Genomic DNA, 50,284 nt, shown 5'->3' on the forward strand with positions numbered 1-50,284 from the left:
CTGCTCTTGACTACACTTGTTATCGTTATCGGTATAAGCAATGCTACTTTAAAGCTCGGCGATGTTGAATTAAAAGGTATGGCGCTTGCGACGGTTCTGGCCATCGTCTTAAATCTGTTCTTTATTTTGATTGACAAGCTCGGATTATCCAATGATCACGAGAAGTCAGCTCATTAAATTGAACTAACAAATCCCCCATTGAAACCTCTCATCAAAGCTAATCTTGAGAGGTTTTAAGGGGGATTCTTATTAGTTAACCACTTTAAATTCGGGATCTGTAATGTTCAGCTTTCCTTTTAATCCATCCGTTACATAAATGTCCTTGTTATTTGTAATAAAGAACGCTTCCATCCCTGCTATACGGTTCATATGCTTAAGACCTTCCTCAAGGCCCTCCAAAAACACAGCGGTTGACAGTGCATCAGAATCCGTAGCGTTGTCAGCAATAATCGTCACACTCATTAGCTCATTTTGTTCGGGATAACCGGTCTTCGGGTTAAGCAGATGATGGTATCTGACTCCATCCTTCATAAAGAATCGTTCATATACCCCAGAGGAATCAATTGTTTCTCCCTTCAGCTTAATCGTACCTATCTGAGTGCCCCTACTCTTGTCCGGATTTTGGATACCGATCACCCAAGCACTTCCATTCGGTTTTTCACCAATTGTAACGATTGAACTTCCACCCAGATTAACGAGGGCATGTTTAATCCCTTGTGCCTTTAAATAATCAGCTACTCGGTCAGCCGCGTAACCTTTGCCGATCCCCCCTAGATCCAATACCATGCCCGGTTTTGTTAGACGTACTGATCTGTCTGCCCCGTTTAATTCGATATTTTTATAATTTACTTTGTGAATTGCTGCCTGTAGTTCTGCCTTATCTGGAATCTTAGCATTATCATGCCCGATATTCCAAAGATTAACGAGTGGACCTACACTCGGATCAAATAATCCATCGGTTTCCTTCCCGTATTGAACAGAAAGCTCAATAGCTTCAAAAGTGTCCGCAGACACACGAACTGCTGATTTGCCAGCCGCTTCATTAACAGCTGCTAATTCGCTGTTATCCTTCGTGCGGCTCATGTGGCTGTCTATACTTTTCATGATGTGGTCGATTTCCTGAAAGTGATGCTCATGATCACCTTTATCATAAATCTTAATGTTAACTACTGTATCAAATATAAAATAACTTTTGTCTTGATAAGCTGGGGGCTGCGGCGCCGCTTCAGGCGCTTTCACTTCTTTAGTGTTCCACTTTACTGCAAACAATGCTGCAATGACAAGAATAATCACTCCAAGTCCAATCATAGCCGTTTTTTTGTTCATGGCTGTCCCTCGCTCTTTTATTTATGTATGTTTGCCATTTAGAATACACTAATTCGTTAACCAGAATGAACTGAACTATGAACATTTTAAAAATAATGAACCTAACTCCCAATATGCCCCAAAATCAAAAGCAAGCTGACACCTCTCTAAGAGGGCATCAGCTTGTCATGCAGCGCATCAATCAGATGCTAATAATTCACTTAATATGTCATTAACGATTGGACTTCAATACCTTGAAGCTTCTCGCGGCCATTTAAATAGCCAAGCTCAATCAAGAATACCGCACCTACAACTTCTCCGCCCAGTTGGCGTATCAGTTCAATCGTTGTTGAGATCGTACCACCAGTCGCAAGCAGATCATCAGCAATCAGTACTTTCTGTCCTGGCTGAATCGCGTCACGATGCATCGCAAGCTTATCTTTGCCATACTCCAGATCGTAACCTGCCTCAATTGTATCTCCTGGCAGCTTTCCGCTCTTACGAATCGGCACAAAGCCTGCTCCGATAGCTAATGCAAGAGGTGCACCTACGACAAAACCACGTGCCTCTGGACCTGCTACCAAGTCAACATCCATACCTTTAACTAATTCATGCATTGCGTTAATAGATTCACGGTAGGCAGCCCCGTCTTTAAGCAGCGTTGTAATGTCCTTAAAGCGGATGCCTGGCTGGGGAAAGTCAGGAATAACACGAATATAAGACTTAAAATCCATAAGTCAATTCCTCCTCGAACGTTATCGTCTCAACGATAATTTAGAAATATAATAAAATTTCATTATGCCTTACATCAGTATGTCTACTCACCTAGCGGCTTGTCCCATGCGGCAAGCAGCAGCTGCCTGAGCGCATCGGTCGTACCGTCATACCATACAGATTCCCATTCACTTAAACGTTCCCACTCTTTGTACCGCGGGGAAGCGTCCAAAGATGTCTTCCTGGGCACTTCAACCATGGAATAAGTAGCACCTGCTGCGCTAGCTTCCACGGTCACAAACTCCAAATCGCGAAATACATCAAGCAGTACCGACAATTCGCGCACAGACAAACCTGTCCGGCTGGACAATGACATCAGCGTCCCTTTGTTGTCCTGCCATGTCCGCAAGCGCTTGAGCTCTGCAAATGCGGGTACAATCCTGCTGCGATCTGGCGAGCGCAGCAAGCCTTCCTCCGGCTTACGCGGCAAGAGCACATGCACACGTTCAACACTTGGGTAGCGTTGACCTACGTACGACCAAGACTCCGCAGACTCCATTGGAATGCAGCTCAATACAATGTCACGTACCTGCTCGCTCGCAAAGGGTTGACTTTGCTGAAAGCTGCCTGCATCGGACAACTGCACATAAGGCTCTGCCGCATATACACCCGCTTCCTGACGTGAAGTTAGCCAGATAGCTTCTCCGGCACGACTTGCATTCAGCTTGCGGGTCAGCTCAACAGCAGCGCTAATCGGTTCGCGCGATCCCCGCAAATCGAATAGCTGCCGTTCCCGGATGCGGATATCCTGCAGCATAAGCTGTGGTTTGCGTGAACTATTCCATTCATTGATGGACAATTCACCAAGTACATCTGTCACCACATTTGGCGAAATTCGATCTGCTAGTGTGCCTTTATGAAAGGCCACAGCATCCAATGTAGCACGGTCTTGCGTCAACATCAACTTTAAATGTTGACCCTCTTTTCCCATCGTGCGTTTTTCGTGTACACGAGCGTCTGTAATGATGACCTTCGGAGTGGAATTACCCATGCCAAACGGTTCCAAACAACTTAGTTCATCAATCACCTGAATCGGAACTTCAAGCAGACTGCAAGCGGCGTCAGCATCCGTACAGGGGATATATTGTTCCTCGGTTAATTGTTCATCAGCAATGTTCTGTAGAGCTTGCTCCAACTGTGTCAGCTTCTCATACGCAATCGTCATGCCGGCTGCTGCCTGATGGCCACCATAATGCTCAAACAATTCCCCGACCTGCGACATCGCACCATACAAGTCAAAACCATCAATTGAACGAGCGGAGCCTTTACACTTGCCCGTTTCTTCATCATGCCCCAGTACAAAGGTAGGCCGATAATAACGTTCCACAATCTTGGAGGCGACAATGCCGATAACACCTACATTCCAGCCTGCCTGTGCCAATACGATAACATTAGGTACTTTACCCGCAGCCTCAATTTTATCGGCAAGCTGCTGTTCCGCTTCCTTAACGATCCGCTCCACAATCTTCTGTCGTTCCTTATTCAGACGATCTAGTTCCTCCGCACATGCTAGTGCTTCATCCAGCTTATCAGTGGTTAGCAACTGCACCGCTGTGTCCGCATGATCCAGCCTACCGCTGGCATTAATACGTGGTGCCATAGAAAATGCAATATGAGTAGAAGTTAAGGCGCTGGCATCCACGTTGCCGATCTGCAACAGCGCCTTAATACCCGGATAAGCGGAATTGCGCATGCGCATAAGCGCACTTTTGACCATGATGCGGTTCTCGCCCGTTAGCGGCATCAAATCTGCTACGGTCCCAATGGCCGCTAGATCAAGCAAATGCTCCGGCACCCGATCTAACAAAGCATGTGCCAACTTAAAAGCTACGCCTACGCCTGCCAGGCCCTTGAAAGGATAAGGACAATAATCAAGCTTAGGATTAACAAGTGCATAAGCTTTAGGCAGCACTTCCGGCGGCTCATGGTGGTCTGTTACGACAACGTCGATTCCGCAGCTAGTCGCATGTTCAATTTGATCAACAGCGCTAATTCCAGTATCTACGGTGATAATAAGTGTTACACCCTGTTCCTTTGCCTTATCTATAGCTGTCGTATTCAGTCCATATCCTTCATTTGCGCGATGCGGAATGTAATAGTCAAAGTCAGCACCTAACTCACGCATCAGATGGATCATTAAAGAGGTACTGGATACTCCATCCGCGTCATAGTCGCCGTATATCCAAATCCGTTCTTTAGCTGCAATCGCTCGGCGAATCCGTTCTACTGCTTGAGGCATCCCTGCCAACTGATACGGATCCAACATATCATCAATCGTATCATTTAGAAAATGACCAACAAGTTGTGCATCGTCAATACCGCGGACGATCAGAAGCTTCGCCAGAAGCGGAGATATGTTTACTTCGGCCGCCAGCTTCGCCACACGTTCTTCTGACACTTCAGCACAACGCCATCTTGTTCGTGGTTGAAGCATTACAGCCTCCTTCTTAGGGAAAGGTTATTTAATAGTATAACAATGAAATTTATGGCTATTATTGCAGCCATTTTGGAGAACGATCTCTCACGTCCCGCTGCTGTCCTTGAATGGGATAACCAGGGTCAAACGGATTGATGTGTACAAACACATCCGCAACGTGCAAAAATTTGTGCAGCAAATGCTGCTTGACCCGTTTGCCTACACTGTGCCCCTCTGCAACAGTTAGCGCAGGATTCACACTAATCTTAATATCAACGATAACGTAGTGACCGTGTTCACGAGCTCGGAGCTCATCCACCAGTATGACACCATCCACCGTCTGCACTGCTTTAATGAGCGGATTCGCTTCTTCATCATGCAGGACATGATCCATTGTCGAATGAATGGAATCTATCACCAGCCTATAGCCCATCTTGAGAACCAACAAGGCTACCGCCAGCCCTGCAACCGGATCTAGGTACAACAGCCAAGCAATGCCGAACTTACCACCAAGCATTGCGGCACCTACCCCAATCAAGGCTGCAATCGAAGAATATACATCGGAACGATGCTCCCATGCATTGGCAATAAGCGCTTGTGAAGATAACCGCTTTCCTAAGCGATATTTGTATTGAAACATGCCTTCCTTCACCACAATTGACAAAAGCAGTACCGCAAGCGCATACCACTCGGGTATGTCCACGTGACCGCCATAGATCGCTTTGATAGCAGAAATAAGGAGTTCCAAGCCTACTACAAGCAGGAGGACAGACACAATGATCGCCGCAATAGACTCTGCTTTTCCGTGCCCGTAAGGGTGATCCCGATCGGGAGGCCGCTTTGCAGCTTTAATGCCAACGAGGACGGCAAACGAACCGGCTACGTCAGATGCAGAGTGAAATGCATCCGCAATCAGTGCTTGGCTCCCTGAGGAAAAGCCCGCAATCCCTTTAAGACCCGCCAACAAAATATTACCGATTATGCCAACCCATGCGCCGGTTTCTGCTTGTGCAAAACGGTCAGCTGCCATACTTCATCCCTCGTTTACTCACCAATTCAACTCTATTAGCACTTCCATAGGCCTAACACGCTAAAACCGCGTCGCAACGGACGCGGCTTCAACGAATAAACAGGCCAAGCGCTTAGAGCAACAATGGACATTTATTCCTGCTATATCAGTTTACGCAGCAAGCACGCAAACTATCATAAAAAACAAAATTAAGCTTGTTGAGGCTTTTTAACTGTATTACTTGTCTTCTTTTCTTTGTTCTTAAGCACAGCCCACAGTGGGCTTGCAATAAAGATAGAAGAGTATGCGCCAAATGCCAAACCAATAATAATCGCAAGCGAGAACATCCGAATGGATTCACTACCGAATACAAACAAGCAGACAGCTGCAACAAGTACCGTCAACACCGTATTAATGGAACGTGTAAGTGTCTGATACACACTATCATTAACTAGGTGAGCCAGGTCGTTCCAGTTGCGAACTTTAGCAAATCGAAGATTCTCGCGGATCCGGTCAAAAATAACTATCGTATCGTTGATGGAATATCCGATAATCGTCAAGATCGCAATAATAAACGGCAGATTGACTTCAAGTCGGAAGATTGAGAATACGCTAATAACCATAAAAGCATCATGCAGCAAGGCAATAACCGCAGAGATGGCAAAACGCCACTCAAAGCGAATGCTTACATAAATGATAATCCCGATTGATGACAACAAGACGGCCCAGATCGCATTACGCTGCAGTTCCTTCGCAATCTCTACATCAACCGTGTTCACTTCAAACGAAGATCCAGGAGACAATTTGCCGAAGTCATCCTTTAGCTGTTTCTCCATCTTGTCCGTTAGCACTTCGTTAAAGCGAATATTAATTCGCTCGCTACCCATCGTAACATGAGGAGCCTTGGACATCTCGTACTTATCGAGCAGCTTGTCTACTTCAGCTTTCTCCACTTGTTTCTTGATTGTAATGTCCACATTCGTACCGGAGCTAAAGTCGACCCCGTAATTTAATCCGAAAATACCAAGTACTGCAACCCCTATTATCGTAATTGCAATCGAGAAAATAAAGAAATATTTACTGCTGTGTACAAAGTTAAACGTTCCTTTAAAGCGCACGGATGTCACGCTCCTTCACACCGTAATACCCAGGCTTGTTCCAAATGTTAGCCTTGATGACCAATTGAAGCAGCAGGCGCGAAATGTACACGTTCGTAATAATCGTACATACCACCGTCATCATCAAAATAAGTGCAAAGCCTTTAACTTGGCTCTCCCCGAGGAAGTACATCACAACAGCAGCGATAACCGTTGTCACGTTGGCGTCAATAATCGTACGGAACGAGTTCTTCGATCCAGCTCTCAGTGACGACATAACCGACTTGCCACTCTTCATCTCGTCTTTAATACGTTCATAGGTAATAATGTTGGCATCAACAGCCATCCCTAATCCCAGTACAAAGGCCGCTATCCCCGGAAGCGTAAGTGTAATATCTGACATCCAGAATACAAAGAGCAACAGCCATGTAAATAGAATAAGACAGAAGCTCGCAATAATACCTGGCAAACGGTAAACGGCTAACATAAAGATCAGAATCAGCACGGTACCAATTAGCCCGGCTTTGACTGTCTGATCCAAAGATAATTTACCAAGCGTAGCTGCTACACTCTGCGTATACTTCTCGGTCAGCTTCAGCGGGAGCGAGCCCAAGTTGATCGTATCACGCAGCTCATTAGCTTCGGCATTTGTCTTTTGTCCAGTAATTGTTGCTTCGCCACCAGAAATTTCAAAATTAACTGCTGGATCCGATATCATCTTCTCGTCCATGTAGATGGCCAGATGATTGCGTCCTTCACTTACTTTGGAAGCAAGACGCTTCGTAATCTCAGAAAACTTGTTCGCATCCTTCAGCTTAATGGAAACGACGGGGCTCTTTAGCTCGTCATAAACGACCTTTGCGCCACCCTCTACAAAGTCTGTTCCTTTTAGCTCGACCTTACAATAATCTGTAGCTGTCTTACAGCCATCTGAGCTCCGGAATGTTAATACCGATGGTTCTTTCAACTTCTCACGCACTGCCTGATCATCACCAACAGCCGCAATCTTCACTCGAATGCGGTTAGAGCCTTCTGTCGTAATTTCAGGTTCGCTAGTACCTTGAGCGTTAATCCGTTTCTCCAAACTCTTCGCAGTCTGTGTTAAGGTTTCAGAAGTAATCTTTCCACCCGGCTCAAGAGGTGATGCTTCATAAAGAATTTCGAAGCCGCCTTGTAAGTCCAGACCGAGACGAATGTTGTTCAGTATCGATGGGCTAGTCCATGCCATAACACCTAACGATACAACAACGATGAGCAAAAATGCCATCATCCGTTTCATTTCGTCCCATTCCCCTTTCATATTCAATATTCCTATTATAATAGCCGTCAAAAAACGAGTCAATTTGCATATTAAAGATAGGAAAGCATTTACACAACCATTATAACAACTTCTAACCTACTTAAATCCGTGAAAAAAGTCGCACCTTTAAGAAAAGGGAGACCCGCGATAAGCTGACATTGTCATATAATTCATAAATTTGGTCACTTTTAACGACAAAATATCATTGACCACCTCATGAACTGCCGGTTCACCACTTTTCTTGTACTTCTCACTGACACACTCCCATACTTCAGCAGCCGTCACATGCTCATAACCAATCAAGTGAAATTCTTCCGCTTTGCTCTGACATAACAATTCAACATCTTCATCCTGCAGTTTATCCATCTCTACTTCTAAATCGAGTTCAACCCCTAGCTGCTCCACCATAACGGCCTCTCCCTTCCGTTCACTCTACTTTCATTCGCGCCTCACAACACCTGTTCCTGCTTACTAAAAGTCTAGAAGTAAAAATGTGCGGTATGTAATATGGACAACCGCATATGAATGAAGTAATGACAATAGGTACAAGTTACCTCAAGCGAGGGATCGTCGGTGAAAAAACAATCCTTTATCCAAGGCACGCTCATACTGCTAGCTGCCGGTATCGTCAATCGTATACTCGGCTTCATCCCGCGCATCACACTGCCTAGAATCATCGGAGCAGAAGGAGTTGGCATTTACCAGCTCGGCTACCCATTCCTTATCGTTATGATTACCATTATTACAGGTGGCGTACCACTGGCTGTCTCCAAGTTAGTGGCTGAAGCAGAATCAAGAGGCGATAGGGCGCGCACATATCGAATTCTACGAGCCGCGCTCTTGTTAACTTCTACCGTTGGTATCCTGCTGTCCATCATCAGCTTGCTGCTAGCCCCATGGATTACGTCACATCTGTTAACGGACAAGCGTGTCTATTTCACTTTTCTTATTATGACACCAATTATCGTTCTTGTCGCTGTATCTTCTGTGCTTCGTGGTTATTTTCAAGGGAAGCATAATATGATTCCCACTGCAGTGTCTCAAGTGACGGAGACGATTATACGTATTATCGCCGTCATCGCCTGCGCCTATGTATTGCTGCCTTATGGTCTGGAGTGGGCAGCCGCTGGCGCAATGCTCGGCACCGTAATTGGCGAGCTAGGAGGGCTGTCTGTACTTTGTTACGAGCTCTACGCCTCCCGCAAGCGGGAACGTATGGAAATCGCCTCAGCGGTTGAGCAGCCTGCATTAGTACTCGAGCAAGAGGTTACATCCCAAACACAAAGAGGCGTATGGCGCAGCATGATGAGAATCGCACTCCCGGTAACGGGTGGGAAGCTCGTCGGCTCCCTCTCCTATTTGGTGGAGTCGATTGCGATTGCCCGCAGCCTAGCCGTAGCTGGCATAGCCACCGCCGTTGCTACAGCACAGTACGGCGCGCTGCAAGGCATGATCATCCCCATCCTGCTGCTGCCCGGAGCGCTCACCTATTCACTTGCCGTATCGCTTGTACCTTCCTTATCCGAAGCATACGGCCGCAACGACATGAAAACGATACATAAGCGGCTTCATCAAGCGATACGACTTGCGCTCGTATGTGGGGCACCGTTTGCGGTAGTCATGTTTGTACTGGCACTACCGCTCTGTGTGCTGCTCTATAATGATCCCGCTGTAGCTCCTATGCTGCGCTGGATGGCACCTATCGCTGTGTTTATTTATATTCAGGCTCCATTGCAAGCCGCGCTGCAAGCACTCGATCGACCAGGGACTGCGCTAACAAATACACTGATCGGCGCAACCCTTAAGCTGTTTCTGATTATCCAGCTTGCTTCAATGCCCGCCTTGGGCATTATGGGTGCAGTGATCGCTATTAGTGTGAATACAGTAATTGTGACATTGCTGCACGCTTGGAGTGTCATTCGATCCTTAAAGCTAAAACTCCCTTGGCTTGACTTCGCTAAAGTAGCTGCAGCAATGGTCATCATGGCTGGTGTCGTGCAGTATATCTACGTACATGCACCTCTTGGTGAGGGCCATGCGCTCTTTCGCTTTATTGCTGGCTGTCTCAGCGGGATTGTGACTTATGTATCTTTGCTCATTGTGATGAAATTAGTAGATCGCAGTGATATGAGCCGTGTGCCAATCTTTGGCCGCTGGTTCTCCCAAAAGCCAACATCGTAACTTAAAAAGATGCGAGCCGTTGATTTAACGAATCGCATCTTTTTTATCGAGGAACAACTCCCCTTTATGATCAATACTGCAAAAAAAGACGTCTTTAAAATCTTTGATGCCTCGCAGCTTCATTTCTGCTTTCAGCCAAAAACGTGTCTTATCGATCTGCTCCAAACTATCATCCATGACCTTGCCATCCATAATAAGCGGCAGAGGAAGGGTAACAAACTTGATCTTGTCTGCTTGTATCACAGGCTTGCTACCTGCACTCCCGATACTTCCTGCTGCATAAACGGCTGAGTCACCAGCAGCAGAACCGCCAGAGGAACTAACCGAACCTCTGCTTTTTGTCTGGTCTGCCTTGGATGGACTCCCCTCCGCACCCGCTCTAGAAGGGATGTTCACAAGATCTCCTGGACGACTACCAACTTGCTGGCTGCCTGACTCCAGTTCCTCTGTAAATCCCCCAGACTGACCTCCGCTTTGTATGGCTTCATCTTTCATGAAGATGGTCAGCTTACCCGTCGCTTCCAGAATAGCATATTCAACATCCTGAACAGAATCCACACCCTGTTCCCTCAGCTGCAGCATAAGATCATCCAAGTTATAGCGCTGCTTTCGCATCTCTTCACGGTTCAGATTCCCCTGACTGATAATAATGCTTGGCTTGCCATCAAATATTTCCCGTAGACGTCTGCTTTTTAATGTTAGAAATGCAAGTGTCACCTGAACGACAACCAGCACGATCATCGGTGTAATACTTTCCAACAGCGGTCTTTCTGTATTCTCAATACTGAATACCGCAATCTCAGCTATCATAATGGAAATGACCAGATCAAACACGGACAATTTGCCTATTTCTCGTTTACCCATGACTCGAAGTACAATAAACACCAGAAAGTACATCAAAATGGTATGCCAAATATGGGGCCACACGTTCATTGTGCTTTGTCCTCCAATTTCCACAAGATGTGAGTGAGCGCATTAGCCACTGTAATGGTATTCTGACCGCTCTCATGGAAAGACATACAGCATGCTGATATGTGTTTATTGCCATTATCTGAATACTGGACATTAAGTATATTTCAGCCACCATTTAGATTGACTGGAGAACACGCTTTATAGGATAAATAACAACAAATAGCCTGTAGAGATCACTAACGACAATAACGTAAGTGGTGCGCCAATCTTTAAAAATTCCCAGTAGCTGAATCCATGTCCCTCTTTCTTTGCCATACCTGACACGATTACGTTTGCAGAAGCGCCGATAATCGTCCCATTTCCACCTAAACAGGCCCCCAGTGCCAATGCCCACCAAATGGGATTCAGATCATGCGGACTTGTTATCCCCATTTGAGTACCCAAGTCTTGGATTAACGGGATCATGGTAGCCACAAAAGGAATGTTATCAATTGTAGCGGAAGCAAAGCCGGATACCCACAGAATCAGCATCGTTGTCTTCGTTATGTCCCCTTCAGTCAAATCCAAAGTCATTTGCGCCAATTGTCCGATAATTCCGGCTTCAATCAAACCACCAACGAGAATGAACAATCCAATAAAGAATAGGATAGTTACCCACTCTACCTGGTGCAGTGCTTCTTCAATCTCATGCTCGGCGCGTGTTCCAATCAGCATCAGTAACGTAGCGCCAGCCATTGCAACGACAGAAGCTTCAACATGAATAACCGAATGCAGGGCAAACCCTGCAATTGTAAGCATAAGCACAACTAACGATTTGCGAACAAGGCGCTTATCCTTGATGTATTCATCGGCAGATAATTCCATCAAAGCTGCACGCTGCTGATCGCTGACTTGAAGCTGTTTTCTGTAAATAAGGACAAGCAGACCAATGATCACAAGCATAATGACAATAACAACTGGTGCTAGGTACTGCAGAAACATGTTAAACGTCAAATGCTTATTGGCAGACCCAATCATTATGTTAGGTGGATCACCAATCAACGTAGCTGTCCCGCCTACGTTAGCAGCAATAATTTCAGCAATCAGATAAGGAACGGGGTTCACTTTTAACATCCGGGTAATAGAGAATGTGATAGGTACAATTAAAAGTACGGTTGTAACATTGTCCAGAAATGCGGACCCCAAAGCGGTTAACGAAGACATAATGACCAGGATGCGAACAGGCCTGCCTTGTGCTTTCTGGGCAGCTTTAACCGCAATGTATTGGAACACACCGCTCTTATTTGTAATTCCTACCAATATCATCATCCCTACAAGTAGGAAGATCGTATTCCACTCGATATAATTCGTAAAGGCGACATGCGCATCCACAATCTGCAATATGAGCATAAGTACCGCACCTAACAATGCAATAACTGCGCGGTTTAATTTCTCAGAAATGATAATTGCATATGTAACCAAAAATACGATAACTGCTGCAGTAACCTGCCAACTCTCCATATGATGCTCCACTATTTCCATCCCTCTCCATGTCGGCGCAAGTAGTTCGTACTAGTTACCCAAGAACACACTTCGTCTTATTCTTCAAGATTATAACGCCGTCCTTTTTTTTCGTCCATGTTTCGATTGTTTCATCACCACACTTTAGCAATCTTTCAGTATCGACTTGTACTATTTCTTATAGCTTGCCCATACGATGAATACAAATAGCTTGTTCAAGGAGGGGATCTGATGAATGCGATTCAAAAAGTAAGCAATTGGAAGATGAATCCGATATTTGCAGGCATCTGTTATGGCTTTGTATGGTTAGCTTTAGGTGCGCTGGCACTTTCTGTCCTGCTAGCAGCCAGCTCAGCGAGTGAAGATAATATGAAGAGCTACACTTATATTATTCATGGATTTGCTTTGCTTGTAGCAGGGTGGACTGCTGGACGTCGCAGCGGCAAGAAAGGCTGGTATTATGGGGGGATAACAGGACTACTATATTTACTGATTGTCCTTATAATCGGATTTTTAGCTATGGACGTATCATTTAATTGGAATAAATTACTTTATATTTTACTATCCTTTGGTGTGGCTGCTCTAGGCGGAATTGCGGGAGTAAATACAAAAAAACATAAGAAATAAACCTTCGTCTCATCTTTCCCACCATGACTCGACATTAGAAATTTATTCGACTAGAAGAACTATATAGATTGTATTTTACACTTGATAGATACAGCAATCCCCGCAGCCTCTCGGAGGTGCGGGGATCACATTCTGTTATTCTACTTTTAACGTTATGCTTTCGCCTGTCATGCCGCCGCGTGCTTGAAGTGTGAAGCCTTTTGCATCTTTTGGTACATCATAGGCGATATATCCTGTTACCTGAATACCAGGATTGATTTTTTCAAACATGAAAGTTTTTTTCTTTTCCTTACCAGTAGAAGAACTTAATGCAAGAACCGCTTCAGTTGAAGCCTCGAATTCTCGGCCTTGATCATCTACTAAAGTAAAACTGGAATTCGTAACAGAAATCGCATCTTTTTGACCATTTAACAATGTAACTTGCACAACTTTAAAGATCCCTTGAGCTTCTGCTGTTGCAAACTGATTATTTCCTAATGTACTGGCCGTTTCTAGTCCATCAACTTGTATAGTTACATCGGAGGAAACGCCTGTTTTAGAAAGCTCGGGTTTCTCTTCCTCTTTTGGTTTTTCCGCTTTTTCTTTTGCCGTCGTAGTATCAACAGACTTATTTCCAACGCTCGCTGTGGAGGACTTGTCTCCATTCTGGCCAGCGTAAATACCGATAACAATTAATACTGCAACAATTAATAATGCCCACTTCAAACCCTTTTTCATACCCAGTCCTCTTTTCTTATGTATAATTGCAATTATGTACATATGTAAATCCTTTTAAAGTATACCATTAGACCTATTGTTAAACAACACCATTATTATTGCTTATTATACTTTTTTAGTATTATATTGAAATTTCAATTAATCATTATTAAAGCTGATTTAAGCAGCTTTAGCATCGAGTCATTCCCGAAATGAATCATTATTATTTCCATGATTGAAATTTCCGGGTAAAAAAGGGACTTTCCGTCCGCTGATGTTCCTCGCTCTTTGTGATATACTATGAAAGTTAATGCTTGGTGAAAAGGCATAATAGGGGGAGCATAATGATTCAATTCCATTCCATGCAGACTATCACGATCTGGACAGTCATCGTTGTGATAGCTCTCGTCTGGTTCGGTTCTCGCAAACAGCCACTTGCTGTTTTTGCGTCTATATTCCGAGCACTTTGGCAGTCAAGACCATTTCTAATCGCATTTATTTCACTTATCTTGATTCTTTTAGTTAATAAGTATGAATTGGATATCGAACAACTTATGAATATTTCTTGGGACTTTACTCCTGCTATTCATCAGTTGGAAGGGCAATTCGTAAACAGCTTCCAGCAGCTGTTTAATCATCCGTTTCTCACCCAGATACTGGCGGTCTTTTATTTGATCGTATTTCAGGGTTTGATTGTGTCTTCTATCGGAATATATACAGCATCTGGCAAATTAAAGATGGCCATTGCTGTCTGTTATGCTATCGCGATTAATTATGTGATCGCTATTCCGTTCTACTTGTTCTTCCCAGTAAATGAAGTGTGGTCATACCCACCGGCAGGCGTGGAATTTGTAATGCTGCAGGTGTTTCCAACATTCGAGGAGCACTATCGCCAGTTCTCAGGGCTTGATAACTGCTTCCCAAGTCTGCATACCTCGATCTCCGTTACGGTTGCCTTAATTGCAGCCAGATCAGGCATTCGACGATGGTCCATTTTCACAGGAGCCAGCGCACTTATTATCATTTTCTCCATCTTCTATATGGGCATTCATTGGTTGTCTGATATGCTGGCAGGTGTGGCATTAGCCGTATTCGCTAGCTGGTTGGGGATGAAGTTGGCTGGTGTTGAGCCTTCCATGAAAGCGATGTTAAGCAAAAGACAGCAGCCGTTGAACCCGACACGTAGTAAGAATGTTACGGGATCGAATCAAACAGCAGAGTAGGTTCGGACAAGATGATATAGAATGATTGAGTTGGGCAGCCCTCCGTCACCTTTTGGTGCTTGGAGGGCTGCTCTGTTTGAATAGGTACTCGTATTACTATTACTAACAACGAACGCGTTGATTAAAAATATATATCCCTAATGTTACTTGAGCTGCATGTTTCACTTTTATTTTCCTTTTTTTACTATTTTATAAATATCAATATGCAGCCACAACCAGCACCCACACCATCTCAAGCTTATCTCAAAATAAAAAAGCAGGCTGTTGAGATTATCTCAACAGCCTGCTTTACCGATGTGATCGGCCATGATTACAATATTAATCCCAAGCAGTGCATCCTCCGTATTATGCAGAAGCACTCTCTTCAGAACTTGCAGAAACATGACTGATCGCGCTGCGATCAAATGTCAGCTTTGTTACATCGTTCACACGCAGCACAACTGTATCGTCTGTGATCTCCACGATTGTACCGTGAAGTCCGCCGATTGTGACAATCTTATCATTCTTCTTCAGAGCGCTAAGCATCGAATTGCGAGTCTTAGATTTCTTCTGTTGCGGACGGATAAGCAAAAAGTAAAATACAGCAAACATTAATACAAACGGAAGAAGCAAGGACCATATGCTAGATCCGCCTGTTGGTGCTGCTGCAGCTATCTCGATAGACATCTTGTTACTCCCCCTTTCATTTACATATTCTATGTACGGATATCAAGCTTCCCTTATCATGTCTGCGGGAAGCTTGTCCACCCAAAGATTAGAAGCCGCTTTCGTTGCGATCCATGCCATAACGTTCAAAGAACTCGTCCCGGAAATCACGCAAACGATCCTCGCGAATCGCTTCACGCACTTGACTCATCAGATTCACAAGGAAATGCAAATTATGATAAGTCGTTAATCGTAATCCGAACGTCTCATCTGCCTTAATCAGATGACGCAGATACGCACGCGAGTAGTTGCGGCAAGTGTAACAATCACAATTCGGATCAAGTGGGCCAAAATCACGCGCATACTTCGCATTACGTACAACCAATCTGCCTTGACTGGTCATTGTTGTACCATTGCGGGCAATACGTGTTGGAAGCACGCAGTCGAACATATCAACTCCGCGCATCGCTCCTTCAATCAGTGCATCAGGAGAACCAACGCCCATCAAGTACCTAGGCTTATTGTCCGGCAAGTAAGGCATGGTAGTGTCCAGCACCTCATACATCAGATGCTTAGGCTCACCAACACTGAGTCCCCCAATAGCATACCCCGGGAAATCCATCGAAGTCAAATCCTTGGCACTCTGAATACGCAGATCCTCATACATACCGCCTTGCACGATTGCAAACAATGCCTGATCATGTGGTCGAGCATGACTTTCCAAGCACCGTTCTGCCCAGCGTGTCGTCCGTTCCAATGAATGCTTGACATAAGCATGCTCGGCAGGAAAAGGTGCACATTCATCAAAAGCCATCATGATATCAGAGCCCAAAGCATTTTGAATCTCCATCGCCTTCTCGGGCGACAGGAACAGCTTATCACCGTTCAAATGAGAGCGGAAATGAACACCCTCTTCTTCGATCTTGCGCATGTCGCTCAAGCTAAATACTTGAAAACCGCCGCTATCTGTCAGAATGGCACGATCCCAATTCATAAACTTATGCAGTCCACCAGCTTCACGCACGATCTCGTGTCCCGGGCGCAAAAACAAATGATACGTATTACTCAAAATAATACGAGCTTCCATTTCCTTCAGTTCTTCCGGGCTCATTGTCTTTACTGTCGCCAATGTGCCCACCGGCATGAAGATCGGTGTCTCAAAGGAACCGTGCGGTGTATGCACAATGCCAAGACGCGCGCCTGTTTGCTTGCACGTCTTTATATGTTCGTAAGTCACTGCTGCCATGTTAGTGATCATCCTTATCGTAGATTCGTCTAGTCTGTTCTTATTTACGTTATGAGCAATTAATTTTAAAGTGACAGTATAGCGGAATTATGGCACTTTGACAACATACATCCGCTTGTTAGCCTGCACTACCCATGGATAAACATCGCATCACCAAAACTAAAGAAACGATATTCATTGGTAACAGCTTCTTCATACGCATGCATGATGTGTTCACGTCCTGCTAAAGCACTAACCAGCATAACAAGTGTAGACTTGGGCAAATGGAAATTCGTTAGCAATGCGTCCACTACAAGGAACTGGTAGCCAGGATACATAAAAATATCCGTCCAGCCTGAGCATGCCTGAATCGGTTGCCCTGCGAATCGTTGTGCTACCGTCTCCAACGTTCTCGCTGAAGTCGTTCCTACCGCAATAACTCGACCACCCTTTGCTTTCGTATCTCGAATGAGACTCGCTGTCTCTTCAGGCATTTCATAGTACTCCGCATGCATCACATGTTCTTCCACACGCTCTGCTGACATCGGTCGGAAAGTACCGAGTCCGACATGAAGCGTCACAGAAGCGATTCGAATGCCTTTGTCCTTAATCCGCTCAAGCAGCTCCGTTGTAAAATGCAGTCCAGCGGTTGGCGCAGCAGCCGAACCTTCATGCTTGGCATACACCGTCTGGTAGCGCTCACGGTCATTCAACTGTTCTTTAATATAAGGCGGGAGCGGCATCTCCCCAAGCCGGTCTAATATTTCTTGGAAAATACCATCGTATTCAAAACGAAGCAATCTTCCACCCATATCCCGCTCTTCCACCACAACTGCACGCAGTTCCTCGCCAAAGGTAACTACAGCACCTAGCTTCAGACGCTTAGCAGGCTTAACGAGTGCCTCCCATACGTCGCCTTCCTCCTGCTTCAGCAGCAGTACTTCCATCTTAGCTCCTGTATCGGGCTTTACCCCGAACAATCGAGCGGGAATGACACGAGTATCGTTAAGGACAAGCAGATCACCGGGTTGCAAATAATTAATAATATCGGTAAACGTATGGTGCTCTACATGTCCTGAATTGCGGTCCAGCGTCAATAAACGCGATGCGGTACGATCTTGCAAAGGTGTCTGTGCGATTAGCTGTTCTGGTAAATGAAAATCAAATAAGTTCACATTCATCGTCTGTTCATCCTAACGCTTTATGAGTTCCACGTTTTTGTAATAGTATTTCAAAATCTTCTGGTAATCATACCCTTTGTCTGCCAATCCTTTGGCCCCCCATTGGGATAAGCCGACGCCATGACCATAACCCTTACCTTTAAAGAAATAGGTTGGCTGTGAATTTATTGCCTTTGCCTCGCCTTTTCCGTTTATGGCAATTGCGCCATCTTTAAGATTTTGCGGTGAAGAGGACTTGCCGTCAACGGCAGTACCGCCACTGATGCCATTCTTATCTGTAGATTTACCACTCGCTCCGGCTACTGTATAGTTGCTGCTCGATACGACCTCAAACAATGTGCTTGGCAGCCCACCGAATACACTGCGGAAGCTGTCTGGATAGCTGACTTGAATCGGCACACCGTTTACTTCCATCTTGGTCACCCGTCCGGAAGGTCCTCGACTTGTCACTGCCAGCTTCTGCACTGTGCCGCTAAAAGCGGTCTTCGTTGAGGACTTAATCATATTTGTAACTTCTTGTGCCGTATAAGGCCCACGCATCCAAGCATACTCCGTCGATTCTGGAACGGTATTTAATACGATTAACCCCGTTCCTTTATCCGCTTGGGCTACAGGATTCACATTGGATTGAATAGCTGGTATTGGCCGAATGTTTGTACCGTTCTCCTTCGGATAAGCGATTTGAAGCCCGGCTTTGTTCCGGCTCGCCTCCTTTGTCACTACGTCTTCGCGAACGTAACCGAGCGCTCCGCTAGGAAGAGCGACATAATACCAGTTTTTCTTGCCTTCTTGAATAACGTCATCGGGACTGTCGACTACTTGAAAATAGCCATAGCTTCCACCCCATACTTCACTTGGATCGGCTGTCTTTCCCCCGGCGTTCGAATTAAAGATCGCCTCGATCAGCTTGCCGTTCTGCGTGAGCACTTCACCGGCAGTCGCCTCCACGGCTGACTTGATGTTAGAATGCTCCTTCTCTGTCCCATAATAAGCTTGGCTCAGCGTCGTGTCCACGACGTTGGCAATCTCGAACTTGCCGTTCTGATACAATGCAAATGTGCGTGCAGCTACCGCTTGCGCCTTTAATGTCTCTGCTGGCCAACTAGAGTAAACTTCGCCGCCCACAACGGACACAAGGTACTGCTCAAGGGGAAGCTCATTTACAAGTGCCAGTTCTTTATTATGGACACTCACTTCCATCAGACCGCGATAGGTACGTTGTGATCGTTCCGTTACTTTAATGGTGGAGTCCTTTGCAGGTTCAATGCCCCATTTCTCATTGCCATACACACGGTAATGAGAAATCGTGCCAGAACCTGTATCTTCCAACGATTGCACCAAGGCACCGGTTGCTTGTACTGGTCGAATATTAACGGCTGGCAGAGCTTGTCCGATCGTTGCTTGTACATTATCCAATGCAGCTTGAGAGCTCGCTTGTCCTACCCATACAGCAGCAGTTGTCTTGCCGCTGCTCTGAATAATGACTACATTTGCATCAAAGCTGGCATCGAGCAGCAGTTGCAGCGTCGTCTTTGCCTCGGCCAAGCTGTTATAGGTCCCGGCTTGGAGGTAATGCGGTCCCGCTATCGTCGACCGCGCACCCTGCAAAGAGGCTTGTATCGAAGCATCTCCTTCATACCGTTTGAGTGCTTGAGATGCTTCATTCTCCGTATTATAGTAACCAGCATATACGGCGTAGAATGTTGCTCCTCTACGAGGAATATGTATTAATCTGGCGGAATCAGAAACCTGAACTTTCTTAAGAACGGCTTGTGCCGTCGCTTTGTCTTTTGTTTCAATGACCTTAATTTGATACTGATCCATACTATATCGTGCTTGCGAAATACCCAGTGCCAGCTCATTCTGTGCTGTTCTCGCCTGTACTGTAATTGTTTCTGGTGAAGTCAGCGTAACCTGCTGCGTATGTCCCGGCGACTTGTTTCCCAGATTTGCAAACAGTGCGGCGCGAATGGTCTCCCCCGCCGTCACTTTCGCTTTATCCGCAGCAGCTTGGCCGCTCACCTTCGAACCGGTGTTGGCTGCCGCGGCTTGTGCATGATCATGAAGCAGCGGACTTCCTAATAGCAAGGCACTCGCTGCTAAACATAATAATGTGCGTCTTACTCGAATCATCTAACAACATCTCCTTCTCTCCGTTAAAACAAGCTGTATACTCATATACGCTGGACGCGTGTATTAGTTTTTGTCTGGCATTGGGATGCCTAGATGGGCATAAGCCTGCGGCGTCGCAACACGTCCGCGTGGAGTACGCTGGAGAAAGCCGATTTGCAACAAATAAGGTTCGTACACATCTTCAATTGTCTGACTTTCTTCTCCAATCGTTGCCGCAATCGTGTCCAGACCAACCGGACCGCCGCGGAAGTTCATAATCATCGCCTGCAGCATCTTATGGTCGATCTGATCGAGGCCCAACTGGTCAACCTGAATGGACTTCAGCGCCTCATTAGCCAGTTCTGTCGTAATAATTCCATCTCCGCGGACCTGTGCAAAGTCACGGACACGCTTCAACAGACGATTCGCAATTCGTGGTGTTCCCCGCGAACGAATTGCAATCTCATCCGATGCATCTCCCAGCACCTCAACGCCAAGAATATCAGCGGCACGTGAGACAATGTAGCTAAGCTCATCTGTCTTGTAGTACTCCAAGCGGCTGACGACTCCAAAACGATCACGCAGTGGAGCAGACAACAATCCAGCACGTGTTGTAGCACCTATTAGCGTAAACTTGGGCAGATCGAGCCGAACTGATCGAGCACTTGGACCTTTGCCGATAATAATATCAAGCGCAAAGTCCTCCATCGCAGGATACAGCACTTCCTCTACTGTCCTGTGCAGACGATGAATCTCATCGATAAACAGAACATCGCCTTCCTGAAGATTCGTCAGCAGTGCCGCCAAATCTCCGGGACGTTCGATGGCTGGACCTGAAGTCGTACGTATACTGACACCGAGCTCATTCGCAATAATATTGGACAATGTCGTCTTCCCAAGTCCAGGCGGCCCGTACAGCAATACGTGATCGAGTGCTTCCTTCCTCATCTTGGCAGCCTCAATGAACACCTTCAGATTGTCCTTCACCTGCGCCTGCCCAATATATTCATTTAAATATCGCGGCCGCAGACTAAGTTCAACCGCTTGATCCTCCATCATGAAGTTGGCCGAAATAATACGCTCGTCCATTCGTCAACCGCCTTTCTTTCCTCTAAAAACGTTCTGATCTGGCAAAAAGCCATGGCAAAGGCGAAGTTAGACATCCTGTCAGACACCTTGCTGCTAATCCCAATCTAGTACAACTTAAGCCTTAAATAACTGTTGCAATGCCTTCTTCATTAAAGAATCCACACTTTCATCCGCATGGACACGATGCTGTAGTTCATGCCATGCATGATCCAGCTCGTTATCCCTGTAGCCTAACGCCTTCAGCGCTTCGCGTGCTTCGCTCCATGCAGGATGTCCATCATCGCTTACAATTGTCGGTGTATCCAAGAATAGGGATTGTGCCGTTAAGCTCAAATCCAGTCCAATCGAATCCAGCTTGTCCTTCAGATCAAGCACAAGCCGCTGTGCCGTCTTCTTGCCGATACCCGGCAGCTTAGTTAGAAACGCAAGGTTTTCTTGCTGAATCGCCATCACAACTGCTTCTGGCTTGCCCCCTGCCAGCATGCCAAGCGCTACCTTGGGTCCGATGCCATTTACATCAATCAGGCGTCTGAACAGCTTCTGCTCCTGACGACTGCTGAATCCGTAAAGCAATATAGCGTCTTCACGAACATGATGATGCGTATACACCGTAACGGGCTCAACTGACTTGGCAAATACATATGGATTAGGACAATACACACGGTAGCCGATTCCATTCACATCAATGATCACATACTCTGTCTCTAAATGGGCTACTTGCCCTCTCAAAAAATCTATCATCGTCGCAATACCCCGTTCAATTGGTCTTGTAATCCGCTCGAGTGCGCATGGCAAATCGCGATGGCCAGCGCATCCGCCACATCGTCAGGCTTAGGAACCGTCTTCAGCTTCAAAAATAGCTTTACCATCTCTTGCACCTGCTTCTTCTCTGCCTTGCCGTAACCAACAATTGCTTGTTTCACTTGCATGGGCGTATACTCCGCAATCGGAATACCACGCTTGGCCGCAGCCAGTATCGTAACGCCCCGTGCCTGACCTACCGAGAAAGCCGTCGTAACGTTGCGATTGAAAAACAACTTCTCCACTGCCATAGCGTCAGGCTTGAATTGATCCAACAACTGCTCCGTCGCCTCGAACACTTGCAGCAGCCTCACCTCGGGTGCGGTAGTTGATTCGGTCTGAATCGATCCGAACTGCACAGGAGTAATTCTACTGCCCTGCTTATCAACAAATCCGAACCCAACTATAGCAATTCCCGGGTCAATCCCCAAAATGCGCAAAAAAAATCTCTCCCTTACCGAACCATGTCACAAGCGAACATATGTGTTCTCTTATTATAACATAGATCGGCAGGAAGAGAATGAGACTTGAGATGATCCAATTGATTCAATTTCGCACTCGAAACGAACTTAAAAATTCACTATTAGCCTTCCATATCAAGCACTTCATCTTTTGTTTTTGCGGGATGAATCCCTTTAAATGCCACTTTGAGCATCGGTGGTGTTACCAATGTAGTTAATATAACCACGATGACAATCGGGGTAAAGTACTGCACGTCAAACAAATTGCCCGCAAGTCCGGTGGTAGCAATAATGAGTGCTACTTCACCACGAGATACCATACCAGCACCGATACCGATCGCACTTTTGCGATTGAAGCCAGTTAATCGTGCACCGAATCCACATCCGATTAATTTCGTTACAATCGCAATCAGTGTAAACACAACTACAAACCAAATATGTTCGCCCAGACCTTCGAATGAAACTTTTAATCCTACGCTCACAAAGAAAATCGGGACAAATATCGCATACGCAATCGGCTCAATCTTGTGCTCAACCTCGTGCTTAAATTTGGTTTGGGAGATCGCAATTCCGGCTGCAAATGCTCCAATAATCCCAGCTACACCAAGCCATTCTGCACCGTAAGAGAAGAAGAAGCAAATAATAAGTGCCGCACTAATAACAGCTTCCGACACTTGGAGTGGAGCGAGCCACTTCATCACACGCGGCACGACAAACCATCCCAGCACAATCGCGCCTGCGAAGAACAGTACCTTTTTCCCGATTACCAAACCAATAGAGACATCGGCACTGCCGCCTAGAAAGCTCAACATAAAGGCCAGCAAAATGACAACTAATACGTCATCAACCACTGCTGCTCCTAATATAGTCGTACCTTCACGCGAGCTGAGCTGGTTCATATCCTTCAACGTCTGGACAGAAATACTGACTGACGTCGCACATAACAGCAGCCCAACAAACATAGCTTGTGTGCTATCCAGTCCGAAGGCCGCACCTCCGGCATACCCCCCTATGAAAGGAAGAATAATACCACCTATAGCAACTGCAAACGCAGATTTCCAATTTTTCTTTAACTGTTCCATATCTGTTTCCAAGCCTGCGATAAACATCAGTAAAATGACCCCAACTTCGGCCATCTCGGAGATCAGATGACCTTCATTGACCCAACCTAACACTGCTGGACCGATCAAAATTCCTACGACCAACTTGCCTAAAACACTTGGTTGTCCAAGTCGCACAGACAAGTCTCCGGCCAGCTTCGTAGCCACCAAGATAATAAGTAACATTAGCATAAGTTCCATACACATTCCCCTTTCAGCAAACCTTAGTATAACCGTAAACCGACTTTATCTTTTATCGGATTCTTCAACATGGGCAAGCCTATTACAGTATGCTGTGTGCATACCTATACTTGAGATCTGGCGAAGATCATACAACAGTACTGCGAAGCATGGAAGCAGCACCGTATATAGGCAAAAAAAGAAGGACGTCGGTTACGGCGTCCTGTTTGGGTTTCCCTCATCTATTATTACGTTAAGGCAATGTAGTCGGTTTCATCACTTTCTTGGTATCTTCTACCGCATAATCACTAAATGTGGAAAGCACACTATTATATTCATCTATATCTGTAATTCTAATCCCATCCTTAAGCTGTTTGATCACTTGAGGCGGTAATGCACTCTCTACTGATTCCACATCCAATTGGAAAAACGTTCGAATCACTTTCTCCTTTTCAGGTGTGCCCTCGTATAAGGTTAATTTTCCGTCACGGTCTACACCAATAAACGCATTCCGCTTGCATGTCTCCGACAGATCATCAATTTTCTGCTCCAGTACAACACGGTTATGCTCATCGAAGGAAGCTATCCAATCCGGATGGTCAAGTAAAGAACGCACAATCTCAGAAGAAGGCCTGGAACCGAGAATATCGTCTGTCTGACCGCAAATATACTGCATACGATGCACAACGATGTAATGTGTATTTCGGTCAGATAACCGCTTCATCACTTGTTCCGTCAACGCGTCCTTATGGATGGCGTTCGCCTCGTGCAGCGGGGCAAATGTTTCTGCAACTGCATTCATCTGCGTCTCGCTTGCGTCAGTCTTCTCTCGTGTAGCATCCATAAGTCTTACTCCAATGACGAGTGCCCCGATAAATAATAGCAATGTAGCTAACGACCAAAGCGGCCGCTTCCAGCGTTTTAGAAGCTTTTTGAGCTGATTCATGCGAAAAGAGAACCATGTATTGGAACGATGCTCCCCAGTCATAACAATCCCCTTCATTTCCACTTTTTTTATAGTGTGGCCAAACGAAGGGGAACTCTATACTTATTAAATTCAATTCATCTATTCATGTTTGTGCCGAGCTGATTACTCATGCGAAGCAGGCAGCCATGTGCTGCGTCGAGCGTTGCGCATGACGGCAATCGCCATCAGTACCAGTATTATAATGAGCGTGCTTAGTGCTGCAATCGGCCAATCAAATGGCAAATCCATATCCATCAATACCAGTTGGGCTCCTTGCAGCAACTTGGAAGGCATCCATCCACTAGACGCTGGAAGCAGACCCGATAGAATACTTGTCATCATAGCGGCGGCCAGCGCAGCAAAAGCTGAACCACCTGCATGATTAAGCAGTGAGCTCATCGCTACCGTAAGACTTGATATCCATATGAACCATCCTAATGCAAGGCAAGCTGCTGTCACGCCGGATAATATATCGATATGCCCAATCAACTGCTCCGTGTAATACCAGGAACATAAATAACCAATCAAGACTGAGGGAATAGTCAAAGAGACGGCTCCCGCCCACTTCGCCATCATGTAGCTGACATGGGATACCGGCTTAATCAACAGCGCAGCAGCCGTTCCAGACTTTAATTCGCCTGATACCGCTCCCATCAAGGCGAGTACAAGTACCAATAAACCAACGGTATTGAATTGACTTAGTGTTTGACCAAGCACCTCGCCTGGCACAGGGAGTGGAATCTTTATTATCGAGCCCTCCGGCAGGCTCCCAGCCATCGACAAAATGTCAGGCATAAATTTCATGGTGACTGGCTGAGCAATACCCAGAGCAGCAAATACTAACGGCACCCAAATCCATTTATAATTACGCAGCATTTCCTTACATTCTTTCTGGTAAAGAACGAACCACGTTCTCATGATCCCACCGCCTTCATAAACAACTGCTCTAATGTGTTTACGCCTGCTTCAAAGCTAACGAGCGGAATTTGTTGTTCGTGAATCTGCCGCAACAAATAATCCCTTGCTTCATCATAACCCTGTACAGTTAATTCGGCTCGTGTGGAGCGGATCTCTGCTGCTTTAACAAAAGGGAGTTCCCCCAATTTGTGCAGCCAGGCAAGTGCAGCTGGCTGCTGCTCGACCTCAATCGAAAACAGAGGATCAGTTGATTGTTTGCGCAGTGTATCCCATTGACCCTGCATCAATATACTTCCTCGTTTCAAAATAATAAGCTCATCACACAAATCTTCAGCATCATGCAGCACGTGAGTGGAGAACAAAATAGTTGTACGACGTTTCAGCGATTGAAGCAGTGCCATAACCTCACGCCTGCCAATGGGATCGAGCGCAGATACTGGTTCATCAAGCACAAGCAGTTCTGGCTGCGCAATCATGGCTTGGGCAAGACCGAGCCTCTGCTTCATTCCGCCCGAATATCCACCGATGCTCCGCTGCCCCGCGTCCGCCAGTCCTACTATTTCTAGCCACTCATCCGCAGCAATACGGGCTTGACGCTTGCTGCTGCCTGTTAATTGCGCCATCATTTGCAGCCATTCACTGCCATTCATCCAATAGTGAAAGCTTGGTGACTGCGGCATAAATCCAATCCAGCGTCTTAGATCCCCTTGATGTTTCTTACCCGTCTTATCAATCATAGTAACCGATCCTGAGCTTGGTTTGGTTACGCCTGTCAGCATATGAAGCGTTGTTGTCTTCCCTGCTCCATTCGGACCGAGAAGAGCTGTACAACTGCCGCTCGGTATCTTAAAATTAACGGCGTCGACTGCTTTATGACTGCCGTATTCTTTGCTTAATTCGGATATGACGAACTCGCTCATCTTTGCTCCTTTCTGCCTATTAAGAAATAAGCAATGCATCCAGGCATGTTTAACAATATAATAATGGCCAACCAAAGTCCTTTAGGTCCGTTAGTCGACTCTGTCTTATCTAGCGATACTAAAGCCACAACCATTAATATAAGTTGTATGACAAGCAGCGGCATAATGATATTCCACGGTATATCGGACCATGACATATTCATAACGATGTCCCCCTCTTATTCAGCAGTGAAATACTTCCCTTCATTCCACTCACCTATTTAGCTGCTTTTCTCCATGGTCTAACGACGAAGAGAATGTATAAGATAGTGGGCAAAGGGATACTGATAAATCCCCACAGCGCCCATAACCACGGATAATAGCCATGCTTGCGTGCATGCAGAAACAAACAGGTGCCTTGTGTGATCAACATAGGGACGAGCACACACAATACCCACAACGGAATATCACTCCCATTATTCATGAGACGTCCCTCTTCTCCGTCGCTTGATTTTATATTCTCGTGTGAGCAATCCGCCCAGGACGCCGATCAATAACACGAACTGCAGCAAGACATATACGGATATATCGGTCACTGCCAAAGCCAATCCACCTAGCAACACGACAACAGCAACCAACCACAACACACTTAATTCACGCCAAAGTGCTTGCTTTTGCCTTTGTTTATGTTCCGTAAGCATAGCAATCAGATACTTCTGATCGGGGATCGGCTCCTCTTCACTGAGGACATCAACTTTGGCAAGCTCTCCCTTGAGCAGAGCTGTCCATTCCTCTTCTGTCTCTGGCAACTTTTTAGGATCCATGTCTTATTTCAGCTCCTTTCGAATGTGCTCAATACCATAAAAGACACGGGATTTGGCAGTTCCTTCGCTCAAGCCAAGCATCTCTGCTATTTCCGGATAGGTATAGCCATAATAATGCTTTAATAAGATCGCAGCCCGCTGCTCCGGTGGAAGTTTTCCTAAGGAATCTAGCAGATCTGTCCACTCTTCATTATGGGCCTCCATCTGAAAACGCATTGAGCGTATGGCCTGCTCCTGCCAACGCTTCTCGACTTTTTGTCTTCTTATCAGATCAACATAGATTCGAGTAGCTATTGTAATCAACCAGGACGAGAATTTGGAGGAACCGTTGTACAAATGCAGCTTCTCCATGCTCTTAAGCATCGTATCCTGCACGATATCATCTGTTAAAGCCGGATTCATCGTCAACTTCAACACATAGTTCCGAACAAAGGTGTAATTCTGTTGTAACAGGAGGGCGAGTGCAGCCGTGTCCCCTGCTCGAGCAAGGTCAATAGTATGCTGTTCGGTAATCGCTCTCACACCCTTTGTATTTAAGTTGTATCGACTGCAGTCCCAAGTAGTACGATGAAGACTGTCCATTCGTTCAAAGCAATGCAAAAAATATATTTTATAATGTTTAGGAAATCATTTGTGAGCTAATATCAGATAAAACCATCTATTAAATTGGAATGATGTTATGTAGAGAGGAAATTGCTTGAAGTAAGATTTGCGGAAGCTATCTAATAAGTATGTATATCTGAATGTTATCCCAGTCAATCATCAATCGGAAGTATAATAAAAAAACAAAAACCGTCGGCACATAACCGACGGTTCTTCATATTAATGGTCGGGACGACACGATTTGAACATGCGACCCCTTGGTCCCAAACCAAGTGCTCTACCAAGCTGAGCTACGTCCCGAACTACATTATGGTGCCGGTGAGAGGACTCGAACCTCCACGGTTTCCCTCACGATTTTGAGTCGCGCGCGTCTGCCATTCCGCCACACCGGCATATCAAGTTGTAAAGATGGCGCGCCCTGAGAGATTCGAACTCCCGACCTTTTGATTCGTAGTCAAACACTCTATCCAGCTGAGCTAAGGGCGCATATAATGGAGCGGACAACGGGATTCGAACCCGCGACCCTCGCCTTGGCAAGGCGATACTCTACCACTGAGCTATGTCCGCATATCTTTAATTTTCTCGTTCATACGGCAATATACTCTTTCTTTCGCCGTGTCCCGTTTCGCGAGGACATGATCTAATATATCAGACTAAATATTAAAATGCAAACTTTTTTTCTGATTTTTTTAGTGGTATTTTTTTCTTGACCTCAATGAATCGTCGTGATAAATGGCATAAGCCGTTACCTATTTCGCTTCGTCATCATATCTTTTAATAATTGACTTTGTAATGTGAAATGCCTTTCCCCTTATAATCACGAATTTGGCCATGTAAAAGGAGGTGTGCCTTGTGAGCGAATCGTTATACATCCACAATGTCGGTACCCTTTATGAACCTACTGGCTACGCAAAGGCTAACCGACAACTTGTACTTGAGCTGGCGAAGAAAGGGGTACACGTTCGTTTTACGCCAATTCACGCTGAGCAAGTAAGAGTACCGCTTGATCCCAATGTAGAAGCCATATTGGGAACCTTGACACACACACCGCTGCCACCAAGACATCCCATGCTGTTCCACTATCCCGCTTACCATTTTGTGAAGTCGAGTGTGCAATATACAATTGGGATGACCATGTTTGAGTGCAATCGACTTCCCTTCAACTGGGCAAGAAGATGCAACATGATGGATGAAATATGGGTGCCTTCCACCTTTAATAGAACTTCCTTCGCCCAGAGCGGCATCCCGCTGCACAAAATTCACACCATGCCCTATGGTGTCGATTCCGTCCTGTTCCAGCCGCGACCAAGCACGATTCCGATCCCAGGGAGAAGACAATATGCGTTCCTTGCTGTCTGCTCTTTTGATGAGCGCAAAGGCATCGAGACGTTAGTATCTGCCTTTTTCGAAGAATTCGATGAATCAGAAGATGTATGCCTAATTTTGAAAACGAGAGCCTCCAGCGAGCAGGAAATCTTACAACAACAGCATTATATTGACCGGATATCCGTGCAAGTAAGCGATAAACCACGTCCTTCTGTCATTTTATTATCAACGACTGGAAGTTGGTCCGAAGAGCAATTGGCTGCGTTATACAATACTGCTGATTGTTATGTCCTGCCAACAAGAGGAGAAGGCTGGAGCTTAACCGTGATGGAAGCCATGGCATCAGGCTTGCCCGTCATCACGACTAATTGGTCTGCTCATTTGGATTTTATGAACGATAGCAACGGCTATCTGATCCAAGTACAAGGATTTGTGGCATCTAATCCTGCTTATCCTCGGCTGTATTGGGCTATACCTGACAGGAACCATCTGCGTCTGCTCATGCGGCATGTATACACTCATCCGGAAGAAGCCGCTGCAAAGGCTGAGCTAGGAAGACGCATCTTAACTGAACAGTATACTTGGGAGCAGAGTGCGACTCAGATGATTAGCAGGCTTCAGCAACTGCACAACCTCTAAGAATGGAGGGAGAAATAGAGTGATCAGCTTAATTATACCTACTATTCATCAGGTCGATTTGGTTCAGCAATGCGTCAATAGTTTCCGTGCAACCATCAACGATTTGCCTAACGAAATTATCGTTGTTGATGATGGGAGTCCTCCCCCCGTTCAACAAGCTTTGTCCGCGTGGGCAGCATCAGAGCAACTTAGGCTCATCACACGAACAAGTAACGGCGGGTTCAGCAAAACGGTGAATGAAGGCATTGCGGCTTCACTCGGCCATTATGTAGTACTCGCGAACAATGACATTATCTTTGAGCAGATGGGCTGGCTGAGCCAAATGCTGCATACGATGAATTCTTCTCCCGATATCGGCATTGTCGGTGCCCGTTTGCTTTATCCGAATCAAACCATTCAGCATGCAGGGGTGTTTCCTTCTACTAGAGGTTACTTTGATCACCGTTATCGTCATCAGCCTGCCGATTATCCACCTGCATTAGCTATCGAAGACGTCAATGCGGTTACAGGCGCCTTAATGCTTATACGTAGAGACGTGATCCACACGATTGGCCTGCTATCTGATTTATATTTTATCGCCTATGAGGATGTAGACTACTGCTACAGAGCTAGGAAACAAGGTTGGCGAGTCGTGTATTGTGGAACAGCCTCGGCTGTACATCTGGAAGGCTATACGCGCGGCACAACTAGAGCTAACAAAAACCGTTATTGGCGCCATAAGGAACTGGAAGCCAGAAGGCTGTTTTGGGCAACTTGGAAGGGAGAGCGTCTATAAGACATGTCAACTTTAGAAGTTGTATACGTATTGGAGAAGGTTGGATTATCCGGCGGCATTAAAAATGTGATCGAACAGGTCAATCGACTGCATCAATCCGGTGTTAAGGTGCACTTATTTGCTCTCGACGGGCAGCCTACATGGTTTCCACTTCACATCAAAATTAGAAGCTTCGCGAGCTATACGCTTATGTTTAAAGAATTAAAATCCATGCATGCCATCAAGATTGCTACATGGTGGAGGACCCTGCCGGTCGTCTGGAACAGCTGCGATCCAAATCAAGGCGGTCAAGGGGTCCCTTTATATTTGGTACAGGATATTGAAGAAAGCTATTATCCAAATCTGCCCGATATGCAGGAACGAGTCAGACAGACCTATCGCCTGCCTGTCCGCATGCTTACTATTGCAGACTGGACCACCAATGAGCTGCTGCATCGTTTTCGACAACATGCCACCAACATTTCTATCGCGGTTGATCTCGATATGTTCAAGCCTAATCGCACCCACGACTATGATCCATACCGCATACTGGCCTGCTCCCGCAAAAGCCAGCATTTAAAAGGGTTCGAGGTTACGGTTCGCGCCATACAAGGGGTATGCAAATACGTACCACAAGCGTCGCTAGTTACTTTTGGCATCGAGCCACCACGGATAAAAGGCATCTCCAACCTACATTTTGCTCGTCCCACGGATGAGAGCGTCTCTAATCTGTATGCCAACTGTGGTGTGTTTGTACAGACATCCTATCACGAAGGCTTCGGTCTGCCGATTGTAGAAGCAATGGCATGCGGAGCCCCTGTAGTGACTACAAAAGCAGAGGGAAACGAGGAATTTTGCAAAAATGGCTGGAATTGCGTCTTGGTCGACAAAGGTGATGCTACAGGTGTAATGAACGGAATTATCCGTATCTTGCAGGATCCGGAATTCGGAGCGTACATTGCTGCTAAGGCTGTGGAAACAGCCCAATTATACAACTGGCCCCGTGTGATGCACAATTTGACGACCGTGTTCAATAGCCTTACGCCGCAGACGATCTGATAGTAGGACTGAAAAACATACAGGCGACTCACGACTAGCAAGGGGCGGGTTTTGTATTTCGTATACTCTTACCTGACCTCTTGCTTATAGGCATGTCCAGTAAAGTACGTCTACATCCTCCTCTATTTCTTATACGTACACAATCGAAGTCATTACACTCCCAATTAAGGGTAAAGGAGGAATTACGAGTCATGATTCAAATTATATGGCAAGGCAACATGTTTGATTCAACCGGCTATGCCAAAGCATCCAGGCAGTACGTGCTTGCCTTGCATGAAAGCGGCGTAAATGTGAAAGTTGAAGCATTTTCATCCAACATGCCGGAAGTCGTCCTGCCCCCAGAACAACAGCAGATCTTGAAGCATTTAGCTGCCAAACGTAAAGCTCCCGGCAAAAAAATATATTTATACCACTACATTCCGGATATGTGGAAACGCAAACTTCAAGCAACGATCGGCTTTACGTATTGGGAAACGTCCAGGCTTCCAGATGAATGGGTATCCGCATCCAATCAGATGAATGCCCTCTTTCTACCAAGCTCCAATAACATGGAAGTATTCCGTACGTCCGGCGTACGTGTTCCTATGTTCCACATTCGGCCATGCCTTCATTATCCGCTTCATTCATTCCGCGCTGAAGATGTGCCCTCCTACTTGCACCAACTGCCACCATTCCGTTTTCTCGCCGTTTGCTCTTGGATTGAACGCAAAGGATATGACCTGCTGCTCAAAGCATTTATGCAAGAATTTAGTGCCGCTGAGCCTGTCTCTTTAGTGATCAAAACAGCCGGTAATCACGATATCTACAATGTGCTTCAGAACATGAAGCACACAGAGCGCTTGTCCCATGAGCCTGCTCCCATCTATGTAGACCTGCATACCCGCAGTGAAATGGAGATGGATGCCTTATACCGCAACTGTCACGTATTTGTACACCCCAGCCGCGGAGAAGGTGTAGGATATCCCATGCTTGAAGCAGCAGTCAGAGGTTTGCCGATTATTACTACGGGCTGGGGCGGCCACATGGATTTCCTGAACGAACACAACAGCTATCTAATTCCGTTTCAGTTGGTACCAGTTAAGCCTCAACCTTACTATTACGGTTATAAAAGCAATCAGTTATGGGCAGAAGCCTCAGTCGAGCAATTAAGAGTATTAATGCGGCAAGTCTTGAACGATTACCAATCCGCTTCTCTTAAAGGCCTAGCCGCGCAACAAGCAGCCACCACCCACTTTACGCCCAAGGCTGCTGCCCAAGATATGATTCATGCGCTTCAAACACTGTCCGGTTATAAACTGAACTAGACGGTCTCACTCTGCTGGTGGATGATAAGTGATCCCAGCAAATACGGCATTCCACAGCAGGTCGCTGTGTTCATCCCACTCGGCTGGAAGCTCAAGTCCACATGTATTGGCGAGCGGCCAGCCACAATCAAACACTTCTTTTCTGCTGACTGGATTCACCACCAGTAATCGAAACTGATTGGCTACACGTGCAGCCAGTGCCGCCTCCAGTTGAACAGCTTCTTCAAAGCTGGCATTCAAGCGAAAAAACAAAATCATTCTACTTTGCTCGGTTTTCTGCAAAAACCGGGCTATTCTGCGTTGTAATGTTGCATGAAACTCGGGATATTTGTGCGTGATTCCTTCCAACTGTTCGCTAACTAGAAAGTCATGTACCGATTGCACTTCATAAAAGCAGTCTTTTACCGAATAGTTATAGTTGTTAAACTCTGTGCCGTCTACAACCATATTGTCAGGGTGCATAAAGTTGGCAAACCCGCTTCGCAGCAGCTTGGTTAATCCCGGAATCGAATTGGAATACATCCAATCGATAACCCCACTATATGGCCGTAAGCCATAACGTTCGAGCCGCTGTGCCGGATAACAGTTCGATCCCAAGCTGTAAACCGCATCATATTGTCCCTTAAGCTGAGCCAGATCCATGGTTCACCCCCCCTCTCTATAAGTGCTGGTTAAATGGCGTAAGATACGTCTCCTGTGCCATTTTACCGCCCCACTTCAATTCGTAATATCGTTCATATAGCGGCCACGTTGTATCCACGATAAAGTTAACTTTTGAATCGGACTTGCGGGTCGAGCTGCCGTGGTGCTCTACGGGCAGTCCAGTAAATACTTCCTCATATCCTGCCAACCGAAGTCGCCGGTGGTAATCAATGTCTGCAAAATAACTGCTGAACACTGTATCCCAGCTGCCTACGGCACGCACTGCTTTCATATTATAGGCAGCTAATGCATCGAAATTAGTTAAGGCAAGCCCCCACTTCTTTCCGCTTGCTTCCAGTTCATCAAGTGCTTGCAAAAATGTTTCAGGGGTACCTGGATAAGCTTCTGCGTCATTGTGCATATAGAAGACTGCATCCGCCCCTTTTTCCGCAGCCAATCGCTGAAACCAATTCATCGATTGCGTAAATGTAAGCGGAACAGGCGGTGTATATACGGTTACCAGGTCAGAGAGCCAGGAGTGGTGCTGTAGTGCCCGCTCAGGTGAATTATCCAGCACAACGGTGTTCCCCCAATATAAAGGAATGCTTTGTATGGCGCGCTGCAGTAGGTCTATACGGTTTACATACGGAATGCCCACTGTATACTGCATTTTAAATAACCCCCTTTATATTTGATTTAGTCTTGAAATCATTTTGCGGGCAGATTGTTCCCATGAGTAAGTGGATAAAATGTGCGCTGCCGATTCTTCGCTGCGCTGGCGGACACTTTGACGATTCGTGTACACGTACCTCATTAGCGAAGCCATATGTTCAAAATCAGGCTCAGCCCACCTGAAATTTAAGTAGTACGGGCATTTGGCCACTGCTGGGACTAATCGCTTTACCCGAATGGGATATCCTGTATCCTCGTTAAGAAAGTCTGACTGGGCACTCCAATTGGTGGCTATGGTAGGAATTCCGCAAGCCATCGCTTCCAGAATCGGCATCCCCCAGCCCTCGCCTCTTGTCGGAAGTACAAAACAATCCGCTGAACGGTATAAGGAACCAAGCTGATAATCGGGGAGCTCCTGGTTGTAGATGAACATAATCTTGCATACGCAATGAGACAGATCCAGCTTCCGCAGCTCAGCATGCACATTAATGGCTGTATCGGAATTAATAACCTTGCACACGAGCAATACTTCATCATACCTGAATTCATTTACATAGGCTTGCAGCAGTTCCAGCGGAGCCTTTCGTTCCCCCCATTCAAACACAGACAAGAACGTATAGCGGTCGGAGAATCGCGAAGCATGGATATGGGGATTAAAATAGTCGGGATTAACGCCAAGTGGCATTACATGGATGGGAACATGCACACCACTCTCGCGAAATGTCATGAGGTTAAACGTCGAAGGGACCCAGACTTCGTTCATACGATTACACTGTTCCACCCAATCTTGAGGCAGTCCGTCAACTTCCAGCATCGTATAACCGATTTTATATCGTCCCGTATTTTTAAAGAAGACATCCCCTTGGCCGTAGACTACTTCTGGCGCATTTGCGTCTCTATGCCGCATGCCAAACAAGTTAATACGATAATCACTGCCACTGACGGGCTCCATTGCCTGATTAGGAGTTCCTGGACCATAAACGTACCGATAATGCATCTTCACATGCTGTTCATCCAACGCAATCATCAGATTACGTGAAGAATTAGCATAGCCGGAAGCCACATTGGCAATGGAGTGCCAATTCAGGGCATGACTATACTGTGCATCCAGAAAGGAACTCCACTTTTCACGAAACATCATCCGCGACCCCTCAAATAGCTGTGAAAAGTCAACCTTATTGACCTTGGTGGATGTATTTTGCGAATGGGTAAGCGTAACTCGCCCATCGTACACGACCCTATATTGATAAGACCATGCTCTCAAGCAATAATCCGTATCCTCAAAGTATGCAAAATAGTCAGTGTCCAATAGGCCAATCTTTCTAATCATGTCGCGTTTTAAGTAGGCGGAAGCAAATACGATGCCCTGAACGTCTCTGACCCGCTCATATTGACCGATATCCTTTTCTAAACCCGCTATCTGCTGTCCCCAGCATGTTTCCGCATATATAAAGGTACCCGCATGCTGAAGATCTCCCGCTTCACCGCACAATCTGCAGCCGACTATACCTATGGCGTCATCTGTATAGGCTGTTTCTTGCAGCTTCTCCAGCCAATCCTGCTGCTGAATGACGATATCATTATTAAGCAGCACAATATCACTTGCCGGATCGCACATCGATACCGCCATGTTATTGCCAGCAGGGAACCCAACGTTAGTCGAATTGGCGTACCAATGTATCCAAGGAATCTGCTTCAAATAGGCGATAGTACCGTCCGTGCTGCCGTTATCAAACACGACCACGTCCACCAAGGCGTGATCCGCCAGGTAAGCAAGTGAATCCAGACAACGCTGTGTGTATGCAAGACCATTCCAGGTTAGGATTACAATCGATATTTTACGATTCAGCGAAGGGGATGCGGGGTGCCTTGGCTTATCGCCAAGGTTAAGATCCTCGATTTCATATTTGCCAAAAATCAGCTTTTCTCTTAAATAGCGGTCCCGTTCCTCCAGAATATGTCTGCTTTCTGCGGAAGACATCACGTTGACAAGAACTAAGTATTTATAAGCATGCTTGTGCAGTTGTTGTACATAATGGAGAATCTCATCTTCTTCTGCCTCGCGATCTAGCAGTTCACTATACATTTGACGAATAAAAGAGCTGTCATCCAAGTCCAGCAGCGCCCAAATGCTGTGATAAATCGATGTCCGTTCTCTATTCAAAGAATGAACCGGCTGCTTCGTATAGAGCTGCCTCGCTTCGCGGCTCCGAAACAAGCTGACGACGATAGCCATCTTCGACGTCCCTGCGCTGAGCATGGCGGCATACTGAAGTCTAGCAGCGATTTCTGCTTCTCTACCCAGTACCTGCCGATACAGTTCCGCAACGAATTCCTCCCTTTCCAATTGAAACAACTGGTGTAACATTTGGACGAGTTTCAACATCAATCCCTCCATAACCGCCGATTAAATAGTTACTTTCTTACAATGTATTGATGACAGGTGTCCTTTGACATCAGCAAATGTCCGCACTTGTCGCATTTATTCCACAGACACCATCCTAAACACATCTCCCGCTGAATAACATAAGAGGGAGTCATTGAACTTCTATTGAAAGGAGGAACTGTATTGACAGACGTCCGCTATCTGGTCGCTAATCGCCGCCTCTTGATGAGCATCCGCCATTCAGAACGCGGATTGCTTATAGAGCCTGTTCATACCAATTCAGCAGATCCTGATAAGGAACGCTGCATTCCCCACGCCTCCACCTTATATGATATATGCGAAGATGATAAACATTGCATCCATATCGTCTATATAGATCAAGCTGGCAGGCTGATTCATGCGATCGTCCGCCCAGATCATACGCAGATCCTTTCCGACATGCTGCCACTGGCTGCGGATTGGGAGAGTACCACCATCCATACCGTCAAGCTTTGTTGCCTTGGCAATGCATTACATTTATTTCTGCTGCGTGATCGTGGCTTTATCCACTATGAACTAACAGGAATCCATTGGAGTTCCCCCACAACGATTGCAAATGATCGTGGATGTCATCACATTCATCTGGTGAAATCAGCTGAACGATGGATGATCATCGGCATCATGAACAATAGACAGACCTATGAGCTGGACATATGGCATTACAATGGACATTCTTTTACTTGGAACAAGCCGTATCCTGCCCCACTGGTCACATCATGGTCCGTCGAGGATATCCTTCATATTGAACCGCAATTAGACAGGGAAGGGCTTCTCGTGCTGCTGTGCTTGCGATTTCTCAAAGGAAAGCTCAACTTTCAGCAGTTCCGGCTAGCCGAAGACGACACGTTGATCCCTTTGTCAGACAGCACTTTAATTACACCAATTCGTCAAGTTGATGCCGCCCTCTGCCATCGGTATGATGACCATATTCAATTTACGTGGACAGCCGAAGGTCACTTGTATCGCATTAAATACAAGACCAGCGACGGAAGCTGGGGTGTACTGCAATCAATCCCAGCCAGCCAGCCTACACTATGGTATGTAATATCCAATCATATTGACAGTTCCATGCCCTCCATGCCCTATACGTGTTGGTTGTCAGCACATCGAGAATGGCTGCCTTCGGACGTGCAGCTTCACTCTTTTCTCGATCTGTACCGTACAAATACGGATATCCTTGCCAGTGTCACTTACGCAGAGAGTTCCTTAACTACAGTCAAACGGCTGCTAGGAACACACGACAAACTCCAAGAAGAGATGAACCAGTTGGAACAACGCATTCAATTCTGCAAACATCAAGCCACACTAAAGCAGCATCGTCTTGCAGCACTAAGTGAAGAACTCGACATACGCGAATCGCTGCTCCGCATCCCTGTACCCGAGCTGGATTTCCCCTTTAACATAGAGCTGGATATGGATACAAACTCAGACCGTGTCTTTTTGCACGGACATACTGCAGTCCAAATGTCCCCTCATATATCCGCAAGCATTTCAGATGCTAAACAACTGATTCAGCCAGATCATGAGTTATCCTCCGTTCAAAAGAGCGGTGTCCGCCACAAAGTCATTCATCTGCTCCAACGTATTACAAAGCTAAATCAGTGAGGTGGTCTTATGACATCAACAAGCTCCTCCATTTATATAGAAGCCGTATTTAAGCATGCTGTCGACATCGATTTGGAGCTGCGCCGGGTTACGGTATTTGGCGGCTTGATGATTCGTAATCTGAGTCGCGAAGCCGTTGAGCATCCTCAGCTTGTCCTCCACATAACACCGATCCGGGCAACGCTAAGCGGGAAAATATTGTCACCTGAGCTGGTTCAAACGTTTGCTGTGTACACAAAGGGCGGCAAACAGACAGGATGGAAATTTTCTGATCCGGATTGGATCAAGCAGTCCAAGCGTAATGGAGAATATCGTATTGAATCGATCGAGCCGCTCACCCTGCGCCCAGGAAAATGGACTGAGCTCAAAGACTGGCAGGTGGAATACGATTTTGAGCACATTTCTGAGCCCCTTCATATTCAGGGTTGGGTAGAAGTGAATGATCAGCGACATAGCGTCATCAATCCAATCTCCTTAACTTGTGGCCCATAAATGGGTATTTGACTACACAACTTCCTGTAGACGGCCGAATACTGTGAATAAATGGGTGTTCCCCTCTTCCAACAAGGAATAGGATCCGTCATCATGCAACTGGGAGTGAAGAGATGAGACAAATTATTAAAGATTATGTAGCGATTTGTGCCGCTTTGTTGCCTTTTGAGGAACCTGTATATGAATTCGGCTCGTATCAGGTTCAAGGGCAGGAGGTCCTTGCTGACTTAAGACCCTTGTTTCCAGACAAAACATATGTAGGCTGTGATATGCGTTTAGGACCAGGTGTAGATCGTGTCCTCGATCTCCACCACATTGATCTCCCGGATGCCACAGCAGGTTTAGTTCTTTCACTCGACACGCTGGAGCACGTCGAAGATCCGCGACTTGCACTGCAAGAAATACATCGTATCTTAAAGCCAAACGGTATCGCGATTATTAGCTCTGTCATGAATTTTCCCATTCATGATCATCCAGCAGACTACTGGAGATTTACCCCACAAGCTTTTGCGAGCATCTTAAAGCCGTTTGATGTAGTGATGACCGATTACGCAGGCGAGGAGTTGTTCCCGCATACAGTTGTGGGCATTGGTATTAAAGGCGATCAGGTACGTCCAGAAATTATAAAAATTGTTGAACATTATTTGAGTGTATGGCGTACGAATAGCTATCATCAACGTTGATTTCACGTTACTTTTGCATGCAATCTCTTTAGAGCCGGTAAGAATGGAGGTAGTTACAGCGTGATATATTTCTGGAGCAGCATTGTACACCCGATCCTTAGATTAATGAACCCAGCTACTATCATCGAGATTGGTTGTGCCCAAGGCCTAAATACTTTAAATCTATTGTCCTATGCCGAGCCGCATGGCAGCAGATTGATTGCAATAGACCCTGTTCCCCAATTCGACGTTTCCCTTGTAAAACAAGTATACGGTAATTCATTTGACATGAAGCAAGGCTACAGCTTGCAAGTATTGCCGGAAATAGAGGCTGCAGATGCCGTCTTCCTTGATGGTGATCATAATTGGTTCACCGTGTATCATGAGCTGAAACTACTGGAAAAGCTGCAACGGTTTCCGATCGTATTTCTTCACGATACAGAATGGCCTTATGCTCGCAGAGACATGTATTACTTCCCTGAGTCAATCCCTGCTCAATATCGGCACCCTCATGCATGCAAAGGCATCCTCCCAGGTATTAATGAGTTAGTTAACGGTGGCCATAACGAATCCGTCTGGAATGCCGCGTATGAGTACGGGCCAAGAAACGGTGTGTTAACGGCTGTTGAAGACTTTTTAGCCGAGACAAAGCTGACACTGCGACTTCACCGTGCTCACAGTCAACATGGATTAAGTATTATCATCCCGAACGAGACGGTACAAGATCGTGAACATAACGATAGGGTCCAGCAGATCGTAACAGCATCAGGGTTATAAATGTAGCTTTAACACGGCCATCTTTCGTATGTGGGGCCGCGCATCAATACAAAATGATATTCCAATGAAGCGGGCCCAATGACCCGCTTCATTCTTTTTATTGCCTTACTTGTTTCTGTGGTCTACAACCTTCCTCGCAAATAACTCACACTACAAGTACAACGCGTGTCTGGGGCACTTTGTATGTTTTAACAACAGTAAGGGGCGTTAATAACGACTGGAGCGTAGCCGCTGCCTGTCTCGAAGAGCAGTTCCTCTCCGCCACAAAGCGGCTTGTCAAAGGAGATGATCACAATAAACAAATTGTTGGGGGCGTGCTGAGGTATACATTTTCCATAAAAGATATCTTGGAAATCAATACATACCTTTCTTCTCGGTTTGCACCATTCCACTAATTCTGCGCAAAACGTTGTCTGTACTTTTACTTTTTCAATACGTGGACCATGCGGTTTGTGACAATGTTTTTTCTTGGCTCGCTCGCATTTGTGATGATGGTGACCACATTTGCATTTCTCGCGGTTGCATTTACATTTTCCACAAGCACACTTTTCTCTATGACATCGATCGCAAATTGGATGATGATCATGTTTATCCTCTTTGATCTCCTCACATTTGTGATACCCATACTTCACTGATCGACATTTGTCACAATCACACTTCTTGTGCCCTTGTTTCTTCGACTTGCACTTTGGGCAATCACAATGTTTCGTGCGGCTGTCATGCCCCTGTATCAAAGCATCTTTGGTTTCAATCGAACAAGTCGATATTAACTTAGGTTCTACCAGTTTAATAAACAGATCACATAACGGCTGGTTAGTCTCATTCCGAAAAATAAACTGAATTAACCGCTCGCCTTTAGGTAAATCACAGAATCGGAAGCATTTCTGATTCTGCGTGATTGGAATCGACATGTGGCTTCCTCCTTGTTGCGAATCTAATATATAGTATGCTATTGGAACGTTTCTAGTTTGTGTGAATGAATCTATTAATTCATCCAATCACAACAGCCATGTCCACCATATATTAGTGAGTAGAAGGAGCGCTATCCTTCCTTCACATGAAGTCGAGGAGGTCATATGTATGCCGTTAGTTCCTATTCAACGACTGACAAGCCTTACAACAAATGTAGTATCTGCAGCTGATGGTGCAGCTGCTTTTGCCCTTGCTCTATCAGGCGCTGCTCCAAACGTCGTTAACGTTGGCAATGCACCTGGCATTTGGCCAGAACTAAGAAAATTCGATAACGATAACACTGTATTCGCAGCAGCACCAGACCCTCAAGCTGTATGGTCACAAGCTGCGTTTATCCCTGGTGAAACGCACGGCTTTGCCGCAGCATCACTAACAATCCCTTTAACAGTCGGAATCATAAATGACTTTTTGATCGCTTTAACTGTATTTTCCGACAACGCAGTAATCGCTAACATCCAAGCCTTTAGTCCTCTTGGCATAAGTTTGTTCCCAGTGCCAGGGCTTGGCGTTAACTTGACTGCGGGTTCGCTTGACCCGAATACTGGCCTAACAACGGATATTGCTCCACCGTACAACTGGCAAAAGGTACGCTTCTATTCCATCCCAGCTTCGTTAGGGTTAATAAGCGTCGCGCTTAGTGTAAGATTCATATTCACATTCCAAGTAACCAACTACTTCACAACTGGTGCTGTTAACACCGCTGGTCTTTCATTTGCTGCCGATATCTATCAATCCTCCTTGTTATAATCTCACAACAACAAAAAAGGTATCCTCCCTGTTCTCTAGGGGGATACCTTTTACATAGTTACTTAAACCGATTGATGCGCCACTATCGCAATGCGCTCAGGCACCAGTAGGCCATCAACAGGCAAGTAACTGCGCATGCGCGGACGTCCGCCCACCACCGATACAATAATATAAGAACATGCGAATACAATGTGCTCCTGATCGAAAGCTGATGGTCGTGCAGCCGCTGTTGGGTGGGAGTGAAACATGCCTGCCAGCCGTTGACCCGATCGCTCGATCTCGTCCAGAACGATTTCTAATTCTGCTTCATCCATCGTAAATGAAATCGGACTGTAGTCCCGATTGGTTACTGGCCAGCAGGTTTCCAGAATATCTCCTGTTGCGGACAACAGACCGCAAGCTTCATTTGGAAGCTGAGCTTTACAATATCCTGTTAGTTCGCGATACAAATCTAACGTTATCCTGATCAAGTGGCAATCCCCTACTTATCTTCATTTTGCTTGCTAGTAAGTATATTAAATCGGTTCTGGTTGACCACGCGCTGCTCTTTTTTCTGTGCTAGTGTCATTTGGTTCACATAACTCATAAACTTCGCCTCAGGCTCCCCCATTGTCGGAGTAGAGCCTACTGCATCACTGTGCGCCTTTAACATGGAGAAAATTGAGTTGGACTGGGCTCTCTGTCTGGTTACTGTTACAGATTGAGTCTGTTTTTCCTCAGTTAACATGACCACATCCTCCTTTTGTATCGACTCGACTCTTCCTGTAGTCATAGGAGCTTTTGGATAGTTTGCTGCTGCTCTTGGTAGGCCAGGGATAAAGATAGCTTCGTTTATTTCTGTCTTTGCATCCGAGCTGACGGGTGTATTGGACTTTTTAGCGGCCTCAGTCGTTTTATCTTCTCCATGATCATCGCTAACCCGTTCCTCTATATCCGCCGCGTTCTGCTGCTCTGTCTGTGTCTTGTCGCTGCTTGCCGCGGCGATTATCACCGGCACAGGAGTAGAAGACTGAAATTCTTCCTCAACTGCCTTTCCAACTATATAATCCTCGTCATCCTTCATTGTCATATCAGACATCACCTTGTTATCCACTGCTACGATGTTCTTATCCCCATCCTCCGCAGCTTCAACTGCTGGGGTAGTTTCGTGTAGGACGCTCTCTAACAGTACTTCAGGTACGTAAGCCATCGCACGAATAGCACGAGTGATCTCCATAATTGGCTTCTCCGTATAAAGTGCAGTAATCGCCTTGACGATACTTTGAGCGAGCTGTCCGACTTGAAACACAGACAATGACTCCATGTTCCCGCAGTTCACCATAACTGTAGGCATAGGCTTATTGGACATGGCTAATATCGAGCTCATCATATTTTTCCAATTTAATTGAACGCCACGGACAGATATTTCATGTGTGTCTGCTAAATTGTCCATTATCAACTGCGCCAGCGGTTTGCTCCATTTCATCTGTTCAAATGAAAAACTGGCAGACCAGTCCTCCTGCTGCGGCTCATATTGAAATGCAATCCAAGATATCGGATGACTGTCACTTAATTTCTTCACTGTTGTTCGTCTATCTTCGTCACGATTAACTAACAAAACTGTAAATCCTGTCTCTTGCAATAATTTTTCAACATGAGACAACAGCGCTGTTAATTCCGAACGACTTGATTCGAGCACAACTTGATGACCTTGTATAGGGTGAGTAATGTCTAATATGTTATGGGCTTGGTCGAGCTTAAACGCAAACATATGCTCTCCCAGCAATTGAACAACATCTGACAACTGTGAATCACGTAATTCACGCATTTCTTTTCCATTCACTCGAATATGCACCATTATCCCCTCCGCACTTTACATTCCTATACGTTATCGTATGTGACGGTTTGAGATTGGTTCCATTGGAACAGGCCAATGATGACGATGAAGCTGCTGATTCAGCTCCATTTCTGTTTCATCCAGATGAAAGAGCTGCTCCTCCAGCTTCTTTAACGTCCAGGCTGCTTGTTCTTTCTGAACATACAATCTGCTTATTTCTGCTTGTAAAGTGGTCGTTTGCTGTATTACATAGTTGGATATGTGCTCCATCTCCTGAATTATTCCATTAAGTAATTGCTCAGGTGGAAGCTTTCCCTTTAATGTAAAAAAAGGATGAATAACATCCTGCCAGCTTAATGGTCTGAAATAAGGCGCACTGATACCTATAGCCTCATATGGAAACACATATTCACCTGTCGTACATGTGGTTTGCACGAACTGTATAGCGGCAGGTGACCCGTATACCACTTCGCGATATGAACTCCATTGTTTGCCTTTATCCGTCGTGACGGCATACACAATTCGCCCTGCTGCATTTACATACGCTAACAGCAACGCGTCCTGTGCGTGTATGAAGCAAGGTCTTGGCAATTCGCCATCGTAGCCGATATATACTGATGGAGTTCCACCAATGATCGACATATTTTTATAGTAATAATGTAAAGCATGCTGGTGGCGAATACTCCATGCGGCATGTGTGTAACCAGCAGCATCTGAATGAATAGCAAGCGTCCCGAGCTCATGCTGTGCTCTAGCTTCGAACAGCGCCTGCCAGTCTGTTTGTTGGTCACAGAGATTCATCTGCATCCCAATCAGAACATCCGTTTCCGTACTTGGCTGATATAGATGAAACAAACCATGCAGCTGCTGGCCGCGTCCAATTGTATAAACAGCTTGCCTGAAAAGTACCCCGTCGCCGCCAATAACTTCACATGGAAACGTGTATCGTTGATCACGCCATACTCCTTTGCGGTATGATCGCAGCATAAAAGAAGCTGACCCTTGATTGTAAACCACGTATCCGAAATACATCGTCTCATTATGTATAAATAAGTACGGTGCGAACGTATCCGCATGGAAGTCAATCCTGACTTCCTGCCCTCGCTTTGCATTTCGCCGTACATAATATACTCCATTCACGGTCAGCAGCAGCATATGAAGCTCTTCGGCCAATGGCAGCATACTGGCTTCCCTGACTTCCCTTTGCGTTTCCCACTCGATAAATGAAGGCGCAGCCTGTATCTGATGCACAGCATGCTTGATAATTCCAGCCGGACTCATGTCATACCAACGGTACTCAGACTGTACTTGAACAAATGCTTGTTGCCCCATGGAATCCCTCCAAAAATAAAGTCTTGGGGTTCCGTCACCTTTTTGCATGCTCTCCATAGTATGTAATTGAGTTTGATATTTACAAAGGAGGCTTGAAACATTAATGGAGAGCAAATTGGTCCAAGGTCAACAGATCCCCGAATATTTGCCTTTACCCTCTTTGGAGTGCATAGAGGTTCCTAAAATATTCGACTGGGTGCTGAAAGTGACCCAAATTGTCGACGAGTCGACTGTCGACCCAGCACTGTGCTTACCATTGCCGTCCTCGTTCCGTATTGAAGTTAGAGTTATTGATGTCGATTGCTTCGAGAAACCGGGTTCCACAAGAGAAAACGTCGTCGTCACTGTAGGAACGACACCTGTAACGCTGCAACGTGTTGTCATGAAGAAGGTCGGAACGTACGAAGTTACGATCATTGACACGTCAGTTATTCCTAACGTCGTGCACTGCAGATATACGAAAAACTTCGTACGCTTCGAGAAAGTACTGCTCTGCGCGCCTCCGGGAACCATTATCGACTGCCACATCGTTACGGATGCGACGCGCATTGAAGTACTCGATATCGTCGACAACACATTTGTTAATGTCGACATCGTGATCTGCCAAAGCATTCAAGTAAAAGCCAACGTCAAGCTAATGGTTGAAGCTGAGCTGTGCCAACCTCGTGCAGAGATTCCAATCCCAGAGAATCCTTGCGTGGTCACATTCCCGCCTCAATGCCCAGACATATTCCCTGGCGCACCATATCCATTCCCTTGATTGTTCCTATTTACCAATTGTACAGAGCGTTTGGGGTGGTGGAACAACCATCCCTTTTTTTTATCTATGATGAACTGACTTATGCCAGCGGGAGGCCGTTATGAGAATATACTACATTACCTCCGGATATCGAAGGCCTATTGATATACTAGACAATGCCCTCATCAAAGCATTGCTTGGTGCCGGGTATCATACGGACTACTTTCTGTTGAACCGTAAGCCGACGGCTCACCTGCTTCCTGATATTCGCCGCTGCTCACCGGATCTTGTCATAACGATCTGTGGTCCCAAATCACATCTTCCCGTTGCGCTAGTCTCCCAAATCAAAGCAATGGGGATTCCAACTGCTGCCTGGTTTGTAGATGATCCCTATACAATTGACTATGCTTTGGAAGTCGCTGCAGCTTATGATTATGTGTTCACAATTGATTCAGGCTGCATTCCCTTCTATCAGGCAAGGGGCTGCCGTCACGTGCATCACTTGCCACTTGGAACAGACACCGATATATTTCGTCCGTATGCTGTTCATCCTACTTATAATACAGATGTGTGCTTTATCGGAACAGGTTATGACAATCGTATCGCCTTCATGAAAGAATTGCTGCAAAGTGTGGACCGTCAAGTCCGCGTGCAATTAATTGGTCATTTCTGGGATCGTGCGGATTGGTCAAAGGGATGCGCGCCTATTATTCGCAGCAAGTGGATTAATTTTACGGAGACACCTCGCTACTACAACGGAGCTAAAATTGTGCTTAACATACATCGCAGCGAGTCAGACACTTACTTAGACAAAAATCATACAGGTGCTCCGGCTCACTCCATTAACAACCGAACGTTTGATATCGCAGCCTGCCGGGCTTTTCAACTCATTGATTTTCGGTCAGATTTGTCACATTATTATGAACCAGATGTAGATGTGGGGTGCTTTGAGTCTCCCCGAGAAGGTGCAGAATTGATTCAGCGCTATTTACATGATACTGAGGTCAGACAAATAATGGCACAGCGGGCTTACGAACGCACGGTTCACAACTGTACGTTTCGCCATCGGATAGAGAGCATGTTGTCTGTTATCGTTCCCGCAGGGCGCTGCTAATCTTCATTCCTGATGTATCATATGCTAGAAGAAACTTGGTAGAGACTGACGATTGTCCTCTCCGCTCCGAAATGGTTGCTTGAACGCATTATGAATGAGGGGTATGCACAAGCTTACCCCTTCACAAAAGATTCCATAATACCTGCAGCACCAGCAACGGCAAGAATAAGCAGAATCGGAACCGCAACAAGGTTAGGCAAGAACAAATAAATGCTCACTATAACCGCTGCCGCCCAAATACCCGTGCACCAATAGCACGTCAACAATTTACGCATAAAGGTGTGAAATTTACTCCCTTTGCCCTCAATAACCGCCATTAAAGCCCCCTTCTCATCTTTAATGATTTTTTCTTCAAGAAAGGGTTTTCGAATAAAGGAAGTAATCTCATCAAATACGATTAATCTTGTTAAGCGGTAACTAGCCAAAAACAGTATGATAAACGTCATCACATTAAGGCTCCACATAGCGGAAACCTCCCTCTTAAGATGTACTGGATGTTGGCAATAGTGTATGACTGTTTCGCAACGACTAGAACCGGAACACCCCTGTTTCACGCCTTAGCAAACATACATATACTAACTGTGCCTATAACGGCAGCTAGTAGCATGAAATGCTGAATATATGGGAGGTTCCAGATATGGCGGGGATCATGATTGTTCAGAGCAAGGAACATTTGGAGCAGATTATTGCAGAAACTGATGTATCACCTTTATTTTTGTATAAACATAGCAGTCAATGTGGATCAAGCCGAGTCGCACACGCCAGTCTCAATCAATTCATAAACAAATACGGAAATGTAGCAGCACGATTTCAAATCTTTGTCATCCGTGTGATCGAAGAAAAACCACTTTCGGACTATGTAACAGCAGAGTTAAAAATTCCACATTTGTCTCCTCAAATATTGTTGATCGCCAATCGTACGGTTCGATGGAATGCTACTCATCAACAAATTAATGTAGCAAATCTACGTAATGTCGCCCTTCATCATTTACAATCCGTTAACGACGCTGGTGATACGCCATGACGAAACCCTTTACATTAACGTTATGTATCATTATTAAAGATGGCGGAGATGGCTTATCCGATACGATCATGTCCGCTGCCCGCTATATTGACGAACTTATCCTCGTAGATACATCTACGCGACATCTGACTTTTTCAATTGCTAATGCTTATAATGCAACCTTGCTGCGCATGCCTTCCCAGTTCTCCTATCGCGAAGCACTGCAGGCAGCGATTAAGGAAGCTTCGTGTGATTGGATTCTGCTGCTGGACGAAGGTGATCGCATCGAAGCGTATAGCTCCACATGCCTACCTCAGCTCCTCTCACAACCGGCAGCAAACTCCTTTCGCTGCAAACGTATTACATCTGAACCTGATCATAGTGTAACTGCTGAAGCTGTACCCGTACTATTTCGAAATTCGCCACACCTCCCTCGTAATCTGTCCTTCCTTACACAAGTCCCCCTTCAAGGAGATACTGCCGGAATCCAAGCACAACTGTGCCCCTTCACGATCTATCGCAGCGTATCGCTTGCACAATTGCAATCACAGGTAGATCAAATGAAACAGCAAACTGTTCATCCAAGCCTGCCATATTGGGCAGCATTGCCGCATTATTACAAAGGCGAATATGGCTTGGCTATTGATGCGCTGAATAAAGCCCTTCGGCTTATGGCCAAGGATTCGATCTATACGAGCCACGCGAGAGTTCGTCTAGCCCAGAGCTACTTATTAATGCAGCAGTTTGAACAGTGTCTGCAAACAGTGGAGCAAGCCCTCGTGCTTGACCCCGATTACCCCGATCTTCATTATGTTCGCGGCGCTGCTTATCTTGGATTGGAACAGTGGGGTGCAGCAGCAGCAGCTCTCCTGCAATGTGCGGCCTCATGCAGCATGACTCGCTACTATATTTCAGATTGTGACATTGATCCTATTGCATGTTATCGATTGGCGGCATCTTGTTATAATCGCAATCATGCCATTGAAGAGATGATGGAGTTGATGGACTTGGTGCTCTCGAATTGTGCACTGCCTGCTAAATGAGGAAATTATATGGCTTTCCAAATAAAAAGGCTGACTTATAAGCATTTACTCGCTTACAGGTCAGCCTGCACACTCTTTGTGCATCTTAGATATAGGTAATCTCAATTCAGATTAAATAATAACTGATAATATACAATAACCATAGGTGCAGCGGATAAAATACATAGAACATATATTTTGCAGCCGTGCTGTTGTTACCACGGTTCCCATTGTATAAGAGCAGAAATGGCAGCGCAAATACCATCATCCACTGCGGATCATTGATCATAAGCTGTTCGTAATTAAATAAATCCGCATCGCCCCCCACCCCTATTGTTAATAGTAATACAGTAGCAATATAAACAACAGAAAGCAGCCATTTGCGCTCTCGACAAAAATAAAACACAAGCGTACAGATGACACCATATATACTGGCTTCTGTATACATCACGCTCACAGCAGACGCTGCAATAGCTAATAACAACCCGATTATAACCCGATGCATGCTGCCCTGCTTCATCCAGTCCAAGCCAATCAGAAGTACAACGCCTAATCCCAACGATAAAAATATGTTGTTGCTCAACATCCTTAGTTCAGGATAGATCAAGCTTAATAGATAGGAGCCCGCTGCCATAATCGCTGCCCACATCATAATTCGAGACAAATACTTCACCCGGCTTCGCGTAAAAAAGAATCCTTCCACAAGGAAGAAAAAGAATATCGGTGCTACAATACGTCCCGGGTAGTGCAAATAAATGCCCATCTCCCCATAATCGAGTGGCAGAAGTGAAGTGACGTGGTCAACCACCATTAGCAGCATAGCCACTATCTTCAGCCAAAATGCATCCATCCCAAACCGTTGATAAGTATGATTCATCGTAAAACCTCCATATGCGATACCTAATCCGTCCCCTAGTGTATCAGTCATAACTGCTGAACTGTATTGATGGACATGACAACGGTCTTACATTAATGAAAGAGATGAACCTTTCGAGTCAAAAAATAAGCGTTTATACGCAAAAAAACCTCTAAGCATAAGCTTAAAGGTTATCATGTCATAAACTGGTGAGCCATGAAGGACTCGAACCTTCGACACCCTGATTAAAAGTCAGGTGCTCTACCAACTGAGCTAATGGC

General features: G+C 45.8%; 51 protein-coding genes and 4 tRNA genes (1 of these 55 cut by a window edge). 17 read left to right on the forward strand and 38 right to left on the reverse strand.

The features are described from left to right. Window positions 1-177, forward strand: the final stretch of a protein-coding gene (uraA, locus tag QP775_RS09920) for a uracil permease (protein WP_285105553.1). 1,101 nt of this gene lie to the left of the window's left edge; the window shows 177 of its 1,278 coding nt (coding positions 1,102-1,278); its start codon lies beyond the left edge, outside the window; its stop codon occupies window positions 175-177. Between the two features lie 72 nt (window positions 178-249). Here uraA and QP775_RS09925 read toward each other — a convergent pair whose 3' ends face one another. From QP775_RS09925 to QP775_RS09955, 7 genes are all read right to left on the reverse strand, one after another. After that, window positions 250-1,326: an FAD:protein FMN transferase gene (locus QP775_RS09925; RefSeq protein ID WP_239333003.1), complete on the reverse strand. Its 1,077-nt coding sequence runs from the start codon at window positions 1,324-1,326 to the stop codon at window positions 250-252. Between the two features lie 200 nt (window positions 1,327-1,526). Then, window positions 1,527-2,039, reverse strand: coding sequence for an adenine phosphoribosyltransferase (locus tag QP775_RS09930; RefSeq protein ID WP_239333005.1), 513 nt, complete (start codon window positions 2,037-2,039; stop codon window positions 1,527-1,529). An 83-nt stretch (window positions 2,040-2,122) separates the two neighbouring features. After that, on the reverse strand, window positions 2,123-4,513 hold the full coding sequence (gene recJ / locus QP775_RS09935) for a single-stranded-DNA-specific exonuclease RecJ (protein WP_285105556.1): 2,391 nt from the start codon (window positions 4,511-4,513) through the stop codon (window positions 2,123-2,125). A 58-nt stretch (window positions 4,514-4,571) separates the two neighbouring features. Beyond that, window positions 4,572-5,525 carry a cation diffusion facilitator family transporter gene (locus tag QP775_RS09940; protein ID WP_239333009.1) on the reverse strand — a complete coding sequence of 318 codons (954 nt, stop codon included), beginning with the start codon at window positions 5,523-5,525 and terminating at the stop codon, window positions 4,572-4,574. A gap of 188 nt (window positions 5,526-5,713) precedes the next feature. Next, complete coding sequence (gene secF / locus QP775_RS09945; RefSeq protein ID WP_285105559.1) at window positions 5,714-6,622, reverse strand: protein translocase subunit SecF; 909 nt, start codon at window positions 6,620-6,622, stop codon at window positions 5,714-5,716. Continuing rightward, complete coding sequence (gene secD, locus QP775_RS09950; RefSeq protein ID WP_239333107.1) at window positions 6,612-7,880, reverse strand: protein translocase subunit SecD; 1,269 nt, start codon at window positions 7,878-7,880, stop codon at window positions 6,612-6,614. The genes secF and secD overlap by 11 nt, the downstream gene beginning before the upstream one ends. 147 nt (window positions 7,881-8,027) lie before the next feature. After that, window positions 8,028-8,267, reverse strand: coding sequence for a post-transcriptional regulator (locus QP775_RS09955; protein WP_483312010.1), 240 nt, complete (start codon window positions 8,265-8,267; stop codon window positions 8,028-8,030). Window positions 8,268-8,474: 207 nt separating this feature from the next. On the opposite strand from QP775_RS09955, the gene spoVB reads away from it, so the two are divergent. After that, window positions 8,475-10,082 carry a stage V sporulation protein B gene (gene spoVB / locus QP775_RS09960; protein ID WP_285105563.1) on the forward strand — a complete coding sequence of 536 codons (1,608 nt, stop codon included), beginning with the start codon at window positions 8,475-8,477 and terminating at the stop codon, window positions 10,080-10,082. A 24-nt stretch (window positions 10,083-10,106) separates the two neighbouring features. On the opposite strand, the gene QP775_RS09965 is transcribed toward spoVB, so the two are convergent. After that, entirely contained in the window at window positions 10,107-11,015 is a 909-nt protein-coding gene (locus tag QP775_RS09965; RefSeq protein ID WP_285105565.1) for a DUF421 domain-containing protein, read from the reverse strand. Window positions 11,016-11,192: 177 nt separating this feature from the next. Continuing rightward, complete coding sequence (locus tag QP775_RS09970; protein ID WP_285105567.1) at window positions 11,193-12,515, reverse strand: ArsB/NhaD family transporter; 1,323 nt, start codon at window positions 12,513-12,515, stop codon at window positions 11,193-11,195. A 210-nt stretch (window positions 12,516-12,725) separates the two neighbouring features. On the opposite strand from QP775_RS09970, the gene QP775_RS09975 reads away from it, so the two are divergent. Beyond that, complete coding sequence (locus tag QP775_RS09975; protein WP_285105569.1) at window positions 12,726-13,121, forward strand: TIGR04086 family membrane protein; 396 nt, start codon at window positions 12,726-12,728, stop codon at window positions 13,119-13,121. A 135-nt stretch (window positions 13,122-13,256) separates the two neighbouring features. Here QP775_RS09975 and QP775_RS09980 read toward each other — a convergent pair whose 3' ends face one another. After that, window positions 13,257-13,838 carry a DUF4352 domain-containing protein gene (locus QP775_RS09980; protein WP_285105571.1) on the reverse strand — a complete coding sequence of 194 codons (582 nt, stop codon included), beginning with the start codon at window positions 13,836-13,838 and terminating at the stop codon, window positions 13,257-13,259. Window positions 13,839-14,161: 323 nt separating this feature from the next. On the opposite strand from QP775_RS09980, the gene QP775_RS09985 reads away from it, so the two are divergent. After that, the gene (locus QP775_RS09985; RefSeq protein WP_285105573.1) at window positions 14,162-15,040 is read left to right on the forward strand and encodes a phosphatase PAP2 family protein; all 879 of its coding nucleotides are present in this window, start codon (window positions 14,162-14,164) and stop codon (window positions 15,038-15,040) included. A 345-nt stretch (window positions 15,041-15,385) separates the two neighbouring features. Here the strand turns inward: QP775_RS09985 and yajC are convergent, their stop codons facing one another. The 19 genes from yajC to QP775_RS10080 form a co-directional block, all read right to left on the reverse strand. Continuing rightward, window positions 15,386-15,706: a preprotein translocase subunit YajC gene (gene yajC, locus QP775_RS09990; protein WP_285105575.1), complete on the reverse strand. Its 321-nt coding sequence runs from the start codon at window positions 15,704-15,706 to the stop codon at window positions 15,386-15,388. 88 nt (window positions 15,707-15,794) lie between these two features. Beyond that, a complete protein-coding gene (gene tgt / locus QP775_RS09995; RefSeq protein ID WP_239333027.1) occupies window positions 15,795-16,931 on the reverse strand; it encodes a tRNA guanosine(34) transglycosylase Tgt in 1,137 nt (378 codons plus the stop codon). Window positions 16,932-17,059: 128 nt separating this feature from the next. Then, window positions 17,060-18,091 (reverse strand): tRNA preQ1(34) S-adenosylmethionine ribosyltransferase-isomerase QueA, encoded by a 1,032-nt coding sequence (gene queA, locus QP775_RS10000; RefSeq protein WP_239333030.1) that lies wholly within the window; start codon window positions 18,089-18,091, stop codon window positions 17,060-17,062. 12 nt (window positions 18,092-18,103) lie between these two features. After that, a complete protein-coding gene (locus QP775_RS10005; RefSeq protein ID WP_285105578.1) occupies window positions 18,104-20,224 on the reverse strand; it encodes a SpoIID/LytB domain-containing protein in 2,121 nt (706 codons plus the stop codon). 63 nt (window positions 20,225-20,287) lie between these two features. Then, entirely contained in the window at window positions 20,288-21,292 is a 1,005-nt protein-coding gene (gene ruvB / locus QP775_RS10010; RefSeq protein ID WP_028544772.1) for a Holliday junction branch migration DNA helicase RuvB, read from the reverse strand. Window positions 21,293-21,406: 114 nt separating this feature from the next. After that, on the reverse strand, window positions 21,407-22,033 hold the full coding sequence (gene ruvA / locus QP775_RS10015) for a Holliday junction branch migration protein RuvA (protein WP_239333034.1): 627 nt from the start codon (window positions 22,031-22,033) through the stop codon (window positions 21,407-21,409). Continuing rightward, window positions 22,030-22,533: a crossover junction endodeoxyribonuclease RuvC gene (gene ruvC, locus QP775_RS10020; protein ID WP_028544770.1), complete on the reverse strand. Its 504-nt coding sequence runs from the start codon at window positions 22,531-22,533 to the stop codon at window positions 22,030-22,032. Before ruvC ends, ruvA begins: the two co-directional genes overlap by 4 nt. Window positions 22,534-22,676: 143 nt before the next feature. Further along, entirely contained in the window at window positions 22,677-23,855 is a 1,179-nt protein-coding gene (locus QP775_RS10025) for a cation:proton antiporter (RefSeq protein ID WP_285105584.1), read from the reverse strand. A gap of 232 nt (window positions 23,856-24,087) precedes the next feature. After that, window positions 24,088-24,822: a BofC C-terminal domain-containing protein gene (locus tag QP775_RS10030; protein WP_285105586.1), complete on the reverse strand. Its 735-nt coding sequence runs from the start codon at window positions 24,820-24,822 to the stop codon at window positions 24,088-24,090. Between the two features lie 102 nt (window positions 24,823-24,924). Beyond that, window positions 24,925-25,719: an ABC transporter permease subunit gene (locus QP775_RS10035; RefSeq protein ID WP_285105588.1), complete on the reverse strand. Its 795-nt coding sequence runs from the start codon at window positions 25,717-25,719 to the stop codon at window positions 24,925-24,927. Beyond that, complete coding sequence (locus QP775_RS10040; protein ID WP_285105590.1) at window positions 25,716-26,639, reverse strand: ABC transporter ATP-binding protein; 924 nt, start codon at window positions 26,637-26,639, stop codon at window positions 25,716-25,718. Before QP775_RS10040 ends, QP775_RS10035 begins: the two co-directional genes overlap by 4 nt. Continuing rightward, window positions 26,636-26,842: a PLDc N-terminal domain-containing protein gene (locus QP775_RS10045; RefSeq protein WP_285105592.1), complete on the reverse strand. Its 207-nt coding sequence runs from the start codon at window positions 26,840-26,842 to the stop codon at window positions 26,636-26,638. The genes QP775_RS10040 and QP775_RS10045 overlap by 4 nt, the downstream gene beginning before the upstream one ends. 53 nt (window positions 26,843-26,895) lie before the next feature. Then, window positions 26,896-27,102, reverse strand: a complete 207-nt coding sequence (locus QP775_RS10050) for a sigmaY antisigma factor component (protein ID WP_239333046.1) — start codon at window positions 27,100-27,102, stop codon at window positions 26,896-26,898. Further along, on the reverse strand, window positions 27,095-27,442 hold the full coding sequence (locus QP775_RS10055) for a DUF5345 family protein (protein ID WP_239333048.1): 348 nt from the start codon (window positions 27,440-27,442) through the stop codon (window positions 27,095-27,097). Before QP775_RS10055 ends, QP775_RS10050 begins: the two co-directional genes overlap by 8 nt. A 3-nt stretch (window positions 27,443-27,445) precedes the next feature. Further along, window positions 27,446-28,024, reverse strand: coding sequence for an RNA polymerase sigma factor SigY (gene sigY, locus QP775_RS10060; RefSeq protein WP_275444797.1), 579 nt, complete (start codon window positions 28,022-28,024; stop codon window positions 27,446-27,448). 244 nt (window positions 28,025-28,268) lie between these two features. After that, a tRNA-Pro gene (locus QP775_RS10065) sits at window positions 28,269-28,345 on the reverse strand. A gap of 10 nt (window positions 28,346-28,355) precedes the next feature. Further along, window positions 28,356-28,437: transfer RNA gene (locus QP775_RS10070), tRNA-Leu, on the reverse strand. Window positions 28,438-28,454: 17 nt separating this feature from the next. Then, a tRNA-Arg gene (locus QP775_RS10075) sits at window positions 28,455-28,531 on the reverse strand. Between the two features lie 6 nt (window positions 28,532-28,537). Then, window positions 28,538-28,612 (reverse strand) — tRNA-Gly (locus QP775_RS10080). 285 nt (window positions 28,613-28,897) lie between these two features. Here QP775_RS10080 and QP775_RS10085 point away from each other — a divergent pair. The 4 genes from QP775_RS10085 to QP775_RS10100 all read left to right on the forward strand — a co-directional run bounded on the left by QP775_RS10085 (window position 28,898) and on the right by QP775_RS10100 (window position 33,127). Continuing rightward, window positions 28,898-30,010 carry a glycosyltransferase family 4 protein gene (locus QP775_RS10085; RefSeq protein WP_285105596.1) on the forward strand — a complete coding sequence of 371 codons (1,113 nt, stop codon included), beginning with the start codon at window positions 28,898-28,900 and terminating at the stop codon, window positions 30,008-30,010. A 19-nt stretch (window positions 30,011-30,029) separates the two neighbouring features. Further along, window positions 30,030-30,785 (forward strand): glycosyltransferase family 2 protein, encoded by a 756-nt coding sequence (locus QP775_RS10090; RefSeq protein ID WP_239333051.1) that lies wholly within the window; start codon window positions 30,030-30,032, stop codon window positions 30,783-30,785. A 3-nt stretch (window positions 30,786-30,788) separates the two neighbouring features. Then, the gene (locus QP775_RS10095) at window positions 30,789-31,823 is read left to right on the forward strand and encodes a glycosyltransferase family 4 protein (RefSeq protein WP_285105600.1); all 1,035 of its coding nucleotides are present in this window, start codon (window positions 30,789-30,791) and stop codon (window positions 31,821-31,823) included. Between the two features lie 191 nt (window positions 31,824-32,014). Then, on the forward strand, window positions 32,015-33,127 hold the full coding sequence (locus tag QP775_RS10100) for a glycosyltransferase family 4 protein (protein WP_285105602.1): 1,113 nt from the start codon (window positions 32,015-32,017) through the stop codon (window positions 33,125-33,127). A gap of 6 nt (window positions 33,128-33,133) precedes the next feature. Here QP775_RS10100 and QP775_RS10105 read toward each other — a convergent pair whose 3' ends face one another. From QP775_RS10105 to QP775_RS10115, 3 genes are read right to left on the reverse strand one after another with little or no spacing between them, the layout of a single operon-like run. Next, entirely contained in the window at window positions 33,134-33,769 is a 636-nt protein-coding gene (locus QP775_RS10105; protein WP_285105604.1) for a DUF1796 family putative cysteine peptidase, read from the reverse strand. Window positions 33,770-33,785: 16 nt separating this feature from the next. After that, entirely contained in the window at window positions 33,786-34,439 is a 654-nt protein-coding gene (locus tag QP775_RS10110) for a glycosyltransferase family 2 protein (RefSeq protein ID WP_285105606.1), read from the reverse strand. Between the two features lie 15 nt (window positions 34,440-34,454). Next, the gene (locus tag QP775_RS10115; RefSeq protein WP_285105608.1) at window positions 34,455-36,827 is read right to left on the reverse strand and encodes a DUF4214 domain-containing protein; all 2,373 of its coding nucleotides are present in this window, start codon (window positions 36,825-36,827) and stop codon (window positions 34,455-34,457) included. Between the two features lie 183 nt (window positions 36,828-37,010). Here QP775_RS10115 and QP775_RS10120 point away from each other — a divergent pair, with 183 nt between their 5' ends. The 4 genes from QP775_RS10120 to QP775_RS10135 all read left to right on the forward strand — a co-directional run bounded on the left by QP775_RS10120 (window position 37,011) and on the right by QP775_RS10135 (window position 40,402). Further along, window positions 37,011-38,471 carry a hypothetical protein gene (locus QP775_RS10120; protein ID WP_285105610.1) on the forward strand — a complete coding sequence of 487 codons (1,461 nt, stop codon included), beginning with the start codon at window positions 37,011-37,013 and terminating at the stop codon, window positions 38,469-38,471. Window positions 38,472-38,480: 9 nt separating this feature from the next. Beyond that, on the forward strand, window positions 38,481-38,963 hold the full coding sequence (locus tag QP775_RS10125) for a D-Tyr-tRNAtyr deacylase (protein WP_285105612.1): 483 nt from the start codon (window positions 38,481-38,483) through the stop codon (window positions 38,961-38,963). A gap of 113 nt (window positions 38,964-39,076) precedes the next feature. Then, a complete protein-coding gene (locus QP775_RS10130) occupies window positions 39,077-39,646 on the forward strand; it encodes a class I SAM-dependent methyltransferase (RefSeq protein ID WP_239333067.1) in 570 nt (189 codons plus the stop codon). Between the two features lie 105 nt (window positions 39,647-39,751). Then, window positions 39,752-40,402, forward strand: coding sequence for a class I SAM-dependent methyltransferase (locus QP775_RS10135; RefSeq protein WP_275444807.1), 651 nt, complete (start codon window positions 39,752-39,754; stop codon window positions 40,400-40,402). Window positions 40,403-40,823: 421 nt separating this feature from the next. Here the strand turns inward: QP775_RS10135 and QP775_RS10140 are convergent, their stop codons facing one another. Then, on the reverse strand, window positions 40,824-40,988 hold the full coding sequence (locus tag QP775_RS10140; RefSeq protein ID WP_285105615.1) for a hypothetical protein: 165 nt from the start codon (window positions 40,986-40,988) through the stop codon (window positions 40,824-40,826). Between the two features lie 494 nt (window positions 40,989-41,482). Here QP775_RS10140 and QP775_RS10145 point away from each other — a divergent pair, with 494 nt between their 5' ends. Continuing rightward, entirely contained in the window at window positions 41,483-42,121 is a 639-nt protein-coding gene (locus QP775_RS10145; protein WP_285105617.1) for a hypothetical protein, read from the forward strand. Window positions 42,122-42,183: 62 nt separating this feature from the next. Here QP775_RS10145 and QP775_RS10150 read toward each other — a convergent pair whose 3' ends face one another. From QP775_RS10150 to QP775_RS10160, 3 genes are read right to left on the reverse strand one after another with little or no spacing between them, the layout of a single operon-like run. Beyond that, window positions 42,184-42,591 carry a M67 family metallopeptidase gene (locus QP775_RS10150; protein WP_285105619.1) on the reverse strand — a complete coding sequence of 136 codons (408 nt, stop codon included), beginning with the start codon at window positions 42,589-42,591 and terminating at the stop codon, window positions 42,184-42,186. Window positions 42,592-42,602: 11 nt separating this feature from the next. Beyond that, on the reverse strand, window positions 42,603-43,958 hold the full coding sequence (locus tag QP775_RS10155) for a hypothetical protein (protein WP_285105621.1): 1,356 nt from the start codon (window positions 43,956-43,958) through the stop codon (window positions 42,603-42,605). A 30-nt stretch (window positions 43,959-43,988) separates the two neighbouring features. Next, complete coding sequence (locus QP775_RS10160) at window positions 43,989-45,269, reverse strand: hypothetical protein (protein WP_285105623.1); 1,281 nt, start codon at window positions 45,267-45,269, stop codon at window positions 43,989-43,991. 103 nt (window positions 45,270-45,372) lie between these two features. Here QP775_RS10160 and QP775_RS10165 point away from each other — a divergent pair, with 103 nt between their 5' ends. Both QP775_RS10165 and QP775_RS10170 read left to right on the forward strand, forming a co-directional pair. Next, window positions 45,373-46,029, forward strand: coding sequence for a BMQ_0737 family morphogenetic spore coat protein (locus QP775_RS10165; RefSeq protein WP_239333081.1), 657 nt, complete (start codon window positions 45,373-45,375; stop codon window positions 46,027-46,029). Between the two features lie 100 nt (window positions 46,030-46,129). Then, window positions 46,130-47,122, forward strand: coding sequence for a CgeB family protein (locus tag QP775_RS10170; protein ID WP_285105626.1), 993 nt, complete (start codon window positions 46,130-46,132; stop codon window positions 47,120-47,122). A gap of 113 nt (window positions 47,123-47,235) precedes the next feature. Here the strand turns inward: QP775_RS10170 and QP775_RS10175 are convergent, their stop codons facing one another. Next, complete coding sequence (locus QP775_RS10175; RefSeq protein WP_239333085.1) at window positions 47,236-47,586, reverse strand: DUF1360 domain-containing protein; 351 nt, start codon at window positions 47,584-47,586, stop codon at window positions 47,236-47,238. 173 nt (window positions 47,587-47,759) lie between these two features. Here QP775_RS10175 and ytxJ point away from each other — a divergent pair, with 173 nt between their 5' ends. Both ytxJ and QP775_RS10185 read left to right on the forward strand, forming a co-directional pair. Then, complete coding sequence (gene ytxJ, locus QP775_RS10180; protein WP_239333087.1) at window positions 47,760-48,146, forward strand: bacillithiol system redox-active protein YtxJ; 387 nt, start codon at window positions 47,760-47,762, stop codon at window positions 48,144-48,146. Continuing rightward, entirely contained in the window at window positions 48,143-49,168 is a 1,026-nt protein-coding gene (locus QP775_RS10185; protein ID WP_285105630.1) for a glycosyltransferase, read from the forward strand. The genes ytxJ and QP775_RS10185 overlap by 4 nt, the downstream gene beginning before the upstream one ends. 106 nt (window positions 49,169-49,274) lie before the next feature. Here QP775_RS10185 and QP775_RS10190 read toward each other — a convergent pair whose 3' ends face one another. Beyond that, complete coding sequence (locus QP775_RS10190) at window positions 49,275-50,024, reverse strand: TraX family protein (RefSeq protein WP_285105632.1); 750 nt, start codon at window positions 50,022-50,024, stop codon at window positions 49,275-49,277. Window positions 50,025-50,284 lie beyond the last annotated feature (260 nt).

Source organism: Paenibacillus sp. UMB4589-SE434 (assembly GCF_030226685.1).
Classification (GTDB): Bacteria; Bacillota; Bacilli; order Paenibacillales; family Paenibacillaceae; genus Paenibacillus_B.

Excerpts from the sequence above, each read along its gene's own strand:
- QP775_RS09925 (WP_239333003.1), bottom strand. The coding sequence starts at position 1,326 with ATGAACAAAAAAACGGCTATGATTGGACTTGGAGTGATTATTCTTGTC.
- QP775_RS09930 (WP_239333005.1), bottom strand. The coding sequence starts at position 2,039 with ATGGATTTTAAGTCTTATATTCGTGTTATTCCTGACTTTCCCCAGCCA.
- recJ (WP_285105556.1), bottom strand. The coding sequence starts at position 4,513 with ATGCTTCAACCACGAACAAGATGGCGTTGTGCTGAAGTGTCAGAAGAA.
- QP775_RS09940 (WP_239333009.1), bottom strand. The coding sequence starts at position 5,525 with ATGGCAGCTGACCGTTTTGCACAAGCAGAAACCGGCGCATGGGTTGGC.
- secD (WP_239333107.1), bottom strand. The coding sequence starts at position 7,880 with ATGAAACGGATGATGGCATTTTTGCTCATCGTTGTTGTATCGTTAGGT.
- QP775_RS09955 (WP_483312010.1), bottom strand. The coding sequence starts at position 8,267 with ATGGATAAACTGCAGGATGAAGATGTTGAATTGTTATGTCAGAGCAAA.
- QP775_RS09965 (WP_285105565.1), bottom strand. The coding sequence starts at position 11,015 with ATGAACGTGTGGCCCCATATTTGGCATACCATTTTGATGTACTTTCTG.
- QP775_RS09970 (WP_285105567.1), bottom strand. The coding sequence starts at position 12,515 with ATGGAAATAGTGGAGCATCATATGGAGAGTTGGCAGGTTACTGCAGCA.
- QP775_RS09975 (WP_285105569.1), top strand. The coding sequence starts at position 12,726 with ATGAATGCGATTCAAAAAGTAAGCAATTGGAAGATGAATCCGATATTT.
- QP775_RS09980 (WP_285105571.1), bottom strand. The coding sequence starts at position 13,838 with ATGAAAAAGGGTTTGAAGTGGGCATTATTAATTGTTGCAGTATTAATT.
- QP775_RS09985 (WP_285105573.1), top strand. The coding sequence starts at position 14,162 with ATGATTCAATTCCATTCCATGCAGACTATCACGATCTGGACAGTCATC.
- yajC (WP_285105575.1), bottom strand. The coding sequence starts at position 15,706 with ATGTCTATCGAGATAGCTGCAGCAGCACCAACAGGCGGATCTAGCATA.
- tgt (WP_239333027.1), bottom strand. The coding sequence starts at position 16,931 with ATGGCAGCAGTGACTTACGAACATATAAAGACGTGCAAGCAAACAGGC.
- queA (WP_239333030.1), bottom strand. The coding sequence starts at position 18,091 with ATGAATGTGAACTTATTTGATTTTCATTTACCAGAACAGCTAATCGCA.
- QP775_RS10005 (WP_285105578.1), bottom strand. The coding sequence starts at position 20,224 with ATGATTCGAGTAAGACGCACATTATTATGTTTAGCAGCGAGTGCCTTG.
- ruvB (WP_028544772.1), bottom strand. The coding sequence starts at position 21,292 with ATGGACGAGCGTATTATTTCGGCCAACTTCATGATGGAGGATCAAGCG.
- ruvA (WP_239333034.1), bottom strand. The coding sequence starts at position 22,033 with ATGATAGATTTTTTGAGAGGGCAAGTAGCCCATTTAGAGACAGAGTAT.
- QP775_RS10025 (WP_285105584.1), bottom strand. The coding sequence starts at position 23,855 with ATGGAACTTATGCTAATGTTACTTATTATCTTGGTGGCTACGAAGCTG.
- QP775_RS10030 (WP_285105586.1), bottom strand. The coding sequence starts at position 24,822 with ATGACTGGGGAGCATCGTTCCAATACATGGTTCTCTTTTCGCATGAAT.
- QP775_RS10035 (WP_285105588.1), bottom strand. The coding sequence starts at position 25,719 with ATGAGAACGTGGTTCGTTCTTTACCAGAAAGAATGTAAGGAAATGCTG.
- QP775_RS10040 (WP_285105590.1), bottom strand. The coding sequence starts at position 26,639 with ATGAGCGAGTTCGTCATATCCGAATTAAGCAAAGAATACGGCAGTCAT.
- QP775_RS10045 (WP_285105592.1), bottom strand. The coding sequence starts at position 26,842 with ATGAATATGTCATGGTCCGATATACCGTGGAATATCATTATGCCGCTG.
- QP775_RS10050 (WP_239333046.1), bottom strand. The coding sequence starts at position 27,102 with ATGAATAATGGGAGTGATATTCCGTTGTGGGTATTGTGTGTGCTCGTC.
- QP775_RS10055 (WP_239333048.1), bottom strand. The coding sequence starts at position 27,442 with ATGGATCCTAAAAAGTTGCCAGAGACAGAAGAGGAATGGACAGCTCTG.
- sigY (WP_275444797.1), bottom strand. The coding sequence starts at position 28,024 with ATGGACAGTCTTCATCGTACTACTTGGGACTGCAGTCGATACAACTTA.
- QP775_RS10095 (WP_285105600.1), top strand. The coding sequence starts at position 30,789 with ATGTCAACTTTAGAAGTTGTATACGTATTGGAGAAGGTTGGATTATCC.
- QP775_RS10100 (WP_285105602.1), top strand. The coding sequence starts at position 32,015 with ATGATTCAAATTATATGGCAAGGCAACATGTTTGATTCAACCGGCTAT.
- QP775_RS10105 (WP_285105604.1), bottom strand. The coding sequence starts at position 33,769 with ATGGATCTGGCTCAGCTTAAGGGACAATATGATGCGGTTTACAGCTTG.
- QP775_RS10110 (WP_285105606.1), bottom strand. The coding sequence starts at position 34,439 with ATGCAGTATACAGTGGGCATTCCGTATGTAAACCGTATAGACCTACTG.
- QP775_RS10115 (WP_285105608.1), bottom strand. The coding sequence starts at position 36,827 with ATGTTGAAACTCGTCCAAATGTTACACCAGTTGTTTCAATTGGAAAGG.
- QP775_RS10125 (WP_285105612.1), top strand. The coding sequence starts at position 38,481 with ATGACATCAACAAGCTCCTCCATTTATATAGAAGCCGTATTTAAGCAT.
- QP775_RS10130 (WP_239333067.1), top strand. The coding sequence starts at position 39,077 with ATGAGACAAATTATTAAAGATTATGTAGCGATTTGTGCCGCTTTGTTG.
- QP775_RS10135 (WP_275444807.1), top strand. The coding sequence starts at position 39,752 with ATGAACCCAGCTACTATCATCGAGATTGGTTGTGCCCAAGGCCTAAAT.
- QP775_RS10140 (WP_285105615.1), bottom strand. The coding sequence starts at position 40,988 with ATGATCATCATCCAATTTGCGATCGATGTCATAGAGAAAAGTGTGCTT.
- QP775_RS10145 (WP_285105617.1), top strand. The coding sequence starts at position 41,483 with ATGCCGTTAGTTCCTATTCAACGACTGACAAGCCTTACAACAAATGTA.
- QP775_RS10155 (WP_285105621.1), bottom strand. The coding sequence starts at position 43,958 with ATGGTGCATATTCGAGTGAATGGAAAAGAAATGCGTGAATTACGTGAT.
- QP775_RS10160 (WP_285105623.1), bottom strand. The coding sequence starts at position 45,269 with ATGGGGCAACAAGCATTTGTTCAAGTACAGTCTGAGTACCGTTGGTAT.
- QP775_RS10165 (WP_239333081.1), top strand. The coding sequence starts at position 45,373 with ATGGAGAGCAAATTGGTCCAAGGTCAACAGATCCCCGAATATTTGCCT.
- QP775_RS10170 (WP_285105626.1), top strand. The coding sequence starts at position 46,130 with ATGAGAATATACTACATTACCTCCGGATATCGAAGGCCTATTGATATA.
- QP775_RS10175 (WP_239333085.1), bottom strand. The coding sequence starts at position 47,586 with ATGTGGAGCCTTAATGTGATGACGTTTATCATACTGTTTTTGGCTAGT.
- ytxJ (WP_239333087.1), top strand. The coding sequence starts at position 47,760 with ATGGCGGGGATCATGATTGTTCAGAGCAAGGAACATTTGGAGCAGATT.
- QP775_RS10185 (WP_285105630.1), top strand. The coding sequence starts at position 48,143 with ATGACGAAACCCTTTACATTAACGTTATGTATCATTATTAAAGATGGC.
- QP775_RS10190 (WP_285105632.1), bottom strand. The coding sequence starts at position 50,024 with ATGAATCATACTTATCAACGGTTTGGGATGGATGCATTTTGGCTGAAG.